Annotated in this window: 54 protein-coding genes and 1 tRNA gene (2 of these 55 only partly in view); 27 read left to right on the top strand and 28 right to left on the bottom strand. The window is 70.3% G+C overall.

Going from position 1 to position 55,867, the window contains the following annotated elements:
• On the bottom strand, positions 1-126 hold the beginning of the coding sequence (locus KIK05_RS16520; protein WP_214411590.1) for an N-acyl-D-amino-acid deacylase family protein. The gene continues 1,452 nt to the left of window position 1, outside the view; only the first 126 of its 1,578 coding nucleotides appear in the window; the start codon lies at positions 124-126; its stop codon lies beyond the left edge, outside the window.
• On the bottom strand, positions 126-1,346 hold the full coding sequence (locus tag KIK05_RS16515) for an amino acid deaminase (protein ID WP_214411589.1): 1,221 nt from the start codon (positions 1,344-1,346) through the stop codon (positions 126-128). Before KIK05_RS16515 ends, KIK05_RS16520 begins: the two co-directional genes overlap by 1 nt.
• Before the next feature lie 109 nt (positions 1,347-1,455).
• Between KIK05_RS16515 and KIK05_RS16510 the strand changes: the two genes are divergently transcribed.
• From KIK05_RS16510 to KIK05_RS16500, 3 genes are read left to right on the top strand one after another with little or no spacing between them, the layout of a single operon-like run.
• Positions 1,456-2,448 carry a sugar kinase gene (locus KIK05_RS16510; RefSeq protein WP_214411588.1) on the top strand — a complete coding sequence of 331 codons (993 nt, stop codon included), beginning with the start codon at positions 1,456-1,458 and terminating at the stop codon, positions 2,446-2,448.
• Complete coding sequence (locus KIK05_RS16505; protein ID WP_214411587.1) at positions 2,445-3,191, top strand: IclR family transcriptional regulator; 747 nt, start codon at positions 2,445-2,447, stop codon at positions 3,189-3,191. Before KIK05_RS16510 ends, KIK05_RS16505 begins: the two co-directional genes overlap by 4 nt.
• A 29-nt stretch (positions 3,192-3,220) precedes the next feature.
• The gene (locus tag KIK05_RS16500; protein ID WP_214411586.1) at positions 3,221-3,625 is read left to right on the top strand and encodes a RidA family protein; all 405 of its coding nucleotides are present in this window, start codon (positions 3,221-3,223) and stop codon (positions 3,623-3,625) included.
• Between the two features lie 33 nt (positions 3,626-3,658).
• Here KIK05_RS16500 and KIK05_RS16495 read toward each other — a convergent pair whose 3' ends face one another.
• Together KIK05_RS16495 and tmk are read right to left on the bottom strand one after the other, a co-directional pair.
• Positions 3,659-4,837, bottom strand: coding sequence for a DNA polymerase III subunit delta' (locus KIK05_RS16495; protein ID WP_214411585.1), 1,179 nt, complete (start codon positions 4,835-4,837; stop codon positions 3,659-3,661).
• A gap of 10 nt (positions 4,838-4,847) precedes the next feature.
• Positions 4,848-6,908 carry a dTMP kinase gene (gene tmk / locus KIK05_RS16490; protein WP_214411584.1) on the bottom strand — a complete coding sequence of 687 codons (2,061 nt, stop codon included), beginning with the start codon at positions 6,906-6,908 and terminating at the stop codon, positions 4,848-4,850.
• Positions 6,909-7,245: 337 nt separating this feature from the next.
• On the opposite strand from tmk, the gene efeU reads away from it, so the two are divergent.
• From efeU to efeB, 3 genes are read left to right on the top strand one after another with little or no spacing between them, the layout of a single operon-like run.
• Positions 7,246-8,094: an iron uptake transporter permease EfeU gene (gene efeU / locus KIK05_RS16485; RefSeq protein WP_214411583.1), complete on the top strand. Its 849-nt coding sequence runs from the start codon at positions 7,246-7,248 to the stop codon at positions 8,092-8,094.
• 45 nt (positions 8,095-8,139) lie between these two features.
• Positions 8,140-9,279: an iron uptake system protein EfeO gene (gene efeO / locus KIK05_RS16480; protein WP_214411582.1), complete on the top strand. Its 1,140-nt coding sequence runs from the start codon at positions 8,140-8,142 to the stop codon at positions 9,277-9,279.
• Positions 9,276-10,547, top strand: coding sequence for an iron uptake transporter deferrochelatase/peroxidase subunit (gene efeB, locus KIK05_RS16475; protein WP_214411581.1), 1,272 nt, complete (start codon positions 9,276-9,278; stop codon positions 10,545-10,547). The genes efeO and efeB overlap by 4 nt, the downstream gene beginning before the upstream one ends.
• A 149-nt stretch (positions 10,548-10,696) precedes the next feature.
• Here the strand turns inward: efeB and topA are convergent, their stop codons facing one another.
• A complete protein-coding gene (topA, locus tag KIK05_RS16470) occupies positions 10,697-13,351 on the bottom strand; it encodes a type I DNA topoisomerase (RefSeq protein ID WP_214411580.1) in 2,655 nt (884 codons plus the stop codon).
• Positions 13,352-13,593: 242 nt separating this feature from the next.
• Here topA and KIK05_RS46945 point away from each other — a divergent pair, with 242 nt between their 5' ends.
• Positions 13,594-13,779: a DUF5703 family protein gene (locus tag KIK05_RS46945; protein ID WP_308249950.1), complete on the top strand. Its 186-nt coding sequence runs from the start codon at positions 13,594-13,596 to the stop codon at positions 13,777-13,779.
• Positions 13,780-14,946: 1,167 nt separating this feature from the next.
• Here the strand turns inward: KIK05_RS46945 and KIK05_RS16465 are convergent.
• Positions 14,947-16,794: a chaplin family protein gene (locus KIK05_RS16465; RefSeq protein WP_214411579.1), complete on the bottom strand. Its 1,848-nt coding sequence runs from the start codon at positions 16,792-16,794 to the stop codon at positions 14,947-14,949.
• A 1,349-nt stretch (positions 16,795-18,143) separates the two neighbouring features.
• On the opposite strand from KIK05_RS16465, the gene KIK05_RS48125 reads away from it, so the two are divergent.
• Positions 18,144-18,278, top strand: coding sequence for a hypothetical protein (locus KIK05_RS48125; protein ID WP_284681330.1), 135 nt, complete (start codon positions 18,144-18,146; stop codon positions 18,276-18,278).
• 193 nt (positions 18,279-18,471) lie between these two features.
• On the opposite strand, the gene KIK05_RS16460 is transcribed toward KIK05_RS48125, so the two are convergent.
• Positions 18,472-19,770 carry a M20/M25/M40 family metallo-hydrolase gene (locus KIK05_RS16460; RefSeq protein ID WP_214411578.1) on the bottom strand — a complete coding sequence of 433 codons (1,299 nt, stop codon included), beginning with the start codon at positions 19,768-19,770 and terminating at the stop codon, positions 18,472-18,474.
• Between the two features lie 272 nt (positions 19,771-20,042).
• Between KIK05_RS16460 and KIK05_RS16455 the strand changes: the two genes are divergently transcribed.
• From KIK05_RS16455 to KIK05_RS16430, 6 genes are all read left to right on the top strand, one after another.
• A tRNA-Leu gene (locus tag KIK05_RS16455) sits at positions 20,043-20,128 on the top strand.
• Between the two features lie 425 nt (positions 20,129-20,553).
• Positions 20,554-21,003 (top strand): SRPBCC family protein, encoded by a 450-nt coding sequence (locus KIK05_RS16450; protein WP_214411577.1) that lies wholly within the window; start codon positions 20,554-20,556, stop codon positions 21,001-21,003.
• On the top strand, positions 21,000-21,338 hold the full coding sequence (locus KIK05_RS16445; RefSeq protein WP_214411576.1) for an ArsR/SmtB family transcription factor: 339 nt from the start codon (positions 21,000-21,002) through the stop codon (positions 21,336-21,338). The genes KIK05_RS16450 and KIK05_RS16445 overlap by 4 nt, the downstream gene beginning before the upstream one ends.
• A 164-nt stretch (positions 21,339-21,502) precedes the next feature.
• Complete coding sequence (locus KIK05_RS16440; protein WP_214411575.1) at positions 21,503-21,763, top strand: hypothetical protein; 261 nt, start codon at positions 21,503-21,505, stop codon at positions 21,761-21,763.
• 53 nt (positions 21,764-21,816) lie between these two features.
• Entirely contained in the window at positions 21,817-22,626 is an 810-nt protein-coding gene (locus KIK05_RS16435) for an SDR family NAD(P)-dependent oxidoreductase (RefSeq protein ID WP_214411574.1), read from the top strand.
• Between the two features lie 7 nt (positions 22,627-22,633).
• The gene (locus tag KIK05_RS16430; RefSeq protein ID WP_214411573.1) at positions 22,634-23,395 is read left to right on the top strand and encodes an isocitrate lyase/PEP mutase family protein; all 762 of its coding nucleotides are present in this window, start codon (positions 22,634-22,636) and stop codon (positions 23,393-23,395) included.
• Between the two features lie 266 nt (positions 23,396-23,661).
• Here KIK05_RS16430 and KIK05_RS16425 read toward each other — a convergent pair whose 3' ends face one another.
• The 3 genes from KIK05_RS16425 to KIK05_RS16415 all read right to left on the bottom strand — a co-directional run bounded on the left by KIK05_RS16425 (position 23,662) and on the right by KIK05_RS16415 (position 25,038).
• The gene (locus KIK05_RS16425) at positions 23,662-24,249 is read right to left on the bottom strand and encodes an NUDIX hydrolase (protein ID WP_308249949.1); all 588 of its coding nucleotides are present in this window, start codon (positions 24,247-24,249) and stop codon (positions 23,662-23,664) included.
• A gap of 229 nt (positions 24,250-24,478) precedes the next feature.
• Positions 24,479-24,877, bottom strand: a complete 399-nt coding sequence (locus KIK05_RS16420; protein WP_214411572.1) for a nuclear transport factor 2 family protein — start codon at positions 24,875-24,877, stop codon at positions 24,479-24,481.
• Positions 24,874-25,038, bottom strand: coding sequence for a hypothetical protein (locus tag KIK05_RS16415; protein WP_214411571.1), 165 nt, complete (start codon positions 25,036-25,038; stop codon positions 24,874-24,876). The genes KIK05_RS16420 and KIK05_RS16415 overlap by 4 nt, the downstream gene beginning before the upstream one ends.
• Before the next feature lie 877 nt (positions 25,039-25,915).
• Between KIK05_RS16415 and KIK05_RS16410 the strand changes: the two genes are divergently transcribed.
• Positions 25,916-26,608 carry a dienelactone hydrolase family protein gene (locus KIK05_RS16410; protein WP_214411570.1) on the top strand — a complete coding sequence of 231 codons (693 nt, stop codon included), beginning with the start codon at positions 25,916-25,918 and terminating at the stop codon, positions 26,606-26,608.
• A 193-nt stretch (positions 26,609-26,801) separates the two neighbouring features.
• On the opposite strand, the gene KIK05_RS16405 is transcribed toward KIK05_RS16410, so the two are convergent.
• The 9 genes from KIK05_RS16405 to KIK05_RS16365 all read right to left on the bottom strand — a co-directional run bounded on the left by KIK05_RS16405 (position 26,802) and on the right by KIK05_RS16365 (position 36,666).
• The gene (locus KIK05_RS16405) at positions 26,802-27,500 is read right to left on the bottom strand and encodes a GNAT family N-acetyltransferase (RefSeq protein WP_250562864.1); all 699 of its coding nucleotides are present in this window, start codon (positions 27,498-27,500) and stop codon (positions 26,802-26,804) included.
• 168 nt (positions 27,501-27,668) lie between these two features.
• Positions 27,669-29,261 (bottom strand): MDR family MFS transporter, encoded by a 1,593-nt coding sequence (locus KIK05_RS16400; protein ID WP_250562863.1) that lies wholly within the window; start codon positions 29,259-29,261, stop codon positions 27,669-27,671.
• The gene (locus KIK05_RS16395; RefSeq protein ID WP_214411568.1) at positions 29,261-30,322 is read right to left on the bottom strand and encodes a PLP-dependent cysteine synthase family protein; all 1,062 of its coding nucleotides are present in this window, start codon (positions 30,320-30,322) and stop codon (positions 29,261-29,263) included. Before KIK05_RS16395 ends, KIK05_RS16400 begins: the two co-directional genes overlap by 1 nt.
• A 101-nt stretch (positions 30,323-30,423) precedes the next feature.
• The gene (locus KIK05_RS16390; protein WP_214411567.1) at positions 30,424-30,807 is read right to left on the bottom strand and encodes a hypothetical protein; all 384 of its coding nucleotides are present in this window, start codon (positions 30,805-30,807) and stop codon (positions 30,424-30,426) included.
• 163 nt (positions 30,808-30,970) lie between these two features.
• On the bottom strand, positions 30,971-31,615 hold the full coding sequence (locus KIK05_RS16385) for a TetR/AcrR family transcriptional regulator (RefSeq protein ID WP_214411566.1): 645 nt from the start codon (positions 31,613-31,615) through the stop codon (positions 30,971-30,973).
• Between the two features lie 60 nt (positions 31,616-31,675).
• On the bottom strand, positions 31,676-33,493 hold the full coding sequence (locus KIK05_RS16380) for a glycoside hydrolase family 35 protein (RefSeq protein WP_308249948.1): 1,818 nt from the start codon (positions 33,491-33,493) through the stop codon (positions 31,676-31,678).
• Entirely contained in the window at positions 33,490-34,365 is an 876-nt protein-coding gene (locus KIK05_RS16375) for a carbohydrate ABC transporter permease (RefSeq protein WP_214411565.1), read from the bottom strand. The genes KIK05_RS16380 and KIK05_RS16375 overlap by 4 nt, the downstream gene beginning before the upstream one ends.
• The gene (locus tag KIK05_RS16370) at positions 34,362-35,315 is read right to left on the bottom strand and encodes a carbohydrate ABC transporter permease (protein ID WP_214411564.1); all 954 of its coding nucleotides are present in this window, start codon (positions 35,313-35,315) and stop codon (positions 34,362-34,364) included. Before KIK05_RS16370 ends, KIK05_RS16375 begins: the two co-directional genes overlap by 4 nt.
• 52 nt (positions 35,316-35,367) lie before the next feature.
• On the bottom strand, positions 35,368-36,666 hold the full coding sequence (locus KIK05_RS16365; protein WP_214411563.1) for an ABC transporter substrate-binding protein: 1,299 nt from the start codon (positions 36,664-36,666) through the stop codon (positions 35,368-35,370).
• Positions 36,667-36,903: 237 nt separating this feature from the next.
• On the opposite strand from KIK05_RS16365, the gene KIK05_RS16360 reads away from it, so the two are divergent.
• The 6 genes from KIK05_RS16360 (at position 36,904) to KIK05_RS16335 (ending at position 43,134) form a co-directional block, all read left to right on the top strand.
• Positions 36,904-37,944 carry a LacI family DNA-binding transcriptional regulator gene (locus KIK05_RS16360; RefSeq protein ID WP_214411562.1) on the top strand — a complete coding sequence of 347 codons (1,041 nt, stop codon included), beginning with the start codon at positions 36,904-36,906 and terminating at the stop codon, positions 37,942-37,944.
• Between the two features lie 329 nt (positions 37,945-38,273).
• Positions 38,274-40,496, top strand: a complete 2,223-nt coding sequence (locus KIK05_RS48875; protein WP_214411561.1) for an RICIN domain-containing protein — start codon at positions 38,274-38,276, stop codon at positions 40,494-40,496.
• A 116-nt stretch (positions 40,497-40,612) separates the two neighbouring features.
• Positions 40,613-40,987: a BlaI/MecI/CopY family transcriptional regulator gene (locus tag KIK05_RS16350; protein WP_214411560.1), complete on the top strand. Its 375-nt coding sequence runs from the start codon at positions 40,613-40,615 to the stop codon at positions 40,985-40,987.
• Positions 40,984-41,934, top strand: coding sequence for a M56 family metallopeptidase (locus tag KIK05_RS16345; RefSeq protein ID WP_214411559.1), 951 nt, complete (start codon positions 40,984-40,986; stop codon positions 41,932-41,934). Before KIK05_RS16350 ends, KIK05_RS16345 begins: the two co-directional genes overlap by 4 nt.
• A gap of 103 nt (positions 41,935-42,037) precedes the next feature.
• Entirely contained in the window at positions 42,038-42,439 is a 402-nt protein-coding gene (locus KIK05_RS16340; RefSeq protein ID WP_214411558.1) for a DUF6153 family protein, read from the top strand.
• 68 nt (positions 42,440-42,507) lie between these two features.
• Positions 42,508-43,134 (top strand): DUF305 domain-containing protein, encoded by a 627-nt coding sequence (locus tag KIK05_RS16335; protein ID WP_214411557.1) that lies wholly within the window; start codon positions 42,508-42,510, stop codon positions 43,132-43,134.
• A 160-nt stretch (positions 43,135-43,294) separates the two neighbouring features.
• On the opposite strand, the gene KIK05_RS16330 is transcribed toward KIK05_RS16335, so the two are convergent.
• Both KIK05_RS16330 and KIK05_RS16325 read right to left on the bottom strand, forming a co-directional pair.
• Entirely contained in the window at positions 43,295-43,576 is a 282-nt protein-coding gene (locus tag KIK05_RS16330) for a metal-sensitive transcriptional regulator (protein ID WP_214411556.1), read from the bottom strand.
• 107 nt (positions 43,577-43,683) lie between these two features.
• Positions 43,684-45,117, bottom strand: a complete 1,434-nt coding sequence (locus KIK05_RS16325) for an MFS transporter (protein WP_214411555.1) — start codon at positions 45,115-45,117, stop codon at positions 43,684-43,686.
• 711 nt (positions 45,118-45,828) lie between these two features.
• On the opposite strand from KIK05_RS16325, the gene KIK05_RS16320 reads away from it, so the two are divergent.
• Together KIK05_RS16320 and KIK05_RS16315 are read left to right on the top strand one after the other, a co-directional pair.
• Positions 45,829-46,401, top strand: a complete 573-nt coding sequence (locus KIK05_RS16320; RefSeq protein WP_214411554.1) for a snapalysin family zinc-dependent metalloprotease — start codon at positions 45,829-45,831, stop codon at positions 46,399-46,401.
• An 80-nt stretch (positions 46,402-46,481) separates the two neighbouring features.
• Positions 46,482-47,066, top strand: coding sequence for a TetR/AcrR family transcriptional regulator (locus tag KIK05_RS16315; protein WP_214411553.1), 585 nt, complete (start codon positions 46,482-46,484; stop codon positions 47,064-47,066).
• Here the strand turns inward: KIK05_RS16315 and KIK05_RS16310 are convergent.
• The 5 genes from KIK05_RS16310 to KIK05_RS16290 all read right to left on the bottom strand — a co-directional run bounded on the left by KIK05_RS16310 (position 47,063) and on the right by KIK05_RS16290 (position 51,182).
• Positions 47,063-48,202: an FAD-dependent oxidoreductase gene (locus KIK05_RS16310; RefSeq protein WP_214411552.1), complete on the bottom strand. Its 1,140-nt coding sequence runs from the start codon at positions 48,200-48,202 to the stop codon at positions 47,063-47,065. The genes KIK05_RS16315 and KIK05_RS16310 overlap by 4 nt on opposite strands.
• Positions 48,203-48,217: 15 nt before the next feature.
• Positions 48,218-48,913: a TetR/AcrR family transcriptional regulator gene (locus tag KIK05_RS16305; RefSeq protein WP_214411551.1), complete on the bottom strand. Its 696-nt coding sequence runs from the start codon at positions 48,911-48,913 to the stop codon at positions 48,218-48,220.
• A gap of 47 nt (positions 48,914-48,960) precedes the next feature.
• Positions 48,961-50,157 carry an acyltransferase family protein gene (locus KIK05_RS16300; protein ID WP_214411550.1) on the bottom strand — a complete coding sequence of 399 codons (1,197 nt, stop codon included), beginning with the start codon at positions 50,155-50,157 and terminating at the stop codon, positions 48,961-48,963.
• Between the two features lie 81 nt (positions 50,158-50,238).
• Positions 50,239-50,535, bottom strand: a complete 297-nt coding sequence (locus KIK05_RS16295; protein ID WP_214411549.1) for a hypothetical protein — start codon at positions 50,533-50,535, stop codon at positions 50,239-50,241.
• A gap of 242 nt (positions 50,536-50,777) precedes the next feature.
• Positions 50,778-51,182, bottom strand: coding sequence for a VOC family protein (locus tag KIK05_RS16290; RefSeq protein WP_214411548.1), 405 nt, complete (start codon positions 51,180-51,182; stop codon positions 50,778-50,780).
• A gap of 86 nt (positions 51,183-51,268) precedes the next feature.
• On the opposite strand from KIK05_RS16290, the gene KIK05_RS16285 reads away from it, so the two are divergent.
• Positions 51,269-52,213 (top strand): helix-turn-helix transcriptional regulator, encoded by a 945-nt coding sequence (locus KIK05_RS16285; RefSeq protein WP_214411547.1) that lies wholly within the window; start codon positions 51,269-51,271, stop codon positions 52,211-52,213.
• On the opposite strand, the gene KIK05_RS16280 is transcribed toward KIK05_RS16285, so the two are convergent.
• The gene (locus KIK05_RS16280) at positions 52,201-53,109 is read right to left on the bottom strand and encodes a LysR family transcriptional regulator (protein WP_214411546.1); all 909 of its coding nucleotides are present in this window, start codon (positions 53,107-53,109) and stop codon (positions 52,201-52,203) included. The genes KIK05_RS16285 and KIK05_RS16280 overlap by 13 nt on opposite strands.
• A gap of 109 nt (positions 53,110-53,218) precedes the next feature.
• Between KIK05_RS16280 and KIK05_RS16275 the strand changes: the two genes are divergently transcribed.
• The 3 genes from KIK05_RS16275 (at position 53,219) to KIK05_RS16265 (ending at position 55,605) form a co-directional block, all read left to right on the top strand.
• Entirely contained in the window at positions 53,219-53,578 is a 360-nt protein-coding gene (locus tag KIK05_RS16275; RefSeq protein ID WP_214411545.1) for a DoxX family protein, read from the top strand.
• A gap of 507 nt (positions 53,579-54,085) precedes the next feature.
• Positions 54,086-54,478, top strand: coding sequence for a hypothetical protein (locus tag KIK05_RS16270; RefSeq protein ID WP_214411544.1), 393 nt, complete (start codon positions 54,086-54,088; stop codon positions 54,476-54,478).
• A gap of 236 nt (positions 54,479-54,714) precedes the next feature.
• Positions 54,715-55,605, top strand: coding sequence for a D-alanyl-D-alanine carboxypeptidase family protein (locus KIK05_RS16265; RefSeq protein WP_214411543.1), 891 nt, complete (start codon positions 54,715-54,717; stop codon positions 55,603-55,605).
• A gap of 103 nt (positions 55,606-55,708) precedes the next feature.
• On the opposite strand, the gene KIK05_RS16260 is transcribed toward KIK05_RS16265, so the two are convergent.
• A protein-coding gene (locus KIK05_RS16260) for a heavy metal translocating P-type ATPase (protein WP_214411542.1) crosses the window boundary here: on the bottom strand, positions 55,709-55,867 show its end. The gene runs 2,067 nt beyond the window's last position; 159 of the gene's 2,226 nt are visible here — the last part of the coding sequence; its start codon lies off the right edge, out of view; the stop codon is at positions 55,709-55,711.

Below are 55,867 nucleotides of genomic sequence, written 5' to 3'. Positions count from 1 at the left end.
GTCGACGGTCCGGCCGCCGGTGGCGTCCGGGCCGATTCCCGTGATGCGGCCGTCCCGGACGCCGACGTCGGCGACGTACGGCTCGGCTCCGGTCCCGTCGACGACGGTGGCGCCCTTGAAGATCATCAGAAGTACGTCCTGAGCAGGTCGACGACGACCTCGCCGTCGACGACCGGGATGAGGGACCACTTGTCCATCGCCGTGCAGGGATGGGACAGGCCGAGCCGCACCACGTCGCCGCACTCCAGGTCGGTGCCGGCGTCGAGTTCGAGGTAGGTGTGCTGGTCGTTGAGGGCGGTGACCCTGGCGCCCTTGAGCTCCCCCCTGCCGCGCACGTGCTGCGGCTCGGGCAGCCCCTCGTCGAACGGCAGGTCGCGCTTGCCCGCGTCCAGCAGGGCGAGGCCCGGCTCGGGCCGGGAGATGACCCGCGCCCATCCGTGCATCGCGGGCCGGAACGGGGTGGTCTCCCGCAGCGGCGAGATCGCGCGGTAGAAGCCGTCGTCGTGGATGACGTAGGCGCCCGAGCGCAGGACCAGGCGGGCGGGCAGGCCGCCGAGCACGTCCACCACCTGGTCGAAGTACGCGCTGCCCCCGGCGGTGACGATCGGCTCGGCGGTCTCGTGGTCGAGCCGCCCGAACAGGTCGGCCAGCCCCTCCAGGTAGCGGCGTACCGCCGCCAGGCTGGCCGGTGTGGCGTCGTGGCCGAACGACCCCTCGTACCCGGCGACGCCCGCCAGCCGCAGCGCCGGCGCGGCCCGTACGGCCTGGGCGACCTTCTCGGCCTCGGCGGCGGTGCGGGCTCCGGTACGTCCGCCCGGTGCGCCGAGCTCGACGCAGACGTCCACGGGCCGGGGGGTGTCCCGGAGGGCGGCGTCCATGATCTCCACCGAGCGCACCGAATCGGCCCAGCAGATGAAGTGGAAGTCCGGGTCGTCCTCCAGCTCGCGCCGGATCCAGGCGAGCCCGGCGGGGTACGGCAGCGCGGCGGCGAGCATGAGCCTGCGCACGCCGAACGCCCGGGCGACCCGAAGCTGCGGGAGGTTGGCCAGGGTGAGCCCCCAGGCGCCCGCCTCGATCTGCCGCTGCCACAGCCGCGGGGCCATGGTGCTCTTGCCGTGCGGCATCAGCACGGCACCGGCCCGGGCGGCCCAGCCGGCCATCAGGGCGATGTTGTGCGCGAGGGCGGGCTCGTCGAGCGTCAGCAAGGGTGTGCCGAACTCCGCCAGGGTCGGCCCGGTCGCGAGGAAGTCGGCGACGGTGCCGGTGACACCCGCCGGAAGCGCCTTGAACCGCCAGTCGAGACGCTCACCTCGCAACGCGCCGACCGCCTCCGCGTCGATGCCCATGCCATCTACCCCTTGCGTTGCGTATTTTGCAACGAACGTTGCACGTAATGGAAAGGTGTTCTAGCATCGCCGTCCGGCAGCGGTCAACGGTGTGGCGGGACGGGGTGGCATGGGACGACGGCTCTCTGCGGTGTGCGTGGGGGAATCCATGGCCGTCCTCGTACCCGCCGTCCCGGGGCCCCTCGAAGAGGTCGCGACCTTCCACCGCGAGATGGGCGGCGCGGAGTCGAACGTCGCCCGCGGCCTGGTCTCCCTCGGCGTCCCCACCGCGTGGGTGAGCCGCGTGGGCGACGACGGGTTCGGCCGGCACCTGCTCGCCGCCCTGACGGCCGCCGGGGTGGACACCAGCGGCGTCGAGGTCGACCCGGTACGGCCGACCGGCCTCTACGTCAAGGAGATCGGTCCGCTCGGCACCCGCCCCCGCTACTACCGGACCGGCTCGGCCGCCTCCCGCCTCGGCCCCTCCTTCCTGGACGACCCCGTGGTCGCCCGCCTGCTCGCCGAGGCCGACCTCGTCCACCTGTCCGGGATCACGGCCGCGCTGTCCGACAGTTGCCTTGCCCTGGTGGAGGCGCTCCTGCACGCCCGCCGGCCCGGCCGGCTGGTCAGCTTCGACCTCAACTGGCGGCCCGCCCTCTGGCACGACCGGGACCCGAGCGTGCTGCGGCGACTGCTGGACGCCGCGGACATCGTGCTGCTCGGCGCCGACGAAGCCGGACTGGTCCTGGGCACCGACGACCCCGCCGAGCTGCGGGAGCTCCTGCCCGGACCCGGCACGATCGTGGTGAAGGACGACGCGCGGACGGCCACCGCCCTCGGCCGCGAGGAGACCGTGGCCGAGCCCGCCCTGACGGTCGAGGTGGTCGAACCCATGGGCGCCGGCGACGCCTTCGCGTCGGGCTACCTGGCGGGAACGCTCCGCGGGTACGATCAGCGCCGCAGGCTCAGGCTCGGGCATCTGATGGCGGCCGGCGCCCTCGTAGTGCCCGGCGACCACGGCGTCCCGCCCGCCCCTGAGGTGATCGACCGCCTGCTGACCTGCACGGCCGCACAGTGGGCCGCGATCAGGGTGAGCGCGGCGGGCATCGGAGGAACGCCATGAGCCAGAGTCTGGCCCGCGCGCTCTCGATCCTGGTCGACCTCGGCGAGGGCTCGCGCTCGCTCGACGACCTGGCCGCGCTCCTCGGGGTGCACAAGACGACCGCCCTGCGCCTGCTGCGCACGCTGGAGGAGGAGCGCTTCGTCTACCGCGACAGCGCCTACCGCTACCGGCTCGGCTCCCGGCTGTTCGCCCTGTCGAGCCGGGCCCTCGAACAGCGTCCGGTCCGCGGCGTGGCGGGGCCGCATCTGGCGCGGCTCAACCAGACCACCGGCCACGCCGTGCACCTCGGCGCCTACGAGGACGGCGAGGCCATCTACATCGACAAGTACGAGTCGCGGCACCCGGTGCGCATGTACTCCCGCATCGGGCTGCGGATGCCGCTGCACTGCACCGCGATCGGCAAGGTCCTGCTCGCGGGCATGACCAGGACCGAGCGCGAGAAGGCGGCGGCCGGCATCGAGTACCGGGCCTTCACCCCCAACAGCATCGCCGACGCCCGGTCCCTGCTCGCCGAGCTCGACCGCGTGGCGGCGCAGGGGTACGCCGTCGACCACGCCGAGCACGAGACGTTCATCAACTGCGTCGGCGCGCCCATCAGGGACGCCGCCGGCGGGGTGGTGGCCGCGGTGTCGATCTCCGTGCCGGACGTCATCCTGCCGTATGAGAAGGTGCTCGAACTGCTGCCCGAGCTGCTCGCCACGGCCCGCGCGATCTCCAAGGACAGCGGCTGGGATCCATACTGATTTGCCCTGATCGAAAGGAAAGACCGAATATGGCCGAAAAGACGGCGATCGTGACCGACGGCGCCCCCACTCCCGCCTGGTCGTACTCCCAGGGGGTCCGCCGCGGCTCGCTGGTCCAGGTGTCCGGGCAGGGCCCCCAGGACCCCGCGACCGGCGAGTTCCTGCACCTCGGCGACGTGAGGGCGCAGACCCGCAGGACCCTGGAGAACGTCAAGGCGATCCTGGCCGCCGGCGGCGCGGGCATCGAGGACGTGCTGATGTTCCGGGTCTACCTCGCCAAGCGCGAGGACTTCGGCGCGATGAACGAGGTGTACACCGAGTTCATGAAGGAGAACTGCCCCGACGGGGTGTTGCCCGCCCGCACCACTCTGATCGTCGTGCTGCCACACGAGTCGATGCTCGTCGAAATCGACGCCCTGGCCGCGGTGGACTGAGCGCGCCCCTCGCCGCCGAGCGGAGCGAGGCCATCAAACACGCCGCCAGAGCGACAGTGTCATCGCCTCGACGGCGATCTGGGGGTTGACGTTGGCGGCGAGCCGCTCGCGGCACAGCATGATGGCGTCGATGCGCCGCAGGGTGTCCTCGGGCGTGCTCGCCCGCGCCAGCGCCTCCAGGTCGGCCCGGAGGTCCTCGCCGGACAGCTCGACCTGCGCCCCGAACTGCACGGCCAGGACGTCGCGGTAGTACGCGACGAGGTCGAGCAGGGCGAGGTCGAGCGAGTCGCGCTTGATGCGGGTGGCCCGCGACTTCTGCCGGTCCTCCAGCTCCTTCATGGCCCCCGCGCCGCCGCGCACCAGGCCCTTGTTGAGCCCCTTGCCCGTCGAACCCTCGCCGTAGATCTTGCGCAGTTCGCTCGTCTCGGCCTCGTTGAGGTGGGCCGTGGCCTCCTCGGCGTCCTCGCTGGAGGTCTTGACCAGGCGCTCGGCCGCCTCGACGCACTCACCCAGCCCGGTCAGCGTGCGCGGCAGCGACAGGACGGCCTGGCGGCGGCGGCGCGCCTCGTCGTCCAGGGCGAGCCGCCGCGCCCTCTCGATGTGCCCCCGGGTGGCCCGCGCCGCGAACTCCGCCGTCTCGGGCGGCACGCTGTCGCGGGTGGCCAGCAGGTGGGCGATCGCGGCCGTGGACGGCGTGCGCAGGTTCACCACCCGGCACCGCGACCGGATGGTGATCACCATGTCGTCGGGGGACGGCGCGCACAGCAGCCACACCGTACGCGGTGGGGGCTCCTCGATGGCCTTGAGCAGCGCGTTCGCCGCGGCCTCCGTGGCCCGGTCGGCGTCCTCGAACAGGATCACCCGCCACCGGCCGAGCGTGGGCGCGCCGGAGGCCCGCAGGACGAGCTCACGCGTCTGCTTGACGCTGTACGACAGCCCCTGCGGCCGTACGACCTCCACGTCCGGGTGGGAGCCGATGGCGACCTGGTGGCACATGTCGCAGTGACCGCAGCCCTGGTCGGTGCACAGCAGCGCCGCGGCGAAGGCCTGCGCCGCCTGCGAGCGACCCGATCCGGGCGGGCCGGTGAACAGCCAGGCGTGCGTCATGCCCGCCCCGCGGCCCCCGGCGAGCGCCTCGGCGCCGGCCGCCGCGGCGCGGCGCAGCACCTGCGCCGCCTGCTCCTGGCCCACCAGGTCGTCGAAGACTGTCACGCAGCTCAGATTAGTCGCGGATGGCGGGCATGGTGCCGGTGATGGCCTCGGTCTCCTGCGGGACCGGGTCGGGCAGGAGCTCACGCAGGCGGTCCTGGATGATCAGGGAGATCTGCTCCTGCGTCTGCTGCCCGTCGACCACGAGGTAACGGTCGGGGGCGGCGGCGGCGAGGGCGCGGAACTCGCGGCGCACCCGCTCGTGGAACTCCAGCGGCTCACGCTCGATGCGGTCGGCCGGCGAGGCCAGCCTGGCCAGCCCCACCGACGGCGGCGTGTCGATCAGCACGGTGAGGTCGGGCACCAGGCCGCCGGTGGCCCAGGTGTTCACCCGGGCGACGTCCTGCTGGTCGAGCTCGCGCCCGGCCCCCTGGTAGGCCAGGGAGGAGTCGACGTACCGGTCGCAGATCACCATCGCCCCGCGCTCCAGCGCGGGCCGGATGACCTTCTCGACGTGCTCGGCGCGGTCGGCGGCGTACAGCAGGGTCTCCGAGCGCGCGGACAGCCCCTGGTGCGCGGCGTCGAGCAGGATCGCCCGCAGCCGCATGCCGACCTTGGTCGATCCCGGCTCGCGGGTCTGCACCACGTCGAAGCCCTGGTCGCGCAGCCAGATCGCGGTGAGCCGCGACTGGGTGGTCTTCCCGGACCCCTCGCCGCCCTCGAAGGCGATGAAGACCCCCTGGGACTGGTCGGCGCTCTCCGGGACGTACCTCTCGCCCCGCAGCGCGGCGATCAGGTCGGACCCGATGGGCACCTCGCGGCGGTCGTCCATGTGGCGCAGCGCCAGCACGCCGACGGCGATCGCCAGCAGCGCCCCCAGCACCAGCACGAGGTTCGTGCCGTCGAAGTGGTAGACGATGTCGGGGCCGGCGGACAGCTCGTGCTTGCCGAACAGACCCGCGATCGCGGGGGCGACGGCGACCACGAGGAGGAGGGTGACCCGGGCGAGTGACTGCAGGAACGCGAAGGTGCGTCCGCGCAGGTGGTCCTCGACCTCCAGGCCGATCAGCGTGTACCCGATGATCCAGGCGATGCCCGCGCAGGCGCCGAGCACCACCACCAGCATGACGACGATCGGGAGGTTGTGGATGAGCGCGGTGGCGGCCAGCACCACGCCCGCCGTCACGATCGCCAGGCCGAACAGCCTGCGCCGCGACAGCTCGCGCAGCAGGCGCGGGCCGAAGAAGATGCCGAGGGCCATGCCGACGAAGACGGCGGCGAACACCGTGCCGTACGCCGGGTCGCCGCCGCCGAGCTCGACGACGTACACCTTGGCGACGCCGATGACCGCGCCGCCGGCCGCGAACGCGCCCAGCATGCCGATGACCAGGCCGCGCACCACCCGCTCGGCGCCGACGAACCGCCAGCCGTCGATGATCTGGCGCAGCACCGAGGGCGTGGCCACCGTGGTGGTGTGGTCCTTGGGGATGCTCTTCAGCGTGAAGATCAGGAAGGCGGAGACGAGGTAGGCGAAGGCGTTGACCACCAGCGCCAGGTGGGCGGGCTCCCACAGCATGCCCGGGACGGCCTTGCCCAGCGTCTCGACGACCACCGAGAGCACCGCGAACAGGGCGGCGGCGACCGGCGCGATGCCGTACGTCACCAGCAGGTTGAGCTGGTTGGCCTCTTCCAGCCGGTCCTTGGGGACGAGGTTCGGCACGGTGGCGTCCTTGGCGGGCACCCAGAAGAGGTTGACGCACTCCACCAGCAGCGTCGCGACGATGACCCACTGGTAACTGCCGACCAGCGGGATCGAGAGCACGAACACGAAGCGCAGCAGGTCGGCGCAGAACATCGTCAGGCGCCGGTCGAACCTGTCGGCGAACGCGCCGGCGAGCGGCCCGAGCACGATCGCGGGCAGCATCTTGACGACGAAGACACCGCCGATCGCGAAGCTCTGGGCCTGGTAGCCCGAACTCCGGGTGAGGTAGGCGGCGAAGGCCGTGATGGCGATGATGTTGAGCCAGTCGCCGAGGCTGCAGACCCCCATGGCCGTCCAGAGCCGGCGGAAGGGCGCGTGGGCCAGCACGTGAGGGGCCTTGCGACGCGTGGCGGACCGGCCGGAGGTGGTCATGGTGTCAGCGTATCCAGGTGCTCGCCGGGACTTGGATGGATCCGAGGCATGACGGATTCGCCTGCCTGTTCCACCCCCGAGCGTATTACCACCCGCCGTCCCTCGCAGGCGACATACAGCGAATGGTGTGACTTGTAGCGCTCCGTCCTGTGCCGCAATGGGCAGGCAACACTTACCGAAAGGCCACAGTTGCCGGGCCACGCCGTGTCCAACAGCCCGTACAGGGCAGGGATGCAGCGTGAGCGGCCGCCCCGCCGACAAGTCACCCTCTTGCCAAGGCTAAGGTAACCCTGTCCTAATTTAGGTAAGGCTAAGCACGTGTCAGGGGAGACCGCCAGTGTTCGCCAGCTATCTCATCGGCCTGCGCGAGGGGCTTGAGGCGACCCTTGTCGTGTCCATTCTCGTCGCCTTCCTCGTCAAGAGCGACAAGCGCGACAAGCTACCGCTGGTGTGGGCCGGCGTCGCCGCCGCCGCCGCGCTGTCGGTCGGGTTCGGCGCGCTGCTCACCTTCACCGCGGCCAACCTGGACTCCCAGAAGCACGAGCTCTTCGACGCCGCCGCCTCCCTCGCCGCCACGGTGTTCGTCACGTTCATGATCTTCTGGATGCGCACGGCGGCCCGCCGCATGTCCGGTGACCTGCGCGCCAAACTCACCGACGCGATGAACATGGGCGCGATGGCCGTGGTCGTCATGGCGTTCCTCGCCGTCGCCCGCGAGGGCCTGGAGACCGCGCTGCTGTTCTTCGCCGCCGTGCAGGGCGCCACCACCAGCGCCTCCCCCTTGATCGGCATCTCCCTCGGCCTGCTGACCTCGATCGTGATCGGCTGGGGCCTGTACGCCAGCGCGCTGCGCATCAACCTCACCAAGTTCTTCACCTGGACCGGGCTGATGCTGATCCTGGTGGCCGCGGGCATCTTCAAGTACGGCGTGCACGACCTCATCGAGTCGGGCCTGGTGCACCTGCTGTCGGGCCAGGCCTTCGACCTGTCCGGCGCCCTCCCGCCCGACGCCTGGTACACCACCCTGCTCAGCGGCATGTTCAACTTCACGCCGCAGCCCACGATCCTCGAGACCATCGCCTGGGTGGCCTACCTCGTCCCGGTGCTCGTGCTGTTCCTCATGCCCTCGCGGAAGGGGCCGGGCGCCTCGCGTACGCCGTCCGCGGCCGCCGCGTCCGCTTCCTGACCTCTTCCACCTGGTCTCAACGTGAGCTTCGTGAACTGGAGAACCATGCGTACCCCCCTAGTCCTCACCGCCGGCGCGCTGGCCCTGGCGGGGCTCACCGCGTGCTCGTCGGCGAGCGGCGGCGGCGACACCTCGGCGCAGGCCTCCGGCAAGCCGGGCAAGATCACCGTCCAGGCGTCCGACACCGAGTGCAAGGTCTCCGCGACCGACCTGCCCGCGGGCACCTCGACGTTCGCGGTCACCAACGGCGGCACCAAGGTCACCGAGTTCTACGTCTACGCGGCCGGCGACCGGGTGATGGGCGAGGTGGAGAACGTCGTCCCGGGCCTCACCCGTGAGGTCATGGTCGAGCTGCCCGCCGGCGCGTACGAGGCGGCCTGCAAGCCCGGCATGATCGGCAAGGGCATCCGCAACCCCCTCAAGGTCACCGGCACGGCCGCCGCGCTGTCCGACGACGCCAAGCTCTCCAAGGCCACCGGCGACTACCAGCGGTACGTCAAGAGCCAGTCCGACACGCTGCTGGCCAAGACCCAGGAGTTCGTGGACGCCGTCAAGGCGGGCGACGCCGGCAAGGCCAAGGAGCTCTACCCGGTCGCCCGCACCTACTGGGAGCGCATCGAGCCGGTCGCCGAGAGCTTCGGCGACCTCGACCCCGCCATCGACGCCCGCGAGGGCGACCTGGCCAAGGGCGAGGAGTGGACCGGGTTCCACAAGATCGAGAAGGATCTGTGGGTCACCAAGGACATCAGCAAGGACGGCCCGATCGCCGACAAGCTGATGGCGGACGTGAAGAAGATCGTCGAGAGGGCCAACTCCGAGAAGATCGCCCCTCTCAAGCTCGCGACCGGCGCCAAGGGGCTTCTCGACGAGGTCGCCACCGGCAAGATCACCGGTGAGGAGGACCGCTACTCCCACACGGACCTGTGGGACTTCGCCGCCAACCTCGAAGGATCCAAGGCCGCGGTCGCCGCCCTGCGCCCCGTCCTGGACGAACGCGACCCCGCCCTCGGCAAGACCCTCGACGAGAAGTTCGCCGCCGCCGAGGAGACCCTCGGCAAGCACCGCGCCGGCGACGGCTGGAAGCTCCACACCGAGCTGTCCAAGGCCGACCTGAAGGAACTGTCCGACGCCATCAACGCGCTCGCCGAGCCGATCAGCAAGGTCGCGGCGGTGGTGGCCCGATGAGCGCAGGCGAGGAGAGCAGGACCGGGATCAACCGCCGCAAGCTGTTCGGGCTCGGCGCGGCCGGCGTGGCCGCCGTCGGGGCGGGGGCGTTCGCCGGCCGTGCCGTGCTGGAGGGCCCGGCACCCGCCGCGGCCGCCTCCACCTCCGACCCCGTGGCGTTCTACGGCGAGCACCAGGCCGGCATCGTCACCCCTGCCCAGGACCGTCTGCACTTCGTCAGCTTCGACGTCATCACCAAGAAGCGCGACGAACTGGTCGACCTGCTCCAGGAGTGGACGGCCGCCGCCGCCCGCATGACCCAGGGCAAGGACGCCGGCACCTTCGGCGCGGTCGGCGGGTCCCCCGAGGCCCCGCCGGACGACACCGGCGAGGCGCTCGGACTGCCCGCGTCCGGGCTGACGATCACCATCGGGTTCGGGCCGTCGCTGTTCGACGAACGGTTCGGCCTGGCCGCCAAGAAGCCCGCCGCCCTCGCCGACCTGCCGAAGTTCCCCGGCGAGGACCTCAAACCCGAGATCTCCGGCGGCGACATCTGCATCCAGGCCTGCGCCCACGACCCCCAGGTCGCCGTGCACGCCGTACGCAACCTCGCCCGGATCGGGTTCGGCAAGGTCTCGGTCCGGTGGTCGCAGCTCGGCTTCGGCCGCACCTCCTCCACTTCCCGCGCCCAGGCCACCCCGCGCAACCTCATGGGCTTCAAGGACGGCACCAACAACCTCAAACTGGAGGACGCCGCCCTGCTCCGGCAGCAGCTGTGGGTCGCCTCCGGGGACGGGCCCGACTGGATGACCGGTGGCAGCTACATGGTCACCCGCAAGATCCGCATGAACATCGAGACGTGGGACCGGGCCCCGCTCTCCGAGCAGGAGCAGATCTTCGGCCGCGACAAGGGCGCGGGCGCCCCGCTCGGGAGAAAGGGCGAGTTCGACGAGCCCGACTTCGCCGCCAAGCAGGCCGACGGCACTCCGGCCATCCCCATGAACTCCCACGTACGGCTGGCGCACCCCTCCAGCCACGGCGGCGCCCACCTGCTGCGGCGCGGCTACAACTTCGTGGACGGCTCCGACGGCCTCGGACGGCTCGACGCCGGGCTGTTCTTCATCGCCTACCAGCGCGACCCGCGCAAGCAGTTCGTCCCCATCCAGATGGAACTGGCCCGCAACGACGCGCTGAACGAGTACATCAAGCACGTCTCCAGCGGCCTGTTCGCCTGCCCTCCGGGGCTGCGCGACGCGGGCGACTACTGGGGCCGGGCGCTGTTCGCCTGACCCCTGCACGGCTCACCGAGCCGCTGACGACCCAGAAGGCGGAGGCCGCCTGACCTCGCCCCGCTCACCCAGCCGCTGACGACCCAAAAAGACGGAGGCCTCCGCCGCGCCGATCCGGCGCCGCGCGGAGGCCTTCGTTCATCGGTCGCTCAGGACTTGGCGGCCGCCTTGGCGCCCGTCTTCGCCCGGGTGCGCTTGGGAGCCGGCCCTCGCTCACGGCGCTCGGCGAGCAGCTCGGCCGCGCGCTCGATCGTGATCTGCTCGACCGAATCGTCCTTGCGCAGGGACGCGTTCGTCTCCCCGTCGGTGACGTACGGACCGAAACGTCCCTCCTTGACCACCACCGGCTTGCCGGACACCGGGTCGTTGCCGAGCTCGCGGAGCGGCGGAGCGGCGGCCGCACGGCCCCTCCCGCGCGTCTTGGGCTGCGCGAACAGCTCCTTGGCCCGCTCCAGGGTCACGGTGAAGAGCTCGTCCTCCGAGGAGAGCGAACGCGAGTCGGTGCCCTTCTTGATGTAGGGGCCGAACCGGCCGTTCTGCGCCGTGACCTCCTCGCCGTCGATCTCACCCAGTGCACGGGGCAGGGACAGCAGATTGAGGGCGTCCTCCAACGTGACGGCCTCCAGGGCCATCGACTTGAACAGCGAGGCCGTGCGCGGCTTGGGAATGTCCTTCTTGGCCCGCTTCTTGCCGTCGGCCGGAGGCTCCTCCGGGAGGATCTCCGTGACGTACGGCCCGAACCGGCCGGTCTTGGCCACGATGCGGTGACCGCTGACCGGGTCGACCCCGAGCTCCCGCTCGCCGCTGGGCTGCTTGAACAGCTCCTCGGCCTTGTCGGCGGTCAGCTCGTCGGGCGCGAGGTCCTCGGGGATGTTCACCCGGGCGCCGTCGCGGTCGAGGTACGGCCCGTACCGGCCGACGCGGATGACGATGTCGGTGTTCTTGATCGGGAAGGAGCTGACCTCGCGGGCGTCGATCTCGCCGAGATCGCTGACCATCTCCTTCAGGCCCTGGCCGTGGTCGCCGTAGTAGAACCGGCGCAGCTCGGGCACCCGCTCGGCGCGGGCGTTGGCGATGTCGTCGAGGATCTTCTCCATCTCGGCGGTGAAGTCGTAGTCGACGAGGTGGCCGAAATGCCGTTCGAGCAGGTTGACCACCGCGAACGCCAGGAAGGACGGCACCAGCGCCGTGCCCTTCTTGAAGACGTAGCCGCGGTCGAGGATCGTGCCGATGATCGACGCGTACGTCGACGGGCGGCCGATCTCACGATCCTCCAGCTCCTTGACCAGCGAGGCCTCGGTGAAGCGGGCCGGCGGGCGCGTGCTGTGCCCCTCGGCCGCCAGCTCGAGAGCGGTCAGCGGGTCGCCCTGGCGGAGGTTCGGCAGGCGGCTGACCGAGTCGTCACGGTCGGTGGAGGGGTCGTCGGCGCCCTCGACGTAGGCCTTGAGGAAGCCGTAGAAGGTGATCGTGCGGCCGGACGCGCTGAACTCGACGTTCTCGCCGGAGCTGGAGGTGCCGGCGATGCGCACGCTGACCGACTCGCCGACGGCGTCCTTCATCTGGGAGGCCACCGTGCGCTGCCAGATCAGCTCGTAGAGCCGGAACATGTCGCCGCTGAGGCCGGTCTCCCCCGGCGTGCGGAACTCGTCCCCAGAGGGCCTGATGGCCTCGTGGGCCTCCTGGGCGTTCTTGACCTTGCTCTGGTACACCCTCGGCTTGTCCGGGACGTACTGCGCGCCGTACAGGCGCACGGCCTGGCTCCGCGCGGCCGCCAGGGCGACCTCCGACAGGGTGGTGCTGTCGGTACGCATATAGGTGATGAAGCCGTTCTCGTACAGCTTCTGCGCCACCTGCATCGTGTACTTGGCCGAGAAGCCGAGCTTGCGGCTGGCCTCCTGCTGCAGGGTGGTGGTGCGGAACGGCGCGTACGGCTTGCGGGTGTAGGGCTTGCTCTCGACCGACGTGACCGAATAGGCCGAGCCATCCAGGCGTTGCGCCAGGGCGCGGGCGGCCTGCTCGTCCAGATGGAGGACGCCGGAGCTCTTGAGGGTGCCCGTACTGGCGAAATCGCGGCCCTGTGCCACCTTGCGGCCGTCGACGCCCGTCAGGGTGGCGTTGAAGCTGCGCGGATCCTCGTCGCGGCCGATGTCGAACAGGGCCTGCAGGTCCCAGTAGTCGGCGGAGGTGAAGGCGATGCGCTCACGCTCGCGCTCCACGACCAGCCTCGTGGCGACCGACTGCACGCGCCCGGCCGAGAGGCGGGGCTTGACCTTCTTCCACAGGACCGGGCTGACCTCGTAGCCGTAGAGGCGGTCGAGGATGCGCCGGGTCTCCTGGGCGTCGACCAGGCGGAGGTTCAGGGTGCGGGGGTTGGAGACCGCCTCACGGATGGCCTGGGGCGTGATCTCGTGGAAGACCATGCGGTGCACCGGCACCTTGGGCTTCAGGACCTCCTGCAGGTGCCACGCGATGGCCTCGCCCTCGCGGTCCTCGTCGGTGGCGAGGTAGAGCTCGTCAGCGTCCTTGAGCAGCTGCTTGAGCTTGGACACCTGGGACTTCTTGTCGGGGTTGACAACGTAGAGCGGCTCGAAGTCGTGGTCCACGTTGACCCCGAGGCGGGCCCACGCCTCGCCTTTGAACTTCTCGGGGATGTCATCGGCCTTTTCGGGCAAATCCCGAATGTGGCCAATGCTGGACTCTACGATGTAGCCGCGCCCGAGGTACCCGGCGATCGTCTTCGCCTTCGCAGGCGACTCGACGATCACCAGGCGGGTTCCGCCGGCGTTGCCGTTGTTGGCTGGCACGCTGCTTCCTACCTCGCTGTTCGCTGTCGTTCTCCTGCCGGTCGGTCCCGGCCCGCCGTGGGAAGCGTGCCGAGTGAGCCGTGACAGGCATGAAGGTAGCCCGTCGCCGGAATCTTCTCCCGGCCGGACTACCCGGTCACATACCGGTGTTCCACCTACCTGGACCCGATACCCACGAGGACGCAGAATAGAGCCCAGAGAGTGCCAGCGTCCCCTTGCATACCCTTCGGAGACTAATCGCTGTGCTCGAGTACTCCTATTTGGACCTGTACCTCCCGCGAGGAACCTCACGGGAAACCGCACGGCAGGTGCTCACCGAGCACGCCGAATACGGACACTGGGAGCTGGACCGTTTGAGGCTGTATCCCGATGGCCGCAGGTACGTCCGGCTGCGCCGCAAGATCCTACGAGTGGCCAGCACACTGTAATCCTCGTCTGGGCCACTGTAACCCCACGACGCCCCTCGGCCCGCCGCGGGCCACACCGTCCGCCCGCCCCCAGAGCGGCCCACAGCGTCCACCACGACAGGGCGAGACTCCCCGCACGCCTGTCCGTGTCCTCGGACATGGCTTTGCCCGCCCCGGGCCGCGCACCCGGGACGGGCAAAGCACCAATGCCTTACCGCGCCGTGGACCCGCTCCGCGGCTCACCGCCGCGGGCGTCCTCACGTGCGGCGAGGCGTCTGCGATCTCCCCGGCCACCCGCCGCGTCGATCACGGCGGAGCGGTCAAGGGAGAGGTTTTCGAACTCGGCACGACGACGTGTCGGCCTGACACGGCCACCGGTGAGCGCCGAGCGAGGGTCCGTAGGCCTCGTACGACGGCCGGTGAGCCTCCTACGACGGCCCGGTCGGCGGTGACCGGAAGTGGCCAAGCTCACTGCGGCGCCCGCGCCCTGTGACGGGTCCGCCGCTTCGCTTCCCCCCTTACCCGAACCCTGTCCCAGCCGGTCTCCGAAGCCAGTTCCGGTCAGCGGACAGGGCATTTACGGCCGCCCTGGCCCTCAAGGGCGATCACGACCGATCGCCGTTCCGGTCGGTCCGAAACACCCCGTCGCCGTCCCGCAGCAACAGAACCAACACCCCGTCGCCGTCCCGCAGCAACAGAACCAACACCCCGCCCCCGATCCCGTGACAGCAGAACCAACGCCCCGCCCCGGGCTCACGACAGGAGAGCAAACGCCCCCGCCCCCCAACCCCGTGACAGCAGAACCAACGCCCCGCCCCGGGCCCCGCGACAGGAGAACCAACGCCCCCGCCGCCATCCCCACGACAGGAAAGCAGGTGGCCTTCCGGGGCCGGCCCACAGGTACGAGGCCCCTGTGAGACCGTCGCCGGCTCCTGGGTCCTCGGTCATCTCCGGCTCCCTACGATCGCGAGCAGTCGCCGTACACAGACGTGACCCCGGACGCCCCTATACACGTCCGGGATCACGCCTGTACTCGCTCCAGCATCACCTCGGCCCCGCTCCCGGCATCGCCCGGGGCGCTCGGCTCAGAACCGCAAGGCTGGACTCCCGCTCGGAGCGGTACGGCCTCCCTGCCGCTCCGCGCCGCGTGGCCTCACTGTCGCCGAGGTCCGCGAAGCGTCTGCCCGCTCACTTCTGACGGAAGCGAAGGCGACGGGCGCCGGCGAAGAGGGCCGCGGAGGCGGCCAGGACGGCGCCCACGAGCAGGGCGGCCAGGGAGCCGCCGTTCATGCCGGTGACGCCCATCGGCTGCTCCGCGCTCATCAGACCGACCGCACCGGTCGGCAGGTCACGGGTGCGGGACCCCACCACACCGGCCGGCGTGTCGCGCACGACGCCACCCACGGACCCGTCACCGAGGACCCCGCCCGCCGGGCTGTTCCGCACGACCTCGCCCACCGGCGTTCCCCCGAGAGGGCCGTCGGACGCCGACGCCTTCCGCGACCCGTCGGCCTGGCCCGGCAGGGCCGGGAGCGCCGGGAGGCCGAGGGACTTCTGCAGCCCGCCGCCGGCCTGTCCCGCCTGGCTCGACTGCCGGGTGACCCCGCTCGTGTTCCCCTGACCGGTGAGGCCGTCGACGACGGGCAGGTCGGACAGCAGGCCGAGACCGGGGTCGTCCTCGGCGCCGCCGGGTGTCCGGGCGCTGCGCGCCAGCAGGCCGCGTGGCGCGTGCCCGCACCCGCACGATCCGTGCCCGCCGTGGCCCCCGACGTGAGCGCCACCGAGGCATCCGGCGGCGGCGTCACCGAGCACGGCGACGGCGTTGCCGCAGGCGTTGATCGGAGCGGTGATCGGGGCAACCACCTGGTTGCCGCCGATGACGCTGCCCCGACCGTCGGTACGGTTGCCGCCCGCGCCACGACCCGCGCCGCCCTTGACCGAGGCGCCGCCGCGGCAGCCCGCGAAGGCCTCGCCGATGACGGCCACGGCGTTGCCGCAGACGTTCACCGGAGCGTTGATCGGCGCGACCACCTGGTTGCCGCCCAGAACACTGTGGCGTCCGCTGGTACGGTTGCCGCCCGCGCCACCGCGGCCGCCGGGCGGGACGCTGATGCCGCCCTGGCACTCCGCGCGCCCGTTGCCCACGGCGTTGCCGCAGACGTTCACCGGAGCGGTGATCGGGGCGACGATCTGGTTGCCGCTGCCGGCGCCGTAACGCCCGTCGGTGTCGTTCCCGCCGGAACCCCTGCCACCGTGGTGCGAGCCACCGTTCCCGTTGTAACCGTGGCCGCCGTGCCCACCGTGGCCGCCGCCGCTGACGCTCGCGCCGCCCCGGCATCCGGAGAACGCCTCACCGATCAGGGCGACGGAGTTGCCGCAGATGTTGACGGGCGCGTTGATCGGCGCGACCACCTGGTTGCCGCCCAGAACGCTGTGGCGTCCGCTGGTACGGTTGCCGCCCGCGCCCCGCCCCGCGCCGCCCCTGACGGAGGCACCGCCCTCACATCCCGCGGTGGCCTCGCCGAAGATCGCGACGGAGTTGCCGCAGGCGTTGATCGGGGCCGTGATCGGGGCCACCACCTGGTTGCCGCCGATGACGCTGCCCCGACCGTCGGTACGGTTGCCGCCCGCACCGCGACCGGCGCCGCCCTTCACCTCCGCGCCGCCCCGGCACCCGGCGTCGGACCGGCCCACGAGGGACACGGCGTTGCCGCAGGCGTTGACGGGCGCGTTGATCGGCGCGACCACCTGGTTGCCGCCGAGAACGCTGTGGCGTCCGTCGGTACGGTTACCGCCGGCGCCCGCGCCCCCGCCCTGGACGGACGAGCCTCCGCGGGAGGACGCCGAGGCCTCACCGGCGACGGCGACGGCGTTGCCGCTGATGTCGACGGGGATGGTGATCGGCAGGTTGATCTGGTTGCCGCCGCCCACAGAGCCGGTGCCGGAGGTGTCGGCGACAGCCGTACCACTGCCGAGAGCCATGACTCCCAGCGCGAGAAGTGCAGCGGGAGCGGAGCCCTTCGCCCACGTTCGCATAACAGATCGCTCCTTGGTTTTCCGGGGGGATTACCTGACAGATGTGCTTGGGGTGGTGCGCGGGACGGCCACTGCGGGCCGTCCGGCGGCCGGTGCTGGATGGTGGTCCCTGACGAACCACTCCCGCGACCGGCGTTTCCTTGGCGTCGGGTCTCGTCAGACCGCCGCCTGAGCGAACGACCCGCGGATCTCCGGGATGCACGGGGAGATCGGGACGGCGCTCGCGGACGGACGGACCGGTCTGCGTCCGAAGTGCCGGCGAATCAGCCGCTCGACGGAGACGGTTCAGACGGAGACGGTCCACACGCTCGCCGGCGAACCGTGGCGTCCGGCAGGCGGACAGGGCGAACCCTGTCCGGCCGCCGACCGCCGTACGTCACTTCCGCCCGCGGACCGGCTGGTCCCCGATGGACGGGCACGGACCACGGGAGAGACCGCACAGACCCGGACCGTGGAGAGTGCCCGCGACCATCGCGAGACCGTGGCCGCCGCCATCGACCTGAACCGAGATCGATCGCACTGGCCTGAACCGAGATCGGTCGCACTGGCCTGAACCGAGATCGGTCGCATTGACCTGAACCGAGATCGGTCGCCGTGTGCCTGAACGAGGCCGAGTGCCATCCATCTGGTGGAAGGTGGCCGGACATCGCTCTCCCGGGGACGAGGGAGCCGATGACGATGCTCCACGACCGACCGGACACGCGGGCGAACCGGGACGACAGGCGTCGGCGAACCGAACAGGTCAGCCGATCAGCCGGACCCTCACGCCTGATTCAGTCGGGAGAGTAAGAAGGGTCGTCCGCAGCAGTGCGGACGGATGGGGCGGGCGCGGTCGCCGCAGGGGCGGGGGCGACCATGAGCCGCGGGTCGAAGCCCGACCTCGCGAGATCACCGAGCCCCGGCCCGAAGGGACTGGAGCCGCCCCTGGGCACGAACCCATTGCCGCCCGCCGAATGATCGGCGGCGGATGGTGCTGAAGGGGCGGGTTTGGACTGGCTGGTCAGCCCGTCGACGCTCCGCCCGGCCATCGCCCCGGCATCAGCCGGAAAACCCTCGCCCACCGTGGGGAAACCGCCGGCGACCGCCGGCCCGGTGGGGTCATGAGACGACCTGGAAGCGGAACGACGCCCCTCACGAGGCTTGACGGCCTTCACAACCTCCGCCCTGCGAGGAACCTTGGCCGCACCCGCCGTGCCGGCGGCCCTCGCTGCGCCTGCCCTGCGGGGAACCTTCCCAGAAAGGACCTTTCCGGGACGGCCCCCGTCGACGGCCTTCACCGCGGCGACCGCCACGGTGACGGTACGACCGGCAGGAGTGTGAGAGTCGGCGGAGGCCGGGGCCGCGAAACCGTGAACCAGACCCAGGAGCCAGCCGACGGCGACAAGAGCGCCGACGGCCAGCAGACGACCGAACCGGAAGCCGGCCACGAACCGTGCCATCCGGCCTTCCCGCGTCACGACCGCCTGAGCCTGGTCGTCCGCTGAATCGGTTACGGGCACGCACCAGGCGAGGTCGACCGACTCGGCCGACCGACGCCCGACTGGCATGCGTGCCACGTAACCTCCCCGAACTCCTCGACCCGCCCGCACCAGCAGGACAGATCTTGGAACCAACCCCTCAACGGAAAGTTACGGTAGCAGTACGCGACGTGACGGCAACGCTTTTTCACGGAACACGTCAACAGCCGTCCAGGAATCGGTCAAGAACCCGCACCCCGAACCGCAGCGAATCGACCGGAACACGCTCATCGATGCCATGGAACATCCCGGAGAAGTCCAGGTCGGCAGGCAGCTTCAGCGGAGCGAACCCGAACCCGCGGATGCCGAGGCGGCTGAACGCCTTCAGGTCGGTCCCGCCCGAGAGTGTGTACGGCACCGCCCGCGCTCCCGGATCCTCGGCGAGCAGTGCCTCCGCCATGGCACGCACCAGCGGCCCGTCGAAGGACGTCTCCACCGCTATGTCGTGATAGACGAATTCCCGGGTGACGTTGGGGCCCAGAAGTTCGTCCACCGTGGCGAAGAACTCCTCCTCGTAGCCCGGCAGGAACCGTCCGTCCACGTGCGCCGTGGCCGTCTGCGGGATCACGTTGGCCTTGTAACCTGCGTCGAGCATGGTCGGGTTCACGGTGTTCCGCAACGTCGCGCCGATCATGCGGGCCAGCGGGCCGAGCTTCGCCGCCGTGGCCTCGGCGTCCTCCGCGTCCAGTTCGATCTCGAAGGCCTCCTGGAAGAACGCCCGCACGGTCGGCGTCAGCCGTACCGGCCACTCGTACCGCCCGAGGCGGGCCACCGCCTCGGCCAGCTCCGTCACCGCGTTCTCACTGTTGAGCATCGACCCGTGCCCGGCCCGCCCAGAGGCGGTGAGCCTCATCCACGCGATGCCCTTCTCCGCCGCCTCGATCAGATAGAGCCGGCGCGCCTCGTCCAGCGACACGCTGAACCCGCCGACCTCACCGATCGCCTCGGTGCACCCCTCGAAGAGATCCTTGTGCCGCTGGGCCAGCCACTGCGCGCCGTACTTCCCCCCGGCCTCCTCGTCGGCCGTGAAGGCCAGCACCACGTCCCGCGGCGGCCGGCGCCCCTCGCTCAGCCGCTGACGTACGACCGCCAGGATCATGGCGTCCATGTCCTTCATGTCCACCGCGCCCCGGCCCCATACGCAGCCGTCGGCGACCTCCCCGCTGAGCGGGTGATGAGTCCAGTCGCCGGCGTTGAAGGGCACGACGTCCAGGTGCCCGTGGAGCAGCAACGCCCCCCGCGCCGGGTCCTCCCCCTCAATGCGGGCGATCACGCTGGCCCGTCTGCTGTCGCTCTCGAGAATGCGCGGCTCCAGCCCGACCTCGGCCAGCTTGCCCGCGACGTACTCCGCCGCGACCCGCTCCCCTGGGCCCGCGTTGTCTCCTGCGTTCGTCGTGTCGATCCGGATCAGGTCACGGCACAGCTCGACGACCTCGTCCTCACCCTTGAACGCGGCCATAGGTGCTCCTTCGGTCTAGGTAGCGCTCACGTCACGCACACGCCGGCCCGCCCGCCGCACCGCCACCGAAGATCGGGCACCGCATCCCCGGCCGCCCACAGAGGCCCGGCACGACAGACCGCCCCCACCATCCTGCCCCTCGGGAGCAGGCGCGGGCATCTCCGGTATGGCCGACTCCGACCTGCGCCGGAATCCCGGTATGACTCAGTGCCCGGAGTTTGCTAACCTGGTGCAGCCGACGCGGGGAGACGTCCCAACGTGCAGGCACCACTGTCCGGGTGGCGGAATAGGCAGACGCGCTAGCTTGAGGTGCTAGTGCCCTTTACGGGGCATGGGGGTTCAAGTCCCCCCTCGGACACAATCGATTCGCCTATAGGGTCCTGGTCGCTCGTCGAGCCGGCCAGGACTTTTCTTTTGCCTGGGCGGCAGGTCGGCCGCAGGTCGAGCTTGACGTACAGAGGGGCCTTGCCTCGTTCTCGGGGTCGCGGGTCCAGCTTGTGTCACCGGTCGGCCGGTCGAGTTCCACACCATGCCGCTGCGCTTCGAGAGGAATCGGTGATCTCTCGGATGTCCGGGCAGTCCAGGTCGGGGCAGTAGGGCGCCTGGGCGTTTTCTGATCCCTACGAGTCATCGCAAGGCACCTCTGCCGATCGCAGGTCGCCGTCGCCTGGTCAAGCGCTCCCCCGCGTCGACCTCACGGGCGTTACGCAACATTAGGTTGCGAATCACCGACGCGACCACTAGAGTCACACGCAACCGATAGTTGCACGTTGGAGGTCCGTGGTGGAGTTCGGAAAGTTGGAGCGCGATATCCGCATCGACGCGGCACCGGAGGTCGTGTTCGATGTGGTGAGTCGCCCCGAGCACATCAAGATGTGGTGGTCCGACGACGCGTCGTTCGAACCTGCGCCAGGCTCGGTCGGCGAACTGGTGTGGGGCGACAACGCCGTGGTCGAACGGATCACGGTGGTCGATGTGGATCCACCTCACAAGTTCGCGTTCCGCTGGGTCGCACCCGATGGTCAGCTGCCCGATGCGGACAACTCTCTCCTGGTCACCTTCGAGCTCGAGCCCTCCGGTGACGGCACGATTCTGCGCCTGACCGAGAGCGGCTGGCGGGAGAAGGGCTGGGAAGCCGCTGTGCTCGAGGAGGCCTTTCACGACCACGAGCGCGGCTGGGACATGTTCCTGCCCAGGCTGCAGAACTACGTCCCTTCCGTGGTGGCGCGATGACCGTCGCCGTCGACGACGAACTCTGGTCGGCGATCGGCGACCCGATCAGACGCCGCCTGCTCGACCTGCTGCTCGCGGAAGGAGTCGGTACGCCGACCAGCCTGAGCGATCGTCTCCCGATCTCGCGCCAAGCGGTCACCAAGCACCTGGGCGTCCTCGATCGCGCCGGCCTCGTGCACGCGACACCGATGGGCCGCGAGCGGCGCTACGAAGTCGACGAGGCGCAGCTCGCCCGGGCCGTGCGGCAACTGAATGAAGTCGGCAAGACCTGGGATGCGCGACTGAACCGCATCAAGCGCATCGCAGAACAGATCCAACGTCAGAAAGACGACTGACCGACAGGCCGCCGGAAGAGATCTCTGGCGACCTCCCCGACCGATGCCGGCGCCCTGTCGACGTCACACCGTCGGAGCCATCGGGTAGCGGTCTCCCTGCCGGTGCTCTTCCTTGTCGGCACGATTGCCGTGCTCGTGGCGCTGGCGCTACCGGCTTGCTCGCCATGGGCATGGTGCCCTCGACGCAGTGCCGCGTGGTGAGCCTGGCCGGCCCGGGTGGGCAGCCGGCGTCCTCGCTGCCGGTCCCCGCAGCCAGCATAGGCATCGCGTCGGGCTCGTATGCCGGTGGCGTGGCGATCGGCACCTTCGCCGCCTCGCCTGCCGTGATCATCGGTCCGTTCATTGCGGTGATCTCCATCCCGGTCGCCTGGGCCGCCGGCTTCCAGAAGCCTCCGGTGATCGAGGACGGGACGGCGACGGTGTGACCATCGAGCCTGCGTAAGCATCCGGAACAATCAATCACCTTCGGAGAACACATATGAGTGGGCTGCTGCTTCAGAATAAGAACGCCGTGATCTATGGAGCCGGAGGTGCTATCGGCGGCGCCATCGCACGGGTATTCGCCCGGGAAGGCGCGAGGGTCTTCATCGCCGGGCGGACGCAGGCGAAGCTCGACGCCGTGGCGCGTGATATCGCCGCCATGGGCGGAACGGTCGAGACCGCGCAGGTTGACGTCTTCGATCAGCAGGCGGTCGAAAAGCACGCTGATGCGATCGCGGCGACGGCCGGCGGCATCGACATCGCCCTCAACGCCGTGAGCGTCATGCACGACCAGGGGACCTTGCTGGCGAATCTCTCCCTGGAGGAGTTCATGCGGCCGATCGATGGTTTTCTGCGGACGCTGTTCATCACGAGCAAGGCTGTGGCTCGGCACATGGGTCGCGAACGTCCTGGCGTCATCCTGACGTTGTCCGAACCGGGTGCCAAACTGGCTGTAGGCGGCATCTTGGGGCACGGCGTGAGCTCGGCCGGCAAGGAGGCGTTCTCGCGCCTTCTGGCCGCGGAGTTGGCACCCGGCAACATCCGGGTCATCGACATTCGTCCACACGCCGTCATCGATGCGCCGGCGGCGGGTTCCTACACCAAGGACCTCTTCAAGCGATCCGCGGCAGCGGCGGGGCAGTCGGTCCAGGAATTCCTCGAAGTCGGGATGGTGCAGGGGACGCTTCTGAAGAGGCTGCCCATGCTCTCCGAAATCGCAGAGACGGCCGCGTTCCTGGCTTCAGATCGCGCTGGAGCCATGACCGGAACAATCGCCAATCTGTCCGCCGGCGCACTTGTCGACTGAGGCCGCCATGTCCGCTCAGGCCGACAAGGCCAAGCTGCTTCGTTCCCTGCACATCCCGGGCGCTCCGCTGGTGCTGCCGAACGCCTGGGACGTGGGCAGCGCACGGGCCGTCGTCGAAGCAGGCTTCCCGGTGGTCGCGACCGCGAGCAACGCGATCGCCGCCGCTCTGGGCTACGCCGACGGTGAGGGCGCTCCAAGAGAGGAGATGATGTACGTCGCCCGCCGCATCGCAGCCTCTGTCGACGTGCCGGTGACCGTAGACGCGGAGGCCGGCTACGGGATGGCACCGGAGGAGTTGGTCGAACTGCTGGCCGGGATCGGCGTCGTCGGCTGCAACATCGAGGACAGTGATCACGCCGGCGGCGGCCTGGTCGACGTCGATGTCCGCGCCGGCTACATCGCGCGCATGCGCGCGGCCGCCGACCGTATCGGGGTGCCGCTGGTCATCAATGCCCGGATCGACTCCTTCTTCCCCACCTCGCCTCTAGCCGAGGATCAGAAGCGTGCCGATGCGATCAGCAGGGCTGAGGCGTACTGGTCGGCCGGCGCTGATTGTGTGTTCCCTCCTGGAGCCGGGCCGGACGACCTCCGGGCCATCGTCTCCGAGGTCGGCGCACCGGTGAACGCCGGTCTTCGACTGAAACAGGAGTCGCTGGACGAGCTTCGTGCGATCGGTGTGGCCCGGGTCTCGGTGGGACCCCAGCTGTACCGCAGCGCACTCGACCACCTGCACGCAGATCTCCAGCCTCTCGTCGAGGCACGGAAGTGACGGACCAAGTCTGGGCGTGGAGGTCGGCCTGTCAGCCGCTTCGACCTTCTGGAAGAGCCGCACCAGGTCCACAAGTCCGTTGGTCTCCTCTTGAGGCCGACCACTCGTCACTTACTCTCGTGGACGGATGGCTCGGGTCGACGGGCCAGGCCACGGCCTCTGGCGGCTGGAGCGGTGACGACGGCCAGCTCGTGCCCATAGAGATCACGTCGCTTGATCCTCCCACCCACGACCTCGAACCCGCGCTCCGGGTCGCGCAGCTCGGCCTACTCGGAGCGGGGAGAGCGCGAGGGCCCAGGTGGGCTTGCCTTGTACGTGTCTTTCGCAAGTTGCGCCAGGACCACATCGAGGACCTGGACACCTCCAGGAAGAACCTCTGTCCCGTCCCACCAGCGGATCGCGCCGATCTCGTCGTTGGGGACGAAGGCGCTCTTTCCCGTGTAGGGGGCGTCGCTCAGGCAGGCGACGTAGATCGCCGCGTACTCAGCACGCCGCTCGGTTCCCAGCACGAAGTGTGCGTAGCCGGCGAAGGACAGGTCCTCGATCCGCAGACCTGTTTCTTCGCGCAACTCCCGCACGGCCGCCTGGCGTGGCGTTTCTCCGGGGTCGATCCTGCCGCCCGGCAGCTCCCAGCCCTGACGGAACCGGTTGAAGACCAGGAGCAGCCGGTCGTCGTGCCATACGGCGGCCAGCGCGGCAGGTAGCGGTGCGTCGTCGAAACGGGTCTCCTCGGAGACCCGGTGAAACGCGGTCAGCGTGTTGCCTGCCTCGTCGACGGCAAGGGTCTGATCCACCGGCTCTCCCTTCGATCCGCGTGCGGCATGCGAGCCGGCGACCACTTCGAGCTCACCCACCGGGAACCTCACATCACGGCCCCGATCACGTTCGGACTCGGCATCCAGAGCGACAAGAACGCCGCCGCCGGCGAGGAGCGTGGTTCGGCCACCCCGATCTCGTGCCCATCATGCCCCGCCGGCCGGCCGACGGCGCCGAGGAGGCGGCGCCGTCGGCCGGCGCCCCGCGTCGTGCTGGGCGCGGTGACGGTCGTGGATGGGCCGGCGCCGGGCATCCGCGGTGGGGGCGTCAGTCCCAGCGCTGCTCGTGGTGGTGGACGACGAGCCAGCCCTTGGGCGAGCGCCTGAGCACGTCCGTGGTCCGGATCCTGGTCGCGCCGGCACCCTCGACGACGAGCCAGTAGCGGGCCAGCGCCGTGTCGCCCCAGACGTCGATCACCGGTTCCGTACAGTGGAGCGCGTCCGGCCCCGGCCCCGGGTCGGGAGCGGCATCCCGCTGCTCACGGTGGGCGTCGAGGTCGCGGCGGCCGAACATGAGGGACTCGACATCGGCGTCCCAGACCGTGCCGTCGGGGTCGATGTGGGAGTCGATCCGCGCCCGGTCGCCGTCCATGAAGGCAGCGTAGATGTCGGTCACGGCGGCCCAGACGTCGGCGGCAGCTCCTACGGGCGGCGTTGTCGTGGTCATCGCAGTTCCTCCCTGATCACTTCTCCGACCTGGAGGACGAGCGAGATCTCCCGCACCACGGCCGGTTCGGCCGGCAGATCCTCCGCCACCGCGACGAGGTCCTTCGCGAACCCCGGGGCGATCCGCCCGATCCGGTCGTCGGTGATCGCGGCAAACGACATGACGCTCGCGGTAGTCGTGCTGCGGATCCAACGCTTCGTGGGTGGGTGGCGGCCCATGCTACTCCTCCTCGGCGACGTCCCCCAGGTGGTGGAGCGCGGTGGCGAGCCGGCCCTCGGCGGCCGGTCGGCCCTCGCGCACGCGCGAGGGCGGTGGTGATTCCTGGTGGTTGTTCGGATGGATCGGCTGACAGCCGTGTCACCTCTCGCGGTCATCCGTGTCACCCCGGAGAAGTGGTCAGGGGTGACACGCTGTCCGGGTTTCGAGGAGTTATCCACAGTTTCCACAGACTCGTACACAGGTTCGAATTCGATCTTCGCCGGCGCGACCGGAGGCGGCGAAGGGGGCGGATGACGATGGCGTAGCCGTTGGTGCCGTGCGGGCCGGCGCGGGCGGCTTGGGATACGTTCCGGTTCTGACGCACCCGGGCGCGCCGACGCCATCCGCGGCCTCGGCGACTTGGTGCTCGACCTGGGCCCACCCGACGCGGCGCCCGGCGGACTTGCCGCCTTACGAATAGACGTCTGGCGGAACCTGCGCACGCGGTCCCCGTCTCACACCCGCTCAGCGACAGATGAGCGCATTGGCGGCCCACCACCTTTGGTCGGCAGGAAATCGGGTTGGGCGGGACGAGGTCCGGGCTGGTAGCCTCCGGGAGGCCGTGACATCACGCGAGGAGGTGAGACCCATGAACGCTGTATCGATGTGGGTGCTCCCCTCGTCTTCATGGTCGGGCGATTGACGTAGGTGTCGCCGGGAGCGCCTCGACTACAAGGCACTCCCCGAGAGGCAACACCTATGCATTCTGTTCATTTCACCGCAGAGACGTCGTCGAACGGCGTCCTCGAACGCGACTTCGTCGTCGGCGAGGTCCCCGGCGTGCTCTGGTTACCCGCATCCGGCTCCGATCAGGCCCCACTGGTGCTGATGGGTCACGGTGGCGGCCTGCACAAGAAGACGCCGGGACTCATGGCCCGCGCCCACGACACCGTGACCAGGTGGGGTTACTCCGTGGTCGCCATCGATGCGCCCGGACACGGCGACCGCCCGCGCACCACGGAGGACGAGCAGGCCCGCACCGACCTCCGGCAGACGATGGCGGCAGGCGAGATCGAGCTTTTCGAATCGATCAGCGTGCGCTACAGCGCCTCCCTGGCAGAGCGTGCGGTACCGGAATGGCAGGCGACCCTGGACGCCCTTCAGCGGCTGCCCGAGATCGGCGCCGAAGCGCCGATCGGGTACGGCGGTGGCATGTCGTTGGGCACCGCGATCGGAATCCCGCTGACGGCGGTCGAGCCCAGGATCACCGCCGCGATCTTTGGTGGCGGGTTCTTCGCTCATGCGGCCTTGGTCGAGGCGGCGAGGCGGATCACCGTCCCAGTCCAGTTCCTGCTCCCGTGGGACGAAGAGTATGTCGACCGCCAATCCGTTCTGGCGTTGTTCGACGCCTTCGCCTCGAAGGACAAGACGTTGCTCGCCAACCCCGGCACCCATCGCAGCATGCGCTGGGTCGGGATCGACAACGAATTCCTGGTCCGGTATCTCGGCCGGGCCGACACGTCCCCGGCCTGACCTGATAGGTATCGGCGTCCAGCCTCGCGCCGGGCGCCGATACCGCTGTCCCACCTCGTCTTTTCGCGGAGCGATTAAGAAGCGGCACTTGACGGCTTCGTCGCCGGGCCAGCGATGCGATAAGCCTATTTCATGGGTTCGTGGTAGACGCAGAAATGCGCCGCCTATGACGTCACATCAGGGGTCTCGGTGGCTAGTGGTCGGCGGAGGCTTTCGCCGGTTGTTCGGTGAGGCCGAAAGACGTCCAGCCGGTATCGGGAAAGCCGGCCGCCTCGGCGACGGCGGCGGAGGCGCGGTTGCCGAGGGCATGCATGTACGTCGGCACCGCGCCCTCGTCGAGTACGCGCCGGGCGGCCTGGGCGACGAGCATGCGGGCCAGGCCACGGCCTCTGGCGGCTGGAGCGGTGACGACGGCCAGCTCGTGCCCGTACGGGTCGTGTCGCTTGATCCCCACACCCGCCAGCTGCTCTCCCGTCCCGGGATCTCGCGCGACCAGGACCTCGCCACCGAAGGGCCGGAGCCAGTCCGGCACCTCCGGGTGCTCCGCCGAGACCCACACGCCGGGTTCGGGGAGCAGGGCGGGGCGCGTCGTCCACCTGTACACGGCGGTGAACCAGCCCCGCTCCGGATGGCCGAGCAGAGCGGGAACCCGCGGTCCCGTGACGTTCAGGTCGCGCTCTTCGCCGTACAGTCTCGCCACCGGCTCGACGTGCGCCGGAGGGATCGAGAGGACAGCGCCCTCCGGAGCTCCGACCCCGATGGCGGGGTGCAGCTTGCCGTCCCAGCCGGGCCGTGTCCGTCCCGGCTCACCGACGATGTCCAGCTCGGACGCGGGCGGCCACGCGCCGAGCCAGTGGGAGAGATGCTCGGCGAGCCGCTGTTCTGAAATCATCACACTCTCCGGACTTATACCTTGCACCGGTACGGTATCGCCCTGAGGCGGACCGAGCCGCCAGCGAGAAGACCTCCTCCTGACCGGGCCGGAGCCGCCCGGCAAGACCGCCCAGGAGGGCCACGCCACGCCGTGCCGCCCGGGTGCCGCGCCTCGTGGCGTGATCGGCTACAGGCGCGCCTGCGCTTCCTGCGCGACCGCTGGGTCCATCAGGTCGGGGACCTGCCCGGCCTGCGGATCCTCACGCCGGAGGATCGCCGCATGTACGGCGCCATCACCGCCTTCCGCGTCGCCTACCACACCTCCGAGGCCGACAACCAGGCGATCTGCCGGCGGTTGCTCGACCGGCATCGGATCTTCACCGTCGGGCGTGGGGGCCCGGTCGGAGGCCATTGCGTGCGGGTGACCCCGGCGCTGTTCACCTCGCGCGATGACGTCGACGCGCTCGCCGGCGCCGTGCGGGACCTGGCGCATCGCTCCTGGCGCTGACGTAGCTCTCCGGAGCGGCGCCCAGGCTCCGTCAAGGCCTCTTCTCCCCGCTCGCGGTGGCCGCATACACCCCTCGGCCGCCGGGCGGACGAGCCGCCCACGGCGGCCCAGCGCGTGTACGGCCAGCGCGCACGCGGCCCCCAGAGCCGAGAGCGTGATCCACGGCAGGGCCCGGGACCGGCTGTCGATCAGGGCTCCGGTCAGCAGGTTGCCCGCCGCGATGCTGACCCCCGCCACGGTGTTGTAGAGACCGTAGTGGGTGGCCACCAGCCGTCCTCCCGACAGCGAGACGATGGTGTCCATCTCGAAGGGGTAGCTCAGCGTCGTACCGAGCGTCAGCACGACCGTGCAGAGCAGTACCGCGGCCAGGCGCGGCCCGGTGGCCTCCGGCCAGGCCACGGCGCACAGCGCGGGTGGCAGGAAGGCCAGCGCCATCAGCGTCAGACCCCGCGTGATCGCCCCGACGTGGCTCCAGCGGCTTCGCGCCCAGTCGGTGACGCGTACCTGCCCGGCGATGGCCACGATAGCGGACACCGCGAAGACCAAGCTCACGGCTCCCGTGCCGCCGGCCTCCAGCGGAAGGGTGAGGTAGATCTGGAACGACAGGACGTACGAGCCGGCCATCGCCAGGCAGAACAGCGGGAACGAGCGGTCGGCGAGCATCGAGCGCCATTCTCCGAGCACGCCGGCCGCTGACGGGGCGGCGGGACGGCCCGCCGGCAGCGCGTATGCCTGGAGCACGGTGAGCAGGGCGAACAACCCGGCCGCGGCCAGGCAGACCAGCCGGAAGTCCACCGTGACGAAGGCCAGGCCGATCAACGGGCCCGCGAGGATTCCGGCCTGGTAGAAGACGTTGAAGAGGGCGAACGCCTCCACTCTGCGTTCGCCGGCCTCGTGGGCGAGGTGGGCGCGGACGGCCGGGTTGAAAAGCGCTCCGGCGAACCCGGTGGCGGCCGAGGCGATCAGCAGCGCCGGCAGGGAGCTGGACAGGCCCAGCAGGGCGAATCCGGCGGTGCGCAGCAGGCAGCCGGCGACGATGACGGGCTTGTAGCCGAGCCGGTCGGCGAGGGTGCCGCCCAGCAGGAACAGCCCCTGCTGGCTGAGGTTGCGCATGCCGAGCACTAGGGCGACCGTCCAGGCCGCCATGCCGAGCCCCTGGGACAGGTGCCCGGCGAGGTAGGGCATCAGCATGTAGAAGCCGACGTTGATGGTCAGCTGGTTGACCATCAACAGCCGGGCGCCGCGGTCGAAGGAGGTGAATCGTCGCCACATCAGCGGTTCACCACGCTGACGCAGCGGGTCCAGGACGTGGCCTCGGCTTCACCGGGATGGTCGATCTCCTCGGGTTCGTCCGCGGGGGGCCGGTCGAGCAGGTCGTGGGCGGCGCAGTAGGCGTCGTCGAAGACGGTGGTGTGGTAGCGGGCGGGACCGTCGGGGAACACCGCCACGATCCGGGTCTGTGGCGACAGGGCGCGGGCGCACCATGCGGCGACCACGGCGACGGCTCCGACGCTCCATCCGCCGGTGGTGTAGTGGGTGGCGGCCAGGGTGCGGCTGGCCCACACCGCCTCGTGCGGTGCAACCCAGTGCACCTCGTCGAACTGCTGGTGGGCGACGTTGCGCGGGTGGATGCTGCTGCCCAGGCCGCGCATCAGCCGGGGTCTGGCGGGCTGGCCGAAGATGGTGGAGCCGATGGAGTCGACGCCGATCAGGCGCATGTCGGGGTAGAGGCGGCGCAGCACCCTGGCGATGCCGGCGGAATGGCCTCCGGTGCCGACGCTGCACACCAGCACGTCGACGCGGCCGATCTGGTTGATCAGCTCGCCGGCGAGCGCCGCGTAGGCGTCGACGTTGTCGGGGTTGTCGTACTGGCCGGGGCAGTAGGAGCCGGGGTGGGCGGCGAGGAGTTCCCTCACCCGGTCCAGGCGGGCCTGCTGCCAGCCACCGACGGGGTGCGGGGCGGTGACGGTGTCCACGCGGGCGCCGTACGCGGCCAGCAGGCGCTGCACGATGGGTTCCATGCCCGGGTCCGAGACGATGGTGAGCGGATGCCCGTGGACGATGGCGGCGAGCGCGAGGCCCAGGCCGAAGGTCCCTGAAGTGGATTCGACGATCACCGCTCCGGGGGCGAGCTCGCCCCGCGTCCGGGCGCGCTCCACGATGTGCAGGGCAGCGCGGTCTTTGATGCCCCCTGGATTGGCGCCTTCGAGCTTGGCCCAGAAGCCTCGGCCACCGGCGGCGAACGGATGGGAGATCCAGCGGATCGGGGTGTTGCCCACCAGATGGGTGAACGGTGTGGCCGGCCTGCTGATGACGGAGGACGGGATCGACATGATGGCGCACGCTCTCTCCGGCACGGTGGTGTGCCGGTGTCGCTGATGGTTTCGGCGCGGCGTGAAGCCCCCTGTCCTGGCGGACAGCGGCTCCGCGGCCGTCAGCAGCGGCAGATCTCGAGCGTGTGGGTGAGGACGGCCCGCCCCCGGTGGTCGTGGGGTGGAGCGCGGGTGAGGCTTGCCGGCCCGGTCGCGGAGGCCGGCTCCGACGGCGTGTCCGACACGACCGAGGTGATCGGCGCCTGAGCCGTGGTCGCGCAGTCCCATACCGGCAGCATGAAGGCGTCAGGGTGAAAGGAGCCGTCGTGGTGATCGTGAACCGGGTGATCCGGGCAGGAGTCCACCATGAGGACGCCGAGCTGGACGGGATGATGTCGAGGGGTGGTGGCGTGCGTCCACAGATGAGCCACCGTGACCAGGCCGACCAGCACGACAAGCCACGCCTCCCAGCGTGGCTTGGGTGTGCGGCCGCCCACGACATTCATGACTGGTCACTATAAGTAGCAGCTTGACTGCACATTGCTGGCAACGGGCATGTAATCCCTGGGCCTCCACTCCCCAAGGTGCCCCGACCATGGTGCCCTCGTCAGGTGGTCGCGGTGCGGCTCGTCCCCGCCGGCTCACCGTACGTGTCGGTTGCGGCGATGATCATGTATGAGTGGCTCGACTCGGCGGCACCTCGGGCGAAGCAAGAGGGAGGACGAAGGTGCCGGCCCGCGCCGCGGCGAGGGCGGCGTCGGCGGTCATGACGGCGTCGGCGGGCGTCAGCGGGTCCGCCATGATGAAGTGCCGGTAGTACAGCGGCCCGATCGCATGCTTGTACAGCAGCACCGGGTCGGTGCCCTGGGGGAGTTGCCCGCGTTCGATCGCACGCTGGATCACGGGAGTGACCTGCACGAGGCGCTCGTCGAAGAAGCCGAGGAGGAACCGGCGAACATGCTCTGAGCTGTGTCCGCCGGACATCAACGTCCTGACCGCCGCGTTGACCGCGGTGCTCTGCACGGTGACGAGCACGGTACGTGCGATGACCCGCAGGTCGTCACGGATGTCCCCGGTGTCGGTGAGGGCGATCGTGGAGTCGATGGCCTCGACGAACGCCTCGGCCACCACCCGGTCCTTGGTCTCCCACCGCCGGTACACCGTGGTCTTGTGCACGCCCGCCCGCACCGCGATGTCCTCCACGCTCACGGCGTCGAAGCCGCGCTCGCCCACTTCCTCGAGCGCGGCCTGAAGCACCTTGGCCCTGGTACGGGCGGTGCGTCCGCCAGGCCGCACGGTCCCTGCCGCTGACATTCCCCTCCCTTGCTGCAACTAGTTGTTGCAATTAGTGCAGCTTACTCCTGCCCAGCCGGGTCAGGAAAACGTCTCGATGTACTCCTCGGCCGCCCCGAGTTCGGGCCGGTCACGGAGTTCGATCCGGTTCCCGAAACGCTCCAGTTCGAGCACGGTGATGGTGTTCTCTCCCCGTACGGTGAACGGAGCGGGCAGGTAGAGCGTCATCTGCGGCCCGATCTCCCAGTAACGGCCGAGCAGGACTCCGTTGATCCAGACGAAGCCCTTGCCGAAGCCGGGGAAGGCGAGGAACGTGTCCGCCGGCTCGTCCACCCACAGGCGCGCGGTGGCGAATCCCGCCGAGCCCTGCGGAGCCGCAGCGGACGCCGCGCGGGCGACGTCGTCACCGGTCCACTCGTCGAGCGGCAGCGGGCGCATCGTCCAGCCGTGGACCAGACGGCGCTCGATTTGGACGCCGCCGAGGATGCCCTTGCCCTGGCCGAGCAGCGGCCCGTAGTTCACGCGCCCCTGGTTCTCGACCAGCAGCTCGAGCCGTACCTCCTCACCCGCGCCGTCGAGGGTGAGGAGGTACGGCTCCCGGTCGAGCACACCGGCCGGCTCGCCGTCGACGAAGACCTGGGCGCGGTCGTGCAGCCCGGAGACCGTCAGCTTGTTGAGTCCCCGGGGGAGTCGCGGATGCGCGCGGTAGAGCACCAGGCCGGAGGACTGTCCCAGTTCCTCGAAGCTGAGCGGGTGCGGCGAGGCCACGGCCTCGGACACCGCGCCGAGGCCGCCGAGCAGGCCGGCGGCGCGGGTGACCCGGAGCGTGCGGGGCCCGAGCAGCGGCGGATCGGCGGGCAGAGGCCGGTCCGGCGCGCCGGTGACGGCGCGCAGCCGGTCGCGGAAGGCGAAGAACTTCGGGGTGAGCGCGCCGTGTTCGGCGATCGGGGCGTCGGAGTCGTAGCTGGTCACGGTCGGCTGGATGCCGTCGCCGTCGTGGTTGGCACCGGCCCAGAGGCCGAAGTTGGTGCCGCCGTGCGCCATGTACACGCTGACCGAGCCGCCGGCCTCCAGGATGTCGGTGAGAGTCTCCACCGCGCTCCCGACGGAGCGGATGTGGTGCTTCTCGCCCCAGTGGTCGAACCAGCCGTTCCAGAACTCCGCGCAGACGAAGGGCTCCCCCGGGCGGCGTGAGCGGAGCAGCCGGGCCGCCTGGGGCGCGCGGGAGCCGAACGTCGCGGTGGCGAGTTCACCGGGCAGGGTCCCGCCGTCGAGCATCAGCTCGGTGGGGCCGTCGGCGGTGTACAGCAGCTCGGTGACGCCCCGCTCGGCGATCGCGTCACGGACCCACCGCATGTAGTCGTGGTCGTCCCCGTAGCTGCCGTACTCGTTCTCGACCTGCACCGCGACGACCGGTCCGCCCCGGGACGCCTGCAGGGAGGCGATCCGCGGGACGAGCTCGTCGAACCAGCGTGCCACCTCGTCCAGGAAGGGGCGGTACGAGGAGCGGAGCCGCATGCCCGGGGTGCCGGTCAGCCAGGCCGGCAGGCCGCCGTTGTCCCACTCCGCGCAGATGTAGGGGCCGGGTCGCACGATCACGTCGAGGCCGGTGTCCTGGGCGAGCCGGACGAACCGCTCGACGTCCTGCGGGCCGTCGAAGCGGAACTCCCCTCGCCTGCGTTCGTGGAAGTTCCAGGGGACGTAGGTGTCGACCGTGTTCAGCCCCATGGCCGCGACGCGTTCCAGCCGGTCCGCCCACAGGCCGGGATGGACCCGGAAATAGTGCAGCGACCCCGCGAGGATGCGGTGCGGGCGGCCGTCGCGCAGGAGCTCACCGTCGGGGTACGACAGGATCGCCGCGGACCGGCGGCTGCGTTCTGCTGCTGTCGTCAGTGTCACTTGAAGGCTCCCGCCGTCATGCCGGCGCGCCAGAACCGCTGCAGCGCGAGGAAGGCTGCCAGCAGCGGGACGACCGACACCAGCGATCCGATGACTACCAGCGGCGGCGGCACCGCCACGTGGCTCGCGTTCCAACCGACCAGCCCGACGGTGACCGGTTGCAGACGATCATCGCCGAGCACCATGGCGGGCAGAAGATAGTTGTTCCAGATATCGACGAACTGGAACAGGAAGATGGTCACCAGGGCGGGGAGCATCATCCGCACGGCGAGCGCGCAGAAGATCCGGAACTCGCCCGCCCCGTCGAGCCGGCCCGCCTCGATCACTTCGTCCGGTACGGACTGCGCGGCGAAGACGCGGGAGAGGTACACGCCGAACGGGCTGACGACGCTGGGCAGCAGGACGGCGACCGGGGTGTTGATCAGGTGGATGCCGGAGAACATCAGGTAGAGCGGCAGCGTGAACAGGATCTTCGGCACCAGCACGGCGGCGAGCACGCTCCCGAAGAGGACACCACGGCCGCGGAACTCGAACTTGGCGATCGTGTACCCGGCCAGGGCGGACAGCACGGTGCCCACCAGGGCGCCGATCCCGCAGTAGGCGACGCTGTTGAGCATCCACCGCCAGAAGATCCCGTCGTCCTGCGCCGTGAGCCTGACGATGTTGCCGATCAGCCCGAAGCCGTCGAACCAGAGCCCGTCGCCGCTGAACTGCTCGCCGAACGGCTTGGTGGCGGAGACCAGCAGCCACCACAGCGGGAAGAGGAAATAGAGGGTGGACAGGGCCAGGAGCAGCATCACGACCGTGCGACTCAGCGGGGTGGTCTCGCGGCGTGGCCGCAGGCGGGCCGGCTTCCCGGTGACCGTGCTCATGCCGTCCCACCCCGGTTGGTCAGCCTGAAGAACACCAGCGACACCACACCGACGAGCACCGCCAGGATCACCGACTGCGCGGCCGCGTACGGGTAGTTCCCCGCCGCGACGGCCGCCTGGGCGGACATGATCGGTGTGAACGTCGAGGAGACCGCCCCGCCGGAGACGGGCTGCAGCACGGTCGGCTCGTTGAACAGCTGCGCCGATCCGATGATGGAGAAGACCGCGGTCAGGACGATGGCGCCGCGCACTGCCGGGATCTTGATGCTCCAGGCGGTCCGGAGCGCCGAGGCGCCGTCCATCTTCGCGGCCTCCAGCACCTCGGCGGGGATCGACTGCAGCGCGGCGTAGATGATGATCATGTTGTAGCCGGTCCAGGCCCAGGTGACGATGTTCGCCACCGACCACAGCACGGCGCCGCCGTCGAAGAACGGGACGCGGAGGCCGAGCGGCTCCAGCGCGTGGTTGATCGGGCTCGACTGCGGCGAGTACATGAACGACCAGACCAGCGCGGCGCTCACGCCCGGCACCGCGTACGGCAGGAACCCGGTGAGCCGGAAGAAGCCCTTCCCCCGGGCGGACCTGGAGTCGATGAGCAGCGCCAGTCCGAGGGCCAGGGCGAGCATCACCGGCACCTGGACGACGCCGAAGAGAGCGACCCGGCCCAGCGAGGCGGTGAAGTCCTTGTCGCCGAAGGCCTGGGCGTAGTTGCCGGCCGGGTCGAAGACCTTGGTCGGCGGCGTCAGCCCGAGCCCCGACCGGCGGACGACGAACAGGCTGCTGACGGCCGCGTAGACGATCGGCGCGATGTACATGGCCGCGAAGATCACCACGAACGGGCCGCAGAACAGCAGCGGCGTGGGCAGGCCGCGTGCCCGGCCCTGGCGTCGTGCTGGTGGTGCGGCCCGCCGACCGGTGGTCGCGTCGGCCGCCGTGGCAAGGTTGGTCACTGGCTCTCTTCCTCATACCGCCCGTGGGCGACACGCGCTCTTCGTCGCATCGTCAGCCGGAGACCTTGAGGCCCTGGCTCCGCAGCTCGGCGACCGTCTTGTCCTGGGCCGTCCGCAGCGCGTCCGCGAGGGTGCCCTTGCCCGCCCACGCCTTGTCGAGCCCGTCGTTCAGGTCGGCGGCGGTCTTCGTCATGACCGGGCCCCAGGTCCAGCCGGAGTTGACCTTCGCCGCCGCCGCGGCGAAGACGTCGTAGATCTTCTGGCCGCCGAAGTAGGGATCGCCGGCGGTCAGCTGGGGAAGGTCGAGCAGCGACTTCGCGGCCGGGTACAGCGCGGCCTTGTCGACGAGGGTGGCGTAGGCCTTGTGATCCGTGCTCATCCAGTGCGCGAACTCCCAGGCCTGCTCGGGGGTCGTGCAGCCCTTGAGGACGGCGGTGGCCGATCCGCCGGCGTTGCCGACCTGGCCGGCGCCGGCGCTCCACTGTGGCATCGGCGCGACGGCCCAGTGGCCGGAGCCGTCCTTCGCGCCGCCCTTGATGACGCCGGCCTGCCAGACGGCGCCGACGACGGTGGCGATGTCGCCGTCGCCGAGACCGGCGTACCACGCCTGGTCGTACATGGGGGCGCTGCTGATCAGGCCCTTGTCGACCAGGCCCTGCCAGTATTCGGCGACCTTGTCGTTGGCCGGGGAGGCCAGGGTGACCGTCCAGGAGTCGCCGTCGATGCCGAACCAACCGGCTCCGGCCTGCCAGGCCAGGCCCGCGTAGTCGTAGTCACGGTAAGGCGAGGAGATGTACTTGTGCGGGTCGGAGGCGTGGATCTTCTCGGCGGCGGCCTTGTACTCGTCCCAGGTCGCGGGGGGCTGGAGTCCGAGCGAGTCGAAAACCTTCTTGTTGTAGAACAGGGCCATGGGGCCGGTGTCGACGGGGGCGCCGTAGACGGCGTCACCGAGCGACACCGAGTTCCAGGCGGCCGTCTGGAACTCGTCCCTGGCGGCGTTCGCGTACTGCGCGACGTCCTGCAGGGCGCCTTGGGCGGCGAAGCTCGGCAAGGTCTCGTAGCCGAGCTGGGCGAGGCAGGGCGCGTTGCCGGCCTGGACCGCGTTGAGCATCTTCTGGTAGCCGCCCTTGGCGCCGGGCTGCACCTGCTGGTAGGTGACCTGCACGTCGGTGTGGGTGCTGTTGAAGGCCTTCACGGCGTCCTCGTAGCCCGGCGCCCAGCCCCAGAACGACACCGAGACCTTGCCGCCGGCACCAGTGGAGCCCGAGCCGGTGCCGGAGCACCCCGCGAGCGCCAGTCCGAACACGACCGCGCCCGCGATTCCCGCCATCCGCATAATCGGCTTCTTCACGGCTTCTCCTTCCGGGCGGAGAGCGGAGACTCGGCTCTCCCACGATCCGCCGTGAACCACGGGACGCGCTGTGGGTCCCGGCGGTCCGGCGCTCACGCTGATGTGCCGGAACTATGGCACAGGATGTTATCGATGCCAATACTTGACTTCCGTTGGAGTGCCCCAGGCGGCTGACGCTGGGGAGAGAGCGGATGCGCGCGCTATCATCGTCCAGAAGAAGGACGGCGAAAGGGACTGATGACGATGGGGAGCGCGGACGACGACCCGGCACGGCCGCCCGCGATGGCCGACGTCGCCCGGGTCGCGGGGGTCTCCCCCCAGACCGTCTCACGCGCCCTGGCCGGCCACCCCAACGTGCAGGAGAAGACGCGGGCGAAGGTCCTGGCGGCCGTCGACCAGCTCGGCTACCGCAAGAACAACGCCGCCCGGGTGCTGTCCTCCGGCCGCAGCCGCAACATCGGCGTGGTGATGCTGCAGACCAGCTTCTACTCGCGCATCACCCTCATGTACGGCATCGAGAGCGCGGCCCGGGAAGCCGGCTACTCGGTCTCGACCGCCACCACCGCCTCGCTGGACACCTCCGCCATCGAGGACGCCCTGTCGCGGCTGGAGGGCCAGGGTGTCGAGGGCGTCATCCTCGCGGTCCCGCTCATCCACGTGAGCAGGCGGATCGAGCAGCTCACCGGCTCCGTGCCGACCGTCACCATCGACGGATCGCGTACCTCCGCCACCGAGGTCGTGGCCGTCGACCAGTCCCTCGCCGCGCGCCTGGCGACCCGGCATCTGCTCGACCTGGGGCACGAGACCGTCTGGCACGTCTCCGGGCCCCGGGAGTGGCTAGACGCGGCCAGCCGCACCCAGGGGTGGCGCGACACCCTGGAGGCGGAGGGCAGGACCGTCCCGCCCGAGCTGGAGGGGGACTGGTCGCCCGAGTCCGGCTACCGCAACGGCCTCATCCTCGGCAGGATCCCGGACGTCACGGCCGTCTTCGTGGCCAGCGACGAGATGGCGTTCGGCGTCATCCGGGCGCTGCACGAGCTCGGCAGGCGGGTGCCCGACGACATCTCCGTCGTCGGCGTCGACGACATCGCCCTGGCGCAGTACTGCTCGCCGTCGCTGACGACCGTGGCCCAGCCGTTCGCCGAGATGGGCGCGCTCGCGGTCTCCCACCTGGTACGCCACCTCACGGATCCGGACGCCGCCCCCGAGCCCGCGTCCGTCGAGCCGACCCTGATCGTGCGCGCCAGCACCGCGCCCGCCGGCCGGGGCGACCACTAGGCGGCTCTCAAGGTATTGGCATCGATAACATCGTCTGCCATAGTCATGCCATGCAGCCCCCTTCTAAGGGGCGGGCGACCGTTTTCTGTGAGGCCGTACCGACCAAGACACTCCGCGCCGAGGTCTGTATGGCATCGATAACATCTCCGATTCGGACCTCGGTCACGGGGTCCCCGGCATACCGGTTCCCTCCGCCTGATCGATGACGCCGGGCAGAGGTGAAGACCGGCTCTCCAGCGCCGTGCGGGTCGTCACACGTCAGCCCCGCGCACCGGCCACAGCAGGGGTTCGTAGCACCCAGGCGCGCCCCCCGGACAGAAGGAGTGACTGTGCCAGCACCTCTGAGAAGACTCCTCGGCATCGGCACGGCGACGGCCCTGGCCGTCCTCGGCACCGTACCGGCGGCCACATCCTCGTCGGCGGAGGCGACCGCCGGTTCCTACACCGTCAGCGTCGGATCGAAGGGTTCGTGGACCCGGCCGGACGACACCCCGGCGGCCCCCTACATCGACAAGGACGGCACCTTCTACTACCAGCAGTCTCACGCCCTCTACGGGGCGACCCAGTCCCGCCAGTGGAGCTTCTTCACCGGAAGCGACTTCGACACCGCCGCACGTTCCAGCACGATCAGCGACGCGGTGAACCCGAACAACTCGAGCGACAAGAACAACGACACGACCTGGCGCTGCAACAACAGCCCGACGGGCGTGGAGGCCTCGGCTCCCCCCGCCGGATCGGGGTACTCCCAGAAGAACTTCTGCGACCTGGCGGGCGTGTGGGTCGACCCGGACACCGGCGACTGGTACGGCCTGATCCACAACGAGTTCACCCCGCAGCCCTTCGGCGACGGCGTCCACTACGACGGCATCGACTACGCGGTGTCGAAGGACCAGGGCAGAACATGGACGATCAAAGGCCATGTCATCACGTCCCCGTACAGCACCAAGCGGGGGGACGGCACGGCCTTCCCCCAGCAGACCTACTACTACGGGGACGGTGACCAGCGGCTGTTCGTCGACAGCGCCTCGGGCTACTTCTACGTCTACTACGGCTCACGGGTGGTCGACAAGAACGGCGGCTGGAAGGCCTTCCACGCGCACGTGGCCCGGGCCCCCATCTCCGCCAAGATGGCGCCCGGCTCCTGGCAGAAGTGGTACGACGGCTCGTGGTCACAGCCCGGCGTCGGCGGCCGGGAAAGCACCATGGTGCCGGTGACGTCCACCGACACCACCGGCTACGTCCCCGCGACCAGGGAGTACGACCCGGCCAACCCCGGCAGCGTGGACCAGCAGACGGCGGCCGGCAAGACCCCTCCGACCTCGCCGCTGTTCGTGATGGACATCACCTACGACGCCTATCTGGGGTTGTACATCGGTGAACCGCAGGCGGTCGACCAGAGCGGGAAGGCGCCCCAGCAGTTCTACGCCACCGACAACCTGTCGAGCCAGAAGTGGACGCTGATCGGCGACACCGGCGGCCACACCAACGCCTCCTGGTACCGCTGGTTCCTCGACGGCGTCAACAAGACCGGTTCCACCATCGTGGGCAAGAGCTTCCGCTCCTACTGCTCCTTCGGATGCTCGAACGGCTCCTCCGGCGAGTACGTCAACATCACCATCGGATCGTCCGCGCCCGCGGCACCGCCGTTCGACCCCGCCAGGACCTACCGCGTCGCCGGCGGGAACGGCCGCGTCCTCGCCCAGGTCTCCGGCGGCCCGGCCACCACCTCCCAGGCCGCTCCCACGGGATCCGACCTGGAGGCCTGGCGGTTCACCCCCAACGGCGACGGCTCCTACCGCATCGCCAACGCCGCCACGGGCGGGCTCCTCGGCGTCCCCTCCACCTCCGTCGCCAACCGGGCCTGGGGCACCAGACCCACCGTCACCGCGGCCGGAACGGGCGGGCCCGGCGTCGGACAGCAGTGGTTCGTCATTCCTGGCACCTCCCCGTCCAACGGCACCCTCACCGGCACATACCGTCTGGTCAACCGCTACAGCGGCCTGGTGATCGGCCTGTCCGCCGCCTCCGGCCGGCTCGCCGAGACCACACCCGGCCGCTCATGGACGGACAGCACGGGCAGCGGCGTGGGCGGCGGCCGCACGGCTGCCGAGCAAACCCTGACCATCACCCCCACCGGGACGGCGATCAACGGCGTCCACACCCTCGTCACGGGCGGCAGGGCACTGGACGTCCCCGGCCACAGCACCACCCCCGGCACCCAGCTCGTCACCTGGGCCGCCAACGGCGGCGCCAACCAGAACTGGCGGTTCACCCAGCAGGCCGACGGCTCCTACGAGCTGACCAGTGCCGAGTCGGGGCTGTGCGTCGACGTCGACGGCGGCTCCGCCGCCCCAGGAGCCAGGGTGATCCAGTGGACCTGCACCGGGGGCGGCAACCAGCGCTGGACGCTCACCCGGCTGTCCAACGGCGCCTACACCGTCGCCTCCGTCAGGAGCGGGCTGCTCCTCGGCACGGCGGCGGACGCCGACGGATCGCTGGTGACCCAGCAGGCGAACAGCGGATCCGCCCTGCAGCAGTGGACGCTCGGCTAGACGACGGAGGCGGACCGGCGGGCCGGCGCGGTCCGTGAGGACCCTCGGCCGGCCGGTCGGCCCCACTACGATCCTCGTTAGCATTGGCTGGACGACCGCGGGAGATTGGCTGGCGAATGCTACGGGGCCTCGGGGATCTTGAGTCCGTGATCATGGATCGCATGTGGTCGTACCGCCGGCCGGCCTCCGTCAGGGACGTGCTCGACGACCTCCGCCAGGACCGCCGGATCGCCTACACCACGGTGATGACCGTGATGGACAAGCTCCACAAGAAGGGGCTGCTACGACGCAGGCAGGTCAACCGCGCCTACCTCTACGAAGCAGTGGCCAGCAAGGAGGCGTACACCGCCGAGCTCATGCGCATGACGCTCGCCGGCGGCGGGAACCAGGCGGCCACGCTGGTGCACTTCCTGGAGCGCCTGACGCCGGAAGAGGCCGCCGCGCTGGAGGCCGCGCTCCGGGTCTACCCGCCCGGGAGCCGCTCCACATGATCGCCGCGGTCACGCTCGCGCTGTACACCCTGTTCGGAGCGACGGTCCTGCCGCGGCTGATCGGCGGTGGGAGGTGGGCCGGGCGTGCGCCGCGTCTCTCCATCGCCCTGTGGCATGCGGCGTGCGCGTCGGTGGTGACGTCCGCCGTCCTCGCCGTGCCCGCGGCCGTCATCCCGGCGTCGGTCGTGGGCCATGGCATCGCCGACCTGTTCGAGGCGTGCGCCATGCTCGTCCCGCACGGCCCCGCCATCACCTCGGCACGGCGTGGGATCGTCATCGCCTGGTGCGGGCCGGTGATCGCCCGCCTGGCCTTCTGCGGGGCGGCGGTGCTGCTGAAGGCGAGGCGGGAGCGGCGGGAGCACACGCGGATGCTCCGCCTGCTCGGCCGGCATGACGGTGAACTGGGGGCGGTCGTCGTCGACCACGCCGAGCCGATCGCCTACTGCCTGCCGGGGCGCGACGGACGGACCGTCATAACGACGGGTGCGTTGCGGTCGCTGGCCCCGCAGGAGGTGGCGGCCGTCCTGGCTCACGAGCGGGCGCACCTGCGCGGACGGCACCACCTGGTGCTGGCCGGTGCGGAGGCGCTCGCCGAAGCCTTTCCGCACGTGCCTCTGTTCAGGCGGGCGTGGAAGGAGACCGCGCGGCTCGTCGAGCTCCTGGCCGACGACGTGGCGGCCCGCCGCCACGAACGCGTCCATATCGCGACCGCCCTGGTAAGAGTGGCCATGGGGCGGTTTCCGGCCTTCTCCCTCGGAATGGGCGGAGAGACCGCCCTGATGCGTGTGCGACGCATGCTCAATCCCGCCGCTCCGCTCACCCGGCGCGAACGTCTGGTCCCCTGGAGCGTCGTGGGGCTTCTGCTCGCCGGGCCCGCGGTGGTCGCGTTGACGCCCGGGGTGAGCGCCTTCCTGGCCCATCACTGCCACGAGTTACCGCGTCTCTGAACCACCCCGGGCAGCTTCTACTAGAAACGATAGTAGACACGGCTGGAGGGGACCCTCACCTCCTCCGAGGAAAGGCGCATATCGGAGCCGGTAGTGTGGGTCCGTGACGCGACGTGGCATACGGGAGCTGCTCGGCCGATCCGCGGCCGGCCTGATCCTGCTATGCACGATAGTTGCGGGGTTGCTGGCCATGCACGGCGTGCAGCCGACGCCCGGGCCCGCGCCCATGCCGAGCGTGGTGCTCGCCGACGTGAGCCATTCCGGCATGCTGCCGATGACATCCCAGGGCCATGACCGGCAGATGCCCTCCCACCCGCAGCACGGTGGCGGCGAGGTCTGCCTGGCGATGATCCTCATGGCGGCGCTGGCGCTGCTCGTGGCCCGCGTCCTCATGGCGAGCCTCGCCGCCGTCAGCGACGTCGCTCACCACCTGGTGCCGAGACCGGCGCCGGCGCTCCTGCCCCGAGGCCCCACCCTGGCGACGCTCTGCGTGCTTCGACGGTGATCGACTCTCTGCGGCCGCCGGCCGCCACGGAGATCAGTCACAGATCAAGCACGGAGGTTTTCCCACTCATGAAGCGTTTCGTCCTCGCCACGGCCGGTCTCGCCGTGGCCGGTCTGCTCGCGACCGCCTGCGGGGGTCAGGACGCGGCGGCCGGCCACGACGCGCCGGCGATGCCGTCGATGTCGTCGAGCCCCACCGGCTCCGCTCCGAGCTCTCCGACGGGCACGTCGGCCGGCCACAACGACCAGGACGCGATGTTCGCCACGATGATGATCCCCCATCACCGGCAGGCGGTCGAGATGGCCGAGCCGGCCGCGAAGCGAGCCTCCAGCGCCGAGGTCAAGCGGCTCGCCGAGCAGATCATGGCCGCCCAGGAGCCCGAGATCAAGACCATGAGCGGCTGGCTGAGCCGCTGGGGACTCCAGGTGCCCAAGGGCGACATGCCCTCGATGCACCACGGCATGGAGGGCATGATGTCGGACGACGACATGAAGAATCTCGAGGGGTTGTCGGGGCGTGCCTTCGACAAGGCCTTCCTGGAGATGATGATCAAGCATCACGAGGGTGCGGTCACGATGGCCGAGCAGGAGCGGAGCGCGGGCGCCTACGCCCCGGCCAAGGAAATGGCCGACGCCATCGTCGCCGGCCAGACGAGCGAGATCACCAGGATGAAGCAGCTGCTGCGCGCCGGGTGAGCTGACAGCAGGCCGTGGGGCGGGTGCCGGTCACCCGCCCCACGAGTTCGCCGAGCCGGAGCCGTACCCGTGCCTCGACCGGTTGCTCGCCGGAGGTGCCGGCGAGACGACACGGCGGCGTCCGATCCGGGCGCCGCTCACAGCGGTCCTTCCGCCGGTCTCATGAACGGACCAGGCGGGCGATGGCGTCGGAGGCCTCCTTGACCTTGGCCTGGGCCTCCTCACCGCCCTTGGCGGCGGCGTCGGCGACGCAGTGCGCCATGTGCTCCTCCAGCAGGGAGAGCGCGAAGGACCGCAGCGCACTGGTGGCGGCCGACACCTGGGTGAGGACGTCGATGCAGTACTTGTCCTCTTCGACCATGCGCTGGAGTCCGCGGACCTGGCCTTCGACGCGGCGAAGCCGTCGCAGGTGGTCCTGCTTGCTGTCGGTGTATCCGGTCATCTTCGCACCCCTCTCACCGTCTCACGTACCACAACGCCGTACCCCCCCTGGGTATTGCACGGGAGCCGGGAAGGGCGCGGGGCGTACCGAGACGCCCCGCGCCCTCATCACGCGCCCAGCGACTCCGTCTCCGTCTGCACGGCGGCTCCGGCACCGGCCTTCGGCGTGCGCATCAGCAGCAGGCCGAGGACGGCGCCGGCCGCCGCGACCACCCCTGCTCCGATGAATGCCGCCTGGAAGCCGTCGGTGAGCTTGGCCGCGTTCCCCAGCTCGGAAGCGCCCTGGACGGTGGCGATCGCCATCATGACGGCGAGGCCGAGGGCCGAGCCCACCTGGTAGGTGGTGTTGACGATGCCGGAGGCCAGGCCGCTCTCCTCCGGACGCACCCCGGACATCGCCGACATCATCGCGGGAATGTAGGCCAGGGACATGCCGATCGCGGCGACGATCGAGGCCGGCAGGACGTCACTGGCGAAGGCGCCGTCCGGCCTGACCAGCGACAGCCCCGCCACTCCCGCCCCCAGGACCAGCAGGCCGATGACGATCAGCGGCTTGGCGCCGAACCGGCCGAGCAGGCGGGCCGTGATGCCGATCATGAAGATCATGACGGTGATCGTCATCGGCAGCAGCGCCGCACCGCTGGGGAAGGCCGTGTAGTCCAGAACCTGCTGGAGGTAGAGGTTGAGGAAGTACCACATCGGGATCCAGGCGGCCCCCAGCAGCGCCATCGCGAGGTTGGCCGTGGCGAGCCCGGGGGTGCGCCAGATGCCGAGCGGCATGAGCGGCTCGCGGACCGCCCGCTGGATGACCAGGAACAGCGCGAGGAGGACGACCGCTCCGGCCAGTTCCAGCACGGTGGCGGCCGAGCCCCAGCCCTGCTCGGGCGCCCGCACGATGGCGAACACGGCCAGGGCGAGGCCGGCGGTGACCGCGATCGCGCCGAGGACGTCCACCGAGCCGCGCCTGCCGCCCACGGCGGGCAACAGGGCGGGTGCGGCCAGCAGGGTCGCCACGCCGATCGGGATGTAGACGATGAAGACCCATGGCCAGCTGAGGTATTCGGTGATGACGCCGCCGAGGAAGACGCCGGCGGTGCCACCGGCGGGCGCGGCGGCGCCGTACAGGGCCATGGCCTTGCCCAGTTCGCGCTGGTCGTGGCCGAAGAGCCTCATGAGCAGGGTCATGGAAGCGGGTGCGATCAGTGCGCCGCCGACGCCCTGCACGCCACGGCCGGCGATCTCGATCCAGGCGTCACCCGCCGCGGCCGCGACGGCCGATCCGGCGATGAGGATGATCCAACCGGCGGTGAAGACCTTGCGGGCGCCGAGGAGGTCGGACAGCCGGCCACCGAGCAACAGCAGGCCGCCGAAGGCGATGACGTAGGCGTTGAAGACCCATTGCAGGGTGTTCTGGGTGAAGCCGAGGTCGCGCTGAATGTCGGGAAGCGCGACACCGATGATCGAAGTGTCCATGATGACCATGAACTGCGCGGCGGCGAGCACGATGAGTGCCTGCCATCTGCGCGGGCTGATGGCGTTCATGCCGTACTCCTGTTCCTCGCGATCCCGCTGATGGGAGGATGCGAGAGGGGGTTGGGTGTGTGATCTCGAACCGGTCCGGCCCCGCGGGTGGGCGTGCATGCCAGTGCACGCCCACCGTTCATGTCGACGGCCGGAAGACGCTTGGGACGCGGCCGCCGACGTGCCCATGCCGCCGACGACGCCTGAACATGTGGTGCCGGTGCCTCCCATAACGAATACCCCTAGGGGGTAGCTTCGCGAACGGGAGGAACGTAACATACCCCCTGGGGGTTTATCAAGCGGAGGCGGCGCTGCGAAGGTCTGCGAAAAGCCGCCGGTCAGCGCCATGTCCGCTGTTTCGTGGCGGCGGCTCCGATGCCCGTCGTCGGCGCCGGGGGCACGAGCACGCAGAGAAGACCGACCAACCAGCGCGGCGCCCATCCCGGGCTCCCTCGACGTCAGGTGGATCCACGGCGCGCCCTCGAAGGGAAAATGATGGCCCGCGGCCTGACGCACGAGATCCGCACGGCGTTCTTCCGGCGCTGGAGCCGCCCATGCGGGGCGGTCCCATATCACCGTAGTAGGGGGGAACTGGCGTATCCCCGGCCGGGCGCGTCGCGCGTACGTTGGCGGAAGCCTCCCACCCGAGGAGTCCACCGGTCATCGGCGTGCCCGCGCCGATGATCCCTTCGGTGCGCCTCGTGGTGGTCACCCCCGACTGAGGAGACCCTTATGCGCGTGGCAAGGTTCCTCCGCACCCTCTCGGTCCTGCTCCTGGGACTGGCCTTCCTGTCCACCGTGTCGCCCGCCCAGGCGGCCGCCCCCTCGGCGAGCGCGGCGCGCGTACTCCGGTACGACGCCAGCCGGGCCGCCGAGTTCCGCACCGTGATGGATCAGGCCGCCCAGGTCTGGAACGCCAGCGTCACCAACGTCCGGCTCGCGGCGGGAACACCCGCCGACTTCGTGGTGCTCGCCGACAACGGCTGGCCCCGCACGAGCACCACCAGCCTGGGCCGGGGCACCATCTGGATGGGCAGGGAGGCGACCGCCGAGGGCTACTATCCCCTGCGCATCGCCACCCACGAGATGGGGCACATTCTCGGTCTGCCCGACCGGCGTACCGGCCTCTGCAGCGACCTGATGTCCGGTCACAGTGCCCCGGTCAGCTGCACCAACGCCAACCCCAGCCCGGCGGAGCGCAGGCAGGTCGACGCCAACTTCGCCGGCTCTCTGCCGCTCGCCGCGTTCGACAAGCTCTACGTCGACCGCCCGGACGCCGCCGGCGACCTGGTCCCGGCACCGTAGCGGGACTCCCGGCGGAGCCACGCCTCCGGGTTCCGGCCTGTCGCGGCCGGGCCCGGGGGCTCGTGCCTATAGTTAGTAAGGTGACCAACTCAACGAGGGCGTCCGCGCGGGGATCGGACAAGCGGCAGCGGCTGACGGCCGCGGCGGCCCGCGTTCTGCACCAGCAGGGCGTGGAGCGCACCACCATCGCCGACATCGCCACCGCCGCCGAGGTGCCCGTCGGGAACGTCTACTACTACTTCAAGACGAAGGACGACCTGATCCAGGCCGCCCTCGGCGAGCACGCCGGGCGTCTCGCCCAGCTCACCCACGAACTCGACAAGCTCCCCGACCCGATCCAGCGGCTGAAGGCCCTGGTCGAGGCCTGGGTCGGCCAGCGCGACGTCGCGGCCCGCTACGGCTGCCCCACCGGCACCCTGGCCGTCGAACTCGACAAACGCGCCGAAGGAGGCCTCGACCTGGAAGCGGGCAGGGTCCTCCGGCTGCTCCTGGACTGGGCGGCGCACCAGTTCCGCGAGCTGGGCCTGCCCGACCCCGACGACCTCGCGCTCACGTTCGTGGGCGCCTACCAGGGCATGTCACTCCTGGCCAACGCCCTGCGCGACCCGGAGGTCATGACCGGCCAAGGAGCCCGCCTCACCCGCTGGCTCGACTCCCTCACCTAGCGGTAGGCGGCGAACCGGGCCAGGAGCCCCTTGGGGGCGTCGTCGGCGAAGCAGACGACCAGGTTCGCGGCCGACTCGGCCGCGGCGGCCTCCGCGCGGAGGAACATCGGCTGTTCGTACGCGGCCAGCGCGACCTCGACGTCGCCGGGGTGGGCCACGAGGGCTCGGGCGAGTTCTGCGCCGTCCTGCATGGCGTTGTTGGCCCCCTCGCCCGCGAACGGCGACATCACGTGCGCCGCGTCGCCCAGCAGGGTGACGCCGGGGACCCGTTCCCAGCGGTGGCCGACGGGCAGGGCGACGATCGGGCGGGGGACGAGCATGCCGTCGGCGTCGGCGACCAGGGCGCGCAGGCCGGGGTGCCAGTCGGCGAAGTGGTCCAGCACGGCCTTCTTGGCCGCTTCGGTGTCGGTGAAGTCGATGTCGTCGAGCCAGGACCGCTCGATCTTGAGCGCGGTGTAGACGTCGAGGCTGCCGTCGGACTCGCGGTGGGCGAGGAAGCCCTTGGCGTCGGAGAGGGCGAACAGCATGCCGCCGCCGACCAGGGCGGCGGCGCGCGGATGCCGCTCGTCCGCGTCCCGGAGACGGGTCTCGACGAACGACACGCCGGCGTAGGCCGGCTCGGCATCGGAGACGAGCGCGCGGACCCTGGACCAGGCGCCGTCCGCCCCGATCAGCAGGTCGGTGGTGAAGACGGCGCCGTCGTCGAGCGTGACCTCGTGCCGGCCGTCATCCAGGGTCCGGGTGGCGGTGACCTTGGAGCCCCAGCGCACCGTGCCGGGCGGGAGGGAGTCGAGCAGCAGGTCGCGCAACCGGCCGCGGTCGACTTCGGGGCGGCCGTGGGAGGACCGTTCGTCGTCCTCTTCCATCAGCACGGTGGCGTGCTTGTCGAGGATCCGCATGGCCTCCCCGCCGGGGAGCACCAGCTTGAGGAAGTCGTCGTGCAGCTCGGCGGCGCGCAGGGCGGCCTGACCGGACTCTTCGTGGATGTCGAGCATGCCGCCCTGGGGGCGGGCGTGCCGGTGGGCGTCGAGGTCGAAGACGGCCGTCTCGATGCCGTTGACGTGCAGGACGCGGGCGAGGGTCAGGCCGCCGAGACCGGCTCCGATGACGGCTATGGGGTGGTGTGCAGGGTCCATGGTGGTGTGTTCACCTCAGAGGGAGTCGGTCCGCGGGGTCGTCCGGGTGCCGTTCACGAGGGCACGGAAGACCCAGGCCAGGCGCTGCTCCGGAGTTCCGGAGACGAGTTCGTCGCCGAGGGCCGCGATCCGGGGATGTGTCTCGGCCGAGACCCCGCGCAGGGCGGCGACGAAGGCACGCTGTTCGTCCTCGGCGGCGATCTCGCGGTCGCGCGTGGACTGCTCGGCGGCGGTGGCGGTGGCAACCTGGAGCAGCACGTCCACCCCCCACGCGGCCTGCGCGTCCGGCACCTCGCCCTCATGGAGAAGGGCGAGGATCGTCTCGACCAGTGCCAGGTAGTTGGGGCCCGTCGGGCGGGCGACCAGCGCGGAGTTGGCGAGGCTGGGGTGCTGGAACAGAACGTGGGTGTAGGAGCCGAGCACGGCGGCGAGGCGGTCGCGCCAGTCTCCCTGTGCGGTGGCCGGGCTCAGGTCGACGGAGCCGAGCATTTCCTCCAGGATCGCCGCGTGCAGCTCGGCGGTGTTGGCCACGTACACGTACAGCGACGCCGGCCCCGTGTCGAGCTCCTGTGCCAGCCGTCGCATCGTGACGCGCTGAAGGCCTTCGGTCTCCATGAGCCGCACGGCCGTGGCGACGATGCCGTCGTAGGTGAGGGCGGGCTTGGCGGGCCGTTCGCGGCGGCTGCGCGGCGCAGGTGTTCGGGGAGCCATGCGGTCAACGATAACGAACATGTTCGTCGCGAACAAGTTCGCGCGCATCAGCCGCCGAGGTGCCGCGCCTCCTGCGCGGGCCGCCGTGATTCGTCCTTCGACGCGTGCGCGGCGGTGAGACGGCGCCCGAGTCGCTGCATGGGTCTCTCCACCGATCGGTACGTCACTGAACTGGCGAGCACGATGAGGAGCACGAAGGTCACCGCCATGGGGATCTGCACGTGGAGCGGCGACCACCGCAGATCACCGGTGATCCTGGTGAAGAGCTTGAGCAGTGGATGGTGCACCAGATACAGCGAGTAGCTGATCAATCCCGCCCCGACGAGGAGCCGTGGCAGGCGCCGGCGCCGCAGGGCCATCGCGCCGGCGAACGTCGCACCGGCCAGGGCGATCGTCGTGATCCAGACGTCCGGCTCGACCCACCACCATCCGGTCTGAACGGCCCGGACGGGAGACAGCGCCACGAGCACGGCGGCGGCGGCCACCGGCCAGAGCGAGCCCGTGCCCTGCTCCCATCGATAGATCACCGTGCCGGTGAACATCACCGCCAGGACGGCCGCGCCGAACCATGGTGTCCGGCTGCTCGACAGCAGCAGGGCGAGTGCCACCACCCCGAGGACGCAGGCCGCGGCCGTCCGGAACCGGCCGGTCATCACGCACACCAGTCCGACGACGAACACGGCGCACGAGCCGTAGGCGACCCAGGCGCCCGTCAGTGGGGGTGCCGGCAGCAAGAGCCCCGCGGCGACGGCGGCGAGGCCGAACAGGACGGCCGGCACGCCGCTCGCCGTGTGCGCCCTGGTCGCGAACAGCGCGGTGACCAGCAGATAGAACACCATCTCGTAGGACAGCGTCCACATGGTGTCGGCCACGCCGGCCATGCCGACGACGTCGAGCAGCATGGTCGCGTGCGCCGCCACCGCCGAGGCGTCCCGCGGGACCTCGTCCCGTACGGGTATCCAGACGCTCATGGCGAGGACCAGGACGATGACGGTGAGATACAGCGGGTAGAGGCGGAAGAACCGGGCGACCCAGAACGCCTTCACGTCCCCGCGGCGCTCCAGAGAGGTGGGGATGATGTAGCCGCTGACCAGGAAGAAGACAAGAATGCCGTAGAGGCCGAGGTTGAACCGGTACGGCCGCAGCGACGGGACGACCCACGGCAGCAGGTGCTCGGCCAGCACCGCGAGCGCGGCGAGACCGCGTAGCGCGTCCAGCCAGGCGAGGCGGCCGGGGGGCGTCATGGTCGCCGCGGCGCATCGACGGAGAAGCCTGTGCCGGCGGCGCCCCGGCTCACTCGTCACGGTGAAGCCGGAGAGGATCGGTCACCACCAAGAGTCCGTGAACCCCCAGAGAGGGAAGTCGAAATCGAAATCGAAATCGTCTCCCCAGCTGCTCCACTTGTTGTGGCCACCGCCCCACTTGCCGTGGTGCCCGTGGTGGCCGTGGTGACCGCCGCCGTCCCAGCCGCTCCATCCACCGTGGCCACCCTCGCCCCAGTCACCGCCGGCGGTGACGGCGGCCGACGCGGTGGCGCCGGTGGCCGCCACGGTGCTCAGCCCGACGAGGCCCCCGGTGAGCGCGACCGTGACGGCGAGCATTGTGGCGAATCTCTTGATCATGCCGGGCATCGCGTTTCCCCCTTGATGTCGGGCCGCCCGGCGAAGGCATTTATCACGCTGATTCGCGATGCATGCGCCAGGCGACTCGTTTCAGAGCTTGCCCACCTAGGGTTTTGCCTGGGACATGGCGTGACAAACAGCGAAAACAGCATCTTGGCAGCTATTTAACATCTCATTATATCTTTCCGGCTGATATTTCCTGATTTGCCCGAATGGGCGACGGGGTGGGAGCACCCCCCGCGTCAGTGGCCCGACACCCGCAGGTAGTGCTGGTTGTACATGACGCCGAGGACGTTGCCGAAGGGGTCGACCACGGAGGCGGTGACGAACCCGGGCCCGCGCTCGACCGGCTTTTCGTACGCCGTGGCGCCCAGGGACAGCAGCCGCTCGAAGGCGGCCTCGACGTCGTCCACATGCCAGTAGATGACCGCGCCGCCGGCCTCCTCCGGGCGGGGGCGGGGGGCGAAGCGGCCGTCGATGATGCCGAGCTCGTGCTGGTGGTCCCCGACGCGGAACTCGACGTAGACGGGCGCGCCCTCCACCGGGCGCGTGAAGTACGGCTCGATGCCGAGCAGTTCGGTGTACCAGCGGGCGGCGGCGGTGACGTCGTCGGCGAAGAAGCTGACGGTGGTGAGGCCTCGCAACATCGGATGGATCCCTTCTCAGCGGGTGACGTCCCCATCCTCCGATCCAAAGTGCTCATCTCCTGAGCACTTTGCTGGAGAATCAGGGTATGCGCGCTGACCGTCTGGTGGCCGTTGTGCTGCTGATGCAGTCCCGGGGCCGGGTGACCGCGGCCGAGCTGGCCGCCGAACTCCAGGTGTCGGTCGCCACCGCCCGCCGCGACCTGGAGGCGCTCGCGACGGCGGGCGTCCCGGTCTATCCGCAGCCCGGCCGCGGTGGCGGCTGGTCCCTGGTCGGCGGGGCCCGCACCGACCTCAGCGGTCTGACGGCGGCCGAGGCGCAGGCGCTGTTCCTGCTCGTCGGCCCCGCCGCGGCCGTCTCCGCCGAGGCCAAGGCGGCGCTGCGCAAACTCGTGCGGGCCCTGCCCCCGACGTTCCGGGCCGACGCCCAGGCCGCCACCGACGCGACCGTGATCGACCCCGTCGGGTGGGGCGCGCACGACCGTCCACGACCCGCGACGGTCGACCTGCTGCAGTCCACCGTCATCCGGCGCCGCAAGGTCCGTCTGACCTACGCGGGGCATGCCGGGGAAGTGACCGAACGGCTGGTCGATCCATGGGGGCTCGTCGACAAGGACGACGTCTGGTACCTGCTGGCGGGAACCGACCGAGGGCGGCGCACCTTCCGCGTCGACCGGATCGTCCGGGCCGAGCCGACCGACCAGCCCGCCGCACGCCCCGACGACTTCGTCCTCGCCACGGCCTGGCAGGAGGTCGTCGACGAGATCGAGCGACGACGCTCACGCATCTGGGCGACCGTGCTGGTCGAGGAGCGGTTCGTACGGATCCTGCGCCACCGGTTCGGACGGCACTGCCACACCGACGGCGAACACGGCGACGGACGTGTCCGGGTGCGGCTCGCCGCCCCGACCCCTCTGGACATCGCCCGTGATCTCGCCGGCTGGGGTGCGACGGTCGACGTCCTCGAACCACGCTCCGTCCAGGACGAACTCGCCCGCATCGGCGCCGAGCTCCTCGGCCGCTACCCCCGCTGAACCTCGGATGGCCCACTGTCCATGCAGCAGCGCACGAAATCCCGGACGACGGGGTTGGTGTCGTCGGCGGGTGCCCATGCGACGCCCACCTCGGTGGGGCTGACCCCGCTGACGGGGCGGTAGGTCACGCCGGGGCGCGCGTAGTACCGGGCGGCGGATTCCGGGGCCAGGGCGATCCCGTAGCCGTTGGCGATGGCGCTCAGCCAGTCGTCGGGCTGGTGGGTGACGGCGCCCACGCGGACCGGATTGCCGTCACGCTCGTCGGCGGCCAGCCAGTAGTCCCGCCACCGGCCTGTTTCGGATGGGGCCGCCACGAACGGCTCCTCCCACAGCTCCCGGAAAGGGATCAGGTCGCGGCCGGCCAGCGGATGTGCCGTGGACAGCGCGACCCAGCGGGGCTCGGTGAACAGCACCTCCACCCGCAGGGCGTCCTGGCCGGGAAAGGGAAGGCGCAGCAGGGCGACGTCGACGTCCCCGGCGGCGAGTCCGGCGGTCGGGTCCGACCAGGAGGCCTGCCGCATGTCGACCCTCCAGCCCGGACGGCGGCCGGCGAACGCCGCGATGATGTGCTGGGTGGCCTCGTTGGCGGCGCTGGCCAGGAAGCCGACCCGCAGTACGCGTGACGCCCGGGCGGCGACGTGCTTGGTCTCCCGCAGCGCCCGGTCCCAGTCGGCCAGCAGGGTGGGCACCCGTCGCGCCAGGGCCCGGCCTGGTTCGGTGAGGGCCATGCCGGCCCGGGAGCGCGTGAACAGCCGCACTCCGAGCTGGGCCTCGAGTTGCTTGATCTGTTTGGTGAGCGTCGGCTGTGACACGAAAAGCCGGCCGGCGGCGTGAGTGAGACTTCCTTCCTCCGCCACGGCCATGAAATACCGCAGCAATCTCGTGTCGACATCCATGCCATCAGGCTATAGACGCAGGTATTGGACGCCAAGAGGGCGCTGGACAAGACTCGTGGGTGCGTTCTCCCGCCCTTCATCACCTTTCTCGCCGAACCGAGGCATACGCATGTCCATCGCATATGTAGCCGTCACCGTCATCACGATCGTGGCCAACGCCGGGGCCGCCCTCGCCGACTTCGTCCGGGCGAAGTTCGTGCTCGCCAACTCGGCCGCGGTGGGGATCCCGCCGTCCTGGATCCCGCTGCTGGGCGCCCTGAAGGCCGCCGGCGCGGCCGGGCTCCTGCTCGGGCTCCTCGGCGTTCGCCTCATCGGGATCGCCGCCGCCGTCGGGCTCGTCCTGTTCTTCGCCGGCGCCATCGCCGTGCACGTCCGCTCCCGCGTGCTCCACAACATCGCCTCGGGGCCCGGACCCTTTTTCGCGCTGGCCGTCGCGTCCCTCGCCCTCGCCTCGGCCACACAGTTCTGACAGCAAAGAATCACCCCATTTTCCCTCCATCGCTACACAGCGAATAAAAGGGGGAATCACCGCCGAAGCAATAAGCCGCATTCACCGTGAGATCAGTGGCGAAACGGGCAAAGTCCGGAAAGATAAAGATATTCATCCACTGGACACGCATGGGCGGCAGCGGGAGGAATGATGGGCAGACGCGTGGCGCCGGTCCTGCTGGGCGTGGAGGCGGCGATGGCGCTCACCCTCCGCCCTCCCGTCACGGGTTCCGTCGTCCACGACGGACGACCCGCCGGGGCACACATTCCGGGGGCTGACCAGCCGCCGGACCCCGGCCGGACGTCCTCAGGGTCCACGGAGGTGACCTTCCAGGTGCTGCCTCTTCCGACCGGCCCACCGACCCCGTGGCCCACCGACTCGCCATCCCCCTGGCCCACCGACTCGCCGTCCCCTCGGTCGACCGGTGTTCCGACGGGTCCGGTCACCACGACCCCGGCCGCCGGTCCGCCCGACGTGGAGAAGACGGTGCGACCGGACATCCACCCGGCGAAGCCCGGCGTCCGGCCGCGGCGGCACGTAACCGGGTCCCTCGAAGCCTCTTCCGGGGACGACGTCACCGCTGAGGAGATCGTCATCACCGGAGGGGAACTCGCCGACATGACCGGCGGCCATCAGACCGACCGCGGCGGGGAGACCGGGACGTCCGGCGAATCCGCTAACGGCACCTACGGCGGCGGGGCCCCGCCGGCCGGTGGCGGCGAGCCCGGCCGGCCGGCGCCGGCCCCCGGAGATCTGCCCTTCACCGGCGCCGACCGGGCGGCTCTCCTGCTCACGGCCTGCGGCGGGACGGCGGCCGTGCTGCTCGGCGCCTTGCTCCTCTACCTGGCCCGCCGGCGGCGCCGGGACACCGACCTGTGAAGCGTCCGGCGCCGGATTCTGGGACGGACGGCCGGGCGAGCCGGTCGTGTTCGTGACAGGACGGAGATCGCCGCCATGCCGTCGGCCGGAAATCCTGGACGGGCGCTTCCCGGTATCGAGGCGCCGCACATCGCAGTCCTCAGAAACATCGCCCATCCCATTCGTTTCGGGGATCGCCGAGATTTTTACCTATTGCCCAATAAAAGCATCCCAAACGCCATGGCACGCTAAATGCCGTGCGTAAGTGGAAACTTCTGGTAAGCGGCCTCGCCGCCACGTCAGCCCTGGTCACAGGGGTCTGTTCGCCGGTCCTCGCCCAGTCCGCGCCCGCCGCCCATTCGGTTCAGACGCGCCTCGCCCCGGAGGTATTCGGGCGCGCCGTCTACCTCCTGGACGCCACCAGCGGTAAATCACTGCTGGACGACAACGCCGCCGAGCGGATGCCGATCGCGAGCCTCACCAAGGTGATGACCGCCTACGTCGTCCTCAAGGAGGCCAAGCCCGGGGACAGCATCCCGATCAGCGGGGAAGACGTGCAGTACGCCGAGGACGGCGGCGCCGCGGCCGCCGATCTGCACCCCGGCGACCGGATCCCGGTCAAGGAGCTGCTGTACGGCCTGCTGCTGCCTTCGGGCGCGGACGCCGCCCACGCACTGGCCCGTTTCTACGGCCCCGGCGTCGGCGGTTTCGTCGCCAAGATGAACGCCACCGCCCACCAGCTCGGGCTGCGCGACACCCACTACGTCAACGCCGACGGGCTCCCCACGCCGGACGGCGACGGCTACTCCACCGCCCGGGACCAGGCGCGGCTGGCCGCACTCGCCCTGCGCGACGACAGGTTCAGGACCGTGGTCTCCACGCAGAGTCACTCGCTGGACGAGACCCAGGAGCACCAGGCCTACACCTGGACCAGCACCAACAAGATGCTCGGTGAGCCCGGTGTGCTGGGCGTGAAGACCGGTTTCACCAGCAACGCCGGCTTCTGCCTGACCTTCGCGGCGGACCGGGCCGGGCACCGTCTGGTCGGCGTGATCCTCGGCGAGGAGGTCTCCGCGCGCCGCTTCGACACGGCCGCGTCCCTGCTGGACTGGGGTGCCGCGTCCGCGCAGAGCCGAGCGGCGGCCTAGAGCGTCCCCCTGCGGGTTCACCGTGAACCCGCCTCGCGTGGGAGACGCCGGAAACGTGCCTGACGACCCTCGTGATGCCGAGGGTCGTCAGGCGGGGGCATGTTCAGTTGAAGCGGCGGAGTCTGAGGCTGTTGCTGACGACGAAGACCGAGGAGAACGCCATCGCGGCCCCAGCGATCATCGGGTTTAGCAACCCAGCGGCGGCCAGCGGCAAAGCGGCAACGTTGTAGGCGAACGCCCAGAACAGATTCCCCTTGATCGT

It is taken from the genome of Sphaerisporangium fuscum (assembly GCF_018531465.1).
Taxonomy (GTDB): domain Bacteria; phylum Actinomycetota; class Actinomycetes; order Streptosporangiales; family Streptosporangiaceae; genus Sphaerisporangium; species Sphaerisporangium fuscum.
The sequence above is the reverse complement of the archived record's forward strand: the minus strand, read 5'-3'. Positions and strand labels throughout refer to the sequence as shown.

What these genes read in the sequence shown, in the direction of transcription:
- KIK05_RS16400 (WP_250562863.1), bottom strand. Translation starts at nt 29,261, where the DNA reads ATGTGGCGACGATTCACCTCCTTCGACCGCGGCGCCCGGCTGTTGATG.
- KIK05_RS16335 (WP_214411557.1), top strand. Translation starts at nt 42,508, where the DNA reads ATGAAGCGTTTCGTCCTCGCCACGGCCGGTCTCGCCGTGGCCGGTCTG.
- efeO (WP_214411582.1), top strand. Translation starts at nt 8,140, where the DNA reads ATGCGTACCCCCCTAGTCCTCACCGCCGGCGCGCTGGCCCTGGCGGGG.
- efeB (WP_214411581.1), top strand. Translation starts at nt 9,276, where the DNA reads ATGAGCGCAGGCGAGGAGAGCAGGACCGGGATCAACCGCCGCAAGCTG.
- KIK05_RS16510 (WP_214411588.1), top strand. Translation starts at nt 1,456, where the DNA reads ATGGGACGACGGCTCTCTGCGGTGTGCGTGGGGGAATCCATGGCCGTC.
- KIK05_RS16275 (WP_214411545.1), top strand. Translation starts at nt 53,219, where the DNA reads ATGTCCATCGCATATGTAGCCGTCACCGTCATCACGATCGTGGCCAAC.
- KIK05_RS16325 (WP_214411555.1), bottom strand. Translation starts at nt 45,117, where the DNA reads ATGAACGCCATCAGCCCGCGCAGATGGCAGGCACTCATCGTGCTCGCC.
- KIK05_RS16390 (WP_214411567.1), bottom strand. Translation starts at nt 30,807, where the DNA reads ATGAATGTCGTGGGCGGCCGCACACCCAAGCCACGCTGGGAGGCGTGG.
- KIK05_RS16415 (WP_214411571.1), bottom strand. Translation starts at nt 25,038, where the DNA reads ATGTCGTTTGCCGCGATCACCGACGACCGGATCGGGCGGATCGCCCCG.
- KIK05_RS16285 (WP_214411547.1), top strand. Translation starts at nt 51,269, where the DNA reads ATGCGCGCTGACCGTCTGGTGGCCGTTGTGCTGCTGATGCAGTCCCGG.
- KIK05_RS16320 (WP_214411554.1), top strand. Translation starts at nt 45,829, where the DNA reads ATGCGCGTGGCAAGGTTCCTCCGCACCCTCTCGGTCCTGCTCCTGGGA.
- KIK05_RS16280 (WP_214411546.1), bottom strand. Translation starts at nt 53,109, where the DNA reads ATGGATGTCGACACGAGATTGCTGCGGTATTTCATGGCCGTGGCGGAG.
- KIK05_RS16445 (WP_214411576.1), top strand. Translation starts at nt 21,000, where the DNA reads ATGACCGTCGCCGTCGACGACGAACTCTGGTCGGCGATCGGCGACCCG.
- KIK05_RS16395 (WP_214411568.1), bottom strand. Translation starts at nt 30,322, where the DNA reads ATGTCGATCCCGTCCTCCGTCATCAGCAGGCCGGCCACACCGTTCACC.
- KIK05_RS16440 (WP_214411575.1), top strand. Translation starts at nt 21,503, where the DNA reads ATGGGCATGGTGCCCTCGACGCAGTGCCGCGTGGTGAGCCTGGCCGGC.
- KIK05_RS16435 (WP_214411574.1), top strand. Translation starts at nt 21,817, where the DNA reads ATGAGTGGGCTGCTGCTTCAGAATAAGAACGCCGTGATCTATGGAGCC.
- KIK05_RS16420 (WP_214411572.1), bottom strand. Translation starts at nt 24,877, where the DNA reads ATGACCACGACAACGCCGCCCGTAGGAGCTGCCGCCGACGTCTGGGCC.
- KIK05_RS16460 (WP_214411578.1), bottom strand. Translation starts at nt 19,770, where the DNA reads ATGGCCGCGTTCAAGGGTGAGGACGAGGTCGTCGAGCTGTGCCGTGAC.
- KIK05_RS16290 (WP_214411548.1), bottom strand. Translation starts at nt 51,182, where the DNA reads ATGTTGCGAGGCCTCACCACCGTCAGCTTCTTCGCCGACGACGTCACC.
- KIK05_RS16375 (WP_214411565.1), bottom strand. Translation starts at nt 34,365, where the DNA reads ATGAGCACGGTCACCGGGAAGCCGGCCCGCCTGCGGCCACGCCGCGAG.
- KIK05_RS16330 (WP_214411556.1), bottom strand. Translation starts at nt 43,576, where the DNA reads ATGACCGGATACACCGACAGCAAGCAGGACCACCTGCGACGGCTTCGC.
- KIK05_RS16430 (WP_214411573.1), top strand. Translation starts at nt 22,634, where the DNA reads ATGTCCGCTCAGGCCGACAAGGCCAAGCTGCTTCGTTCCCTGCACATC.
- KIK05_RS16405 (WP_250562864.1), bottom strand. Translation starts at nt 27,500, where the DNA reads ATGATTTCAGAACAGCGGCTCGCCGAGCATCTCTCCCACTGGCTCGGC.
- KIK05_RS16350 (WP_214411560.1), top strand. Translation starts at nt 40,613, where the DNA reads ATGCTACGGGGCCTCGGGGATCTTGAGTCCGTGATCATGGATCGCATG.
- KIK05_RS16515 (WP_214411589.1), bottom strand. Translation starts at nt 1,346, where the DNA reads ATGGGCATCGACGCGGAGGCGGTCGGCGCGTTGCGAGGTGAGCGTCTC.
- KIK05_RS16300 (WP_214411550.1), bottom strand. Translation starts at nt 50,157, where the DNA reads ATGACGCCCCCCGGCCGCCTCGCCTGGCTGGACGCGCTACGCGGTCTC.
- KIK05_RS16310 (WP_214411552.1), bottom strand. Translation starts at nt 48,202, where the DNA reads ATGGACCCTGCACACCACCCCATAGCCGTCATCGGAGCCGGTCTCGGC.
- KIK05_RS16305 (WP_214411551.1), bottom strand. Translation starts at nt 48,913, where the DNA reads ATGGCTCCCCGAACACCTGCGCCGCGCAGCCGCCGCGAACGGCCCGCC.
- KIK05_RS16385 (WP_214411566.1), bottom strand. Translation starts at nt 31,615, where the DNA reads ATGTCAGCGGCAGGGACCGTGCGGCCTGGCGGACGCACCGCCCGTACC.
- KIK05_RS16465 (WP_214411579.1), bottom strand. Translation starts at nt 16,794, where the DNA reads ATGCGAACGTGGGCGAAGGGCTCCGCTCCCGCTGCACTTCTCGCGCTG.
- KIK05_RS16295 (WP_214411549.1), bottom strand. Translation starts at nt 50,535, where the DNA reads ATGATCAAGAGATTCGCCACAATGCTCGCCGTCACGGTCGCGCTCACC.
- KIK05_RS16505 (WP_214411587.1), top strand. Translation starts at nt 2,445, where the DNA reads ATGAGCCAGAGTCTGGCCCGCGCGCTCTCGATCCTGGTCGACCTCGGC.
- tmk (WP_214411584.1), bottom strand. Translation starts at nt 6,908, where the DNA reads ATGACCACCTCCGGCCGGTCCGCCACGCGTCGCAAGGCCCCTCACGTG.
- KIK05_RS16360 (WP_214411562.1), top strand. Translation starts at nt 36,904, where the DNA reads ATGACGATGGGGAGCGCGGACGACGACCCGGCACGGCCGCCCGCGATG.
- KIK05_RS16500 (WP_214411586.1), top strand. Translation starts at nt 3,221, where the DNA reads ATGGCCGAAAAGACGGCGATCGTGACCGACGGCGCCCCCACTCCCGCC.
- KIK05_RS16345 (WP_214411559.1), top strand. Translation starts at nt 40,984, where the DNA reads ATGATCGCCGCGGTCACGCTCGCGCTGTACACCCTGTTCGGAGCGACG.